The 57,671-nt window shown below is 32.9% G+C and carries 57 protein-coding genes and 2 tRNA genes (2 of these 59 only partly in view); 33 read left to right on the forward strand and 26 right to left on the reverse strand.

Features of this window, described 5'->3' with window-relative positions; translation table 11 throughout:
* A protein-coding gene (locus ACFFGA_RS13250) for a DUF1573 domain-containing protein (RefSeq protein ID WP_386064805.1) crosses the window boundary here: on the forward strand, positions 1-64 show its 3' portion. The gene continues 488 nt to the left of window position 1, outside the view; 64 of the gene's 552 nt are visible here — the last part of the coding sequence; its start codon lies off the left edge, out of view; it ends in the stop codon at positions 62-64.
* Between the two features lie 10 nt (positions 65-74).
* Positions 75-365, forward strand: coding sequence for a preprotein translocase subunit YajC (gene yajC, locus ACFFGA_RS13255; RefSeq protein WP_386064807.1), 291 nt, complete (start codon positions 75-77; stop codon positions 363-365).
* Positions 366-488: 123 nt separating this feature from the next.
* On the opposite strand, the gene ACFFGA_RS13260 is transcribed toward yajC, so the two are convergent.
* The 3 genes from ACFFGA_RS13260 to pepT form a co-directional block, all read right to left on the reverse strand.
* Positions 489-1,088 carry a YdeI/OmpD-associated family protein gene (locus ACFFGA_RS13260; RefSeq protein ID WP_386064808.1) on the reverse strand — a complete coding sequence of 200 codons (600 nt, stop codon included), beginning with the start codon at positions 1,086-1,088 and terminating at the stop codon, positions 489-491.
* A gap of 22 nt (positions 1,089-1,110) precedes the next feature.
* Complete coding sequence (locus tag ACFFGA_RS13265) at positions 1,111-1,620, reverse strand: hypothetical protein (protein WP_386064809.1); 510 nt, start codon at positions 1,618-1,620, stop codon at positions 1,111-1,113.
* 83 nt (positions 1,621-1,703) lie between these two features.
* Positions 1,704-2,942, reverse strand: coding sequence for a peptidase T (pepT, locus tag ACFFGA_RS13270; RefSeq protein ID WP_386064810.1), 1,239 nt, complete (start codon positions 2,940-2,942; stop codon positions 1,704-1,706).
* 113 nt (positions 2,943-3,055) lie between these two features.
* On the opposite strand from pepT, the gene ACFFGA_RS13275 reads away from it, so the two are divergent.
* The 5 genes from ACFFGA_RS13275 (at position 3,056) to ACFFGA_RS13295 (ending at position 7,752) form a co-directional block, all read left to right on the forward strand.
* On the forward strand, positions 3,056-4,075 hold the full coding sequence (locus ACFFGA_RS13275) for a quinone-dependent dihydroorotate dehydrogenase (protein WP_386064811.1): 1,020 nt from the start codon (positions 3,056-3,058) through the stop codon (positions 4,073-4,075).
* Positions 4,076-4,085: 10 nt separating this feature from the next.
* Positions 4,086-4,703 carry a LysE family translocator gene (locus ACFFGA_RS13280; protein WP_386064812.1) on the forward strand — a complete coding sequence of 206 codons (618 nt, stop codon included), beginning with the start codon at positions 4,086-4,088 and terminating at the stop codon, positions 4,701-4,703.
* Between the two features lie 3 nt (positions 4,704-4,706).
* Positions 4,707-5,471, forward strand: a complete 765-nt coding sequence (locus tag ACFFGA_RS13285; RefSeq protein WP_386064813.1) for a hypothetical protein — start codon at positions 4,707-4,709, stop codon at positions 5,469-5,471.
* 31 nt (positions 5,472-5,502) lie between these two features.
* Complete coding sequence (locus ACFFGA_RS13290; RefSeq protein ID WP_386064814.1) at positions 5,503-6,366, forward strand: hydroxymethylglutaryl-CoA lyase; 864 nt, start codon at positions 5,503-5,505, stop codon at positions 6,364-6,366.
* Between the two features lie 228 nt (positions 6,367-6,594).
* Entirely contained in the window at positions 6,595-7,752 is a 1,158-nt protein-coding gene (locus tag ACFFGA_RS13295; protein WP_386064815.1) for a DUF4856 domain-containing protein, read from the forward strand.
* 176 nt (positions 7,753-7,928) lie between these two features.
* On the opposite strand, the gene ACFFGA_RS13300 is transcribed toward ACFFGA_RS13295, so the two are convergent.
* Both ACFFGA_RS13300 and ACFFGA_RS13305 read right to left on the reverse strand, forming a co-directional pair.
* Positions 7,929-8,570, reverse strand: a complete 642-nt coding sequence (locus ACFFGA_RS13300) for an HmuY family protein (RefSeq protein ID WP_386064816.1) — start codon at positions 8,568-8,570, stop codon at positions 7,929-7,931.
* 24 nt (positions 8,571-8,594) lie between these two features.
* On the reverse strand, positions 8,595-10,679 hold the full coding sequence (locus ACFFGA_RS13305) for a TonB-dependent receptor plug domain-containing protein (protein WP_386064817.1): 2,085 nt from the start codon (positions 10,677-10,679) through the stop codon (positions 8,595-8,597).
* Between the two features lie 91 nt (positions 10,680-10,770).
* On the opposite strand from ACFFGA_RS13305, the gene ACFFGA_RS13310 reads away from it, so the two are divergent.
* The 9 genes from ACFFGA_RS13310 to guaB all read left to right on the forward strand — a co-directional run bounded on the left by ACFFGA_RS13310 (position 10,771) and on the right by guaB (position 23,756).
* A complete protein-coding gene (locus ACFFGA_RS13310) occupies positions 10,771-11,676 on the forward strand; it encodes a DUF6607 family protein (protein WP_386064818.1) in 906 nt (301 codons plus the stop codon).
* 1 nt (position 11,677) lies between these two features.
* Complete coding sequence (locus ACFFGA_RS13315; protein ID WP_386064819.1) at positions 11,678-13,156, forward strand: ankyrin repeat domain-containing protein; 1,479 nt, start codon at positions 11,678-11,680, stop codon at positions 13,154-13,156.
* A gap of 5 nt (positions 13,157-13,161) precedes the next feature.
* Positions 13,162-13,647, forward strand: coding sequence for a DUF2271 domain-containing protein (locus tag ACFFGA_RS13320; protein ID WP_386064820.1), 486 nt, complete (start codon positions 13,162-13,164; stop codon positions 13,645-13,647).
* A gap of 15 nt (positions 13,648-13,662) precedes the next feature.
* Entirely contained in the window at positions 13,663-15,858 is a 2,196-nt protein-coding gene (locus ACFFGA_RS13325) for a PepSY domain-containing protein (protein WP_386064821.1), read from the forward strand.
* A gap of 146 nt (positions 15,859-16,004) precedes the next feature.
* The gene (locus ACFFGA_RS13330) at positions 16,005-17,189 is read left to right on the forward strand and encodes a DUF4856 domain-containing protein (protein ID WP_386064822.1); all 1,185 of its coding nucleotides are present in this window, start codon (positions 16,005-16,007) and stop codon (positions 17,187-17,189) included.
* A 77-nt stretch (positions 17,190-17,266) separates the two neighbouring features.
* Positions 17,267-18,385, forward strand: coding sequence for an imelysin family protein (locus ACFFGA_RS13335; protein WP_386064823.1), 1,119 nt, complete (start codon positions 17,267-17,269; stop codon positions 18,383-18,385).
* Between the two features lie 51 nt (positions 18,386-18,436).
* A complete protein-coding gene (locus tag ACFFGA_RS13340; protein ID WP_386064824.1) occupies positions 18,437-19,801 on the forward strand; it encodes an HTTM domain-containing protein in 1,365 nt (454 codons plus the stop codon).
* Positions 19,779-22,208 (forward strand): TonB-dependent receptor domain-containing protein, encoded by a 2,430-nt coding sequence (locus ACFFGA_RS13345; protein WP_446697949.1) that lies wholly within the window; start codon positions 19,779-19,781, stop codon positions 22,206-22,208. Before ACFFGA_RS13340 ends, ACFFGA_RS13345 begins: the two co-directional genes overlap by 23 nt.
* 78 nt (positions 22,209-22,286) lie before the next feature.
* Positions 22,287-23,756, forward strand: coding sequence for an IMP dehydrogenase (gene guaB / locus ACFFGA_RS13350; RefSeq protein WP_386064825.1), 1,470 nt, complete (start codon positions 22,287-22,289; stop codon positions 23,754-23,756).
* Between the two features lie 121 nt (positions 23,757-23,877).
* Here guaB and ACFFGA_RS13355 read toward each other — a convergent pair whose 3' ends face one another.
* Positions 23,878-24,270 carry a hypothetical protein gene (locus ACFFGA_RS13355; protein WP_386064826.1) on the reverse strand — a complete coding sequence of 131 codons (393 nt, stop codon included), beginning with the start codon at positions 24,268-24,270 and terminating at the stop codon, positions 23,878-23,880.
* Positions 24,271-24,277: 7 nt separating this feature from the next.
* Entirely contained in the window at positions 24,278-24,952 is a 675-nt protein-coding gene (locus ACFFGA_RS13360; protein WP_386064827.1) for an SIR2 family NAD-dependent protein deacylase, read from the reverse strand.
* 247 nt (positions 24,953-25,199) lie between these two features.
* On the opposite strand from ACFFGA_RS13360, the gene ACFFGA_RS13365 reads away from it, so the two are divergent.
* From ACFFGA_RS13365 to ACFFGA_RS13375, 3 genes are read left to right on the forward strand one after another with little or no spacing between them, the layout of a single operon-like run.
* Positions 25,200-25,856, forward strand: coding sequence for a TrmH family RNA methyltransferase (locus ACFFGA_RS13365; protein WP_386064828.1), 657 nt, complete (start codon positions 25,200-25,202; stop codon positions 25,854-25,856).
* Positions 25,857-25,897: 41 nt separating this feature from the next.
* Complete coding sequence (locus ACFFGA_RS13370) at positions 25,898-26,428, forward strand: SRPBCC family protein (RefSeq protein WP_386064829.1); 531 nt, start codon at positions 25,898-25,900, stop codon at positions 26,426-26,428.
* A 7-nt stretch (positions 26,429-26,435) separates the two neighbouring features.
* A complete protein-coding gene (locus ACFFGA_RS13375; protein WP_386064830.1) occupies positions 26,436-26,798 on the forward strand; it encodes a VOC family protein in 363 nt (120 codons plus the stop codon).
* Here the strand turns inward: ACFFGA_RS13375 and ACFFGA_RS13380 are convergent.
* The 4 genes from ACFFGA_RS13380 to ACFFGA_RS13395 form a co-directional block, all read right to left on the reverse strand.
* Complete coding sequence (locus ACFFGA_RS13380) at positions 26,795-27,604, reverse strand: carboxypeptidase-like regulatory domain-containing protein (RefSeq protein ID WP_386064831.1); 810 nt, start codon at positions 27,602-27,604, stop codon at positions 26,795-26,797. The genes ACFFGA_RS13375 and ACFFGA_RS13380 overlap by 4 nt on opposite strands.
* 182 nt (positions 27,605-27,786) lie before the next feature.
* Entirely contained in the window at positions 27,787-29,667 is a 1,881-nt protein-coding gene (locus ACFFGA_RS13385) for a DEAD/DEAH box helicase (RefSeq protein ID WP_386064832.1), read from the reverse strand.
* 259 nt (positions 29,668-29,926) lie between these two features.
* Positions 29,927-31,078 (reverse strand): hypothetical protein, encoded by a 1,152-nt coding sequence (locus ACFFGA_RS13390; protein WP_386064833.1) that lies wholly within the window; start codon positions 31,076-31,078, stop codon positions 29,927-29,929.
* Between the two features lie 217 nt (positions 31,079-31,295).
* The gene (locus tag ACFFGA_RS13395) at positions 31,296-32,129 is read right to left on the reverse strand and encodes an alpha/beta hydrolase (protein WP_386064834.1); all 834 of its coding nucleotides are present in this window, start codon (positions 32,127-32,129) and stop codon (positions 31,296-31,298) included.
* Between the two features lie 117 nt (positions 32,130-32,246).
* Here ACFFGA_RS13395 and ACFFGA_RS13400 point away from each other — a divergent pair, with 117 nt between their 5' ends.
* Positions 32,247-33,419 carry a lycopene cyclase family protein gene (locus tag ACFFGA_RS13400; protein ID WP_386064835.1) on the forward strand — a complete coding sequence of 391 codons (1,173 nt, stop codon included), beginning with the start codon at positions 32,247-32,249 and terminating at the stop codon, positions 33,417-33,419.
* 19 nt (positions 33,420-33,438) lie between these two features.
* On the opposite strand, the gene ACFFGA_RS13405 is transcribed toward ACFFGA_RS13400, so the two are convergent.
* Positions 33,439-33,687 carry a hypothetical protein gene (locus tag ACFFGA_RS13405; RefSeq protein WP_386064836.1) on the reverse strand — a complete coding sequence of 83 codons (249 nt, stop codon included), beginning with the start codon at positions 33,685-33,687 and terminating at the stop codon, positions 33,439-33,441.
* The gene (locus tag ACFFGA_RS13410; RefSeq protein WP_386064837.1) at positions 33,680-34,135 is read right to left on the reverse strand and encodes an SRPBCC family protein; all 456 of its coding nucleotides are present in this window, start codon (positions 34,133-34,135) and stop codon (positions 33,680-33,682) included. Before ACFFGA_RS13410 ends, ACFFGA_RS13405 begins: the two co-directional genes overlap by 8 nt.
* 215 nt (positions 34,136-34,350) lie before the next feature.
* On the opposite strand from ACFFGA_RS13410, the gene ACFFGA_RS13415 reads away from it, so the two are divergent.
* The 4 genes from ACFFGA_RS13415 to ACFFGA_RS13430 all read left to right on the forward strand — a co-directional run bounded on the left by ACFFGA_RS13415 (position 34,351) and on the right by ACFFGA_RS13430 (position 39,520).
* Complete coding sequence (locus ACFFGA_RS13415; protein WP_386064838.1) at positions 34,351-36,297, forward strand: peptidylprolyl isomerase; 1,947 nt, start codon at positions 34,351-34,353, stop codon at positions 36,295-36,297.
* A gap of 84 nt (positions 36,298-36,381) precedes the next feature.
* Complete coding sequence (locus tag ACFFGA_RS13420; RefSeq protein ID WP_386064839.1) at positions 36,382-37,155, forward strand: peptidyl-prolyl cis-trans isomerase; 774 nt, start codon at positions 36,382-36,384, stop codon at positions 37,153-37,155.
* Positions 37,103-38,563 (forward strand): peptidylprolyl isomerase, encoded by a 1,461-nt coding sequence (locus tag ACFFGA_RS13425; RefSeq protein ID WP_386064840.1) that lies wholly within the window; start codon positions 37,103-37,105, stop codon positions 38,561-38,563. The genes ACFFGA_RS13420 and ACFFGA_RS13425 overlap by 53 nt, the downstream gene beginning before the upstream one ends.
* Positions 38,564-38,566: 3 nt before the next feature.
* Positions 38,567-39,520, forward strand: coding sequence for an AAA family ATPase (locus tag ACFFGA_RS13430; protein WP_386064841.1), 954 nt, complete (start codon positions 38,567-38,569; stop codon positions 39,518-39,520).
* A gap of 77 nt (positions 39,521-39,597) precedes the next feature.
* On the opposite strand, the gene ACFFGA_RS13435 is transcribed toward ACFFGA_RS13430, so the two are convergent.
* Entirely contained in the window at positions 39,598-40,191 is a 594-nt protein-coding gene (locus tag ACFFGA_RS13435) for an SCO family protein (protein WP_386064842.1), read from the reverse strand.
* On the reverse strand, positions 40,188-41,336 hold the full coding sequence (locus ACFFGA_RS13440) for a hypothetical protein (protein ID WP_386064843.1): 1,149 nt from the start codon (positions 41,334-41,336) through the stop codon (positions 40,188-40,190). Before ACFFGA_RS13440 ends, ACFFGA_RS13435 begins: the two co-directional genes overlap by 4 nt.
* A 21-nt stretch (positions 41,337-41,357) precedes the next feature.
* Here ACFFGA_RS13440 and ACFFGA_RS13445 point away from each other — a divergent pair, with 21 nt between their 5' ends.
* From ACFFGA_RS13445 to ACFFGA_RS13465, 5 genes are all read left to right on the forward strand, one after another.
* Positions 41,358-42,485, forward strand: coding sequence for an acyltransferase family protein (locus tag ACFFGA_RS13445; protein WP_386064844.1), 1,128 nt, complete (start codon positions 41,358-41,360; stop codon positions 42,483-42,485).
* Positions 42,486-42,726: 241 nt separating this feature from the next.
* The gene (locus ACFFGA_RS13450) at positions 42,727-44,994 is read left to right on the forward strand and encodes an aconitate hydratase (protein ID WP_386064845.1); all 2,268 of its coding nucleotides are present in this window, start codon (positions 42,727-42,729) and stop codon (positions 44,992-44,994) included.
* A 127-nt stretch (positions 44,995-45,121) separates the two neighbouring features.
* A complete protein-coding gene (locus ACFFGA_RS13455; protein ID WP_386064846.1) occupies positions 45,122-45,328 on the forward strand; it encodes a cyclic nucleotide-binding domain-containing protein in 207 nt (68 codons plus the stop codon).
* Positions 45,329-45,411: 83 nt separating this feature from the next.
* Positions 45,412-45,792: a Crp/Fnr family transcriptional regulator gene (locus ACFFGA_RS13460; protein WP_386064847.1), complete on the forward strand. Its 381-nt coding sequence runs from the start codon at positions 45,412-45,414 to the stop codon at positions 45,790-45,792.
* A 12-nt stretch (positions 45,793-45,804) separates the two neighbouring features.
* A complete protein-coding gene (locus ACFFGA_RS13465; protein WP_386064848.1) occupies positions 45,805-46,368 on the forward strand; it encodes a TlpA family protein disulfide reductase in 564 nt (187 codons plus the stop codon).
* A gap of 1 nt (position 46,369) precedes the next feature.
* Here the strand turns inward: ACFFGA_RS13465 and ACFFGA_RS13470 are convergent, their stop codons facing one another.
* The 6 genes from ACFFGA_RS13470 to ACFFGA_RS13495 form a co-directional block, all read right to left on the reverse strand.
* Entirely contained in the window at positions 46,370-46,816 is a 447-nt protein-coding gene (locus tag ACFFGA_RS13470; RefSeq protein ID WP_386064849.1) for a sterol desaturase family protein, read from the reverse strand.
* A gap of 18 nt (positions 46,817-46,834) precedes the next feature.
* Entirely contained in the window at positions 46,835-47,674 is an 840-nt protein-coding gene (locus ACFFGA_RS13475) for a phytoene/squalene synthase family protein (protein ID WP_386064850.1), read from the reverse strand.
* Positions 47,675-47,699: 25 nt separating this feature from the next.
* Positions 47,700-49,160: a bifunctional phytoene desaturase/3,4-desaturase gene (crtID, locus tag ACFFGA_RS13480; RefSeq protein ID WP_386064851.1), complete on the reverse strand. Its 1,461-nt coding sequence runs from the start codon at positions 49,158-49,160 to the stop codon at positions 47,700-47,702.
* A gap of 4 nt (positions 49,161-49,164) precedes the next feature.
* Positions 49,165-50,064, reverse strand: a complete 900-nt coding sequence (locus ACFFGA_RS13485) for a MerR family transcriptional regulator (RefSeq protein WP_386064852.1) — start codon at positions 50,062-50,064, stop codon at positions 49,165-49,167.
* Between the two features lie 88 nt (positions 50,065-50,152).
* Positions 50,153-50,236: transfer RNA gene (locus tag ACFFGA_RS13490), tRNA-Leu, on the reverse strand.
* 55 nt (positions 50,237-50,291) lie between these two features.
* Positions 50,292-50,364, reverse strand: a tRNA-Lys gene (locus tag ACFFGA_RS13495).
* A gap of 129 nt (positions 50,365-50,493) precedes the next feature.
* Between ACFFGA_RS13495 and ACFFGA_RS13500 the strand changes: the two genes are divergently transcribed.
* On the forward strand, positions 50,494-51,015 hold the full coding sequence (locus tag ACFFGA_RS13500) for a shikimate kinase (protein ID WP_386064853.1): 522 nt from the start codon (positions 50,494-50,496) through the stop codon (positions 51,013-51,015).
* Here ACFFGA_RS13500 and ACFFGA_RS13505 read toward each other — a convergent pair.
* Positions 51,007-51,510 carry a phosphoribosyltransferase family protein gene (locus ACFFGA_RS13505; RefSeq protein ID WP_386064854.1) on the reverse strand — a complete coding sequence of 168 codons (504 nt, stop codon included), beginning with the start codon at positions 51,508-51,510 and terminating at the stop codon, positions 51,007-51,009. The two genes, ACFFGA_RS13500 and ACFFGA_RS13505, sit on opposite strands and share 9 nt — an antisense overlap.
* 69 nt (positions 51,511-51,579) lie before the next feature.
* Positions 51,580-51,948, reverse strand: a complete 369-nt coding sequence (locus tag ACFFGA_RS13510; RefSeq protein ID WP_386064855.1) for an Hsp15 family ribosome-associated heat shock protein — start codon at positions 51,946-51,948, stop codon at positions 51,580-51,582.
* A 135-nt stretch (positions 51,949-52,083) separates the two neighbouring features.
* Between ACFFGA_RS13510 and ACFFGA_RS13515 the strand changes: the two genes are divergently transcribed.
* A complete protein-coding gene (locus ACFFGA_RS13515; protein ID WP_386064856.1) occupies positions 52,084-53,031 on the forward strand; it encodes an FKBP-type peptidyl-prolyl cis-trans isomerase in 948 nt (315 codons plus the stop codon).
* A 63-nt stretch (positions 53,032-53,094) separates the two neighbouring features.
* Here the strand turns inward: ACFFGA_RS13515 and ACFFGA_RS13520 are convergent, their stop codons facing one another.
* The 3 genes from ACFFGA_RS13520 to ACFFGA_RS13530 all read right to left on the reverse strand — a co-directional run bounded on the left by ACFFGA_RS13520 (position 53,095) and on the right by ACFFGA_RS13530 (position 55,590).
* Positions 53,095-53,685 carry a porin family protein gene (locus tag ACFFGA_RS13520; protein WP_446697950.1) on the reverse strand — a complete coding sequence of 197 codons (591 nt, stop codon included), beginning with the start codon at positions 53,683-53,685 and terminating at the stop codon, positions 53,095-53,097.
* Positions 53,686-53,748: 63 nt separating this feature from the next.
* Entirely contained in the window at positions 53,749-54,702 is a 954-nt protein-coding gene (locus ACFFGA_RS13525) for a transketolase family protein (RefSeq protein ID WP_386064858.1), read from the reverse strand.
* Between the two features lie 42 nt (positions 54,703-54,744).
* Positions 54,745-55,590, reverse strand: a complete 846-nt coding sequence (locus ACFFGA_RS13530; protein WP_386064859.1) for a transketolase — start codon at positions 55,588-55,590, stop codon at positions 54,745-54,747.
* Between the two features lie 168 nt (positions 55,591-55,758).
* On the opposite strand from ACFFGA_RS13530, the gene tgt reads away from it, so the two are divergent.
* Positions 55,759-56,889 (forward strand): tRNA guanosine(34) transglycosylase Tgt, encoded by a 1,131-nt coding sequence (tgt, locus tag ACFFGA_RS13535; RefSeq protein WP_386064860.1) that lies wholly within the window; start codon positions 55,759-55,761, stop codon positions 56,887-56,889.
* Between the two features lie 57 nt (positions 56,890-56,946).
* On the forward strand, positions 56,947-57,671 hold the 5' portion of the coding sequence (locus ACFFGA_RS13540) for an LptF/LptG family permease (protein ID WP_386064872.1). Its footprint extends 298 nt past the window's final position; the window shows 725 of its 1,023 coding nt (coding positions 1-725); its start codon is at positions 56,947-56,949; its stop codon lies off the right edge, out of view.

Here is a 57,671-nt window from a genome sequence, read left to right on the forward strand (position 1 = left end):
ATCTACAAGCACTACGCAAAAAACTTCTACGCAACCAGGTCACGAAGGTCATAATCACAACTAATAAATAATTAATGGAAGGATTAGGATCTTTTTTACCATTTATAGCCATTTTTGCTGTGATGTATTTCTTTATGATTGCACCACAAATGAAACGTGCTAAGCAAGAAAAGAAATTTGCAAGCGAGTTAAAACGTGGAGATCGGGTGATTACTAAAAGTGGTATGCACGGAAAGGTAGTTGAGCTAAATGATAAAGATAACAGTTGTGTTATCGAAACGTTAGCAGGCAAAATTAAGTTTGACCGTTCTGCAATTTCAATGGAAATGAGTAGAAAACTAAACGCTCCAGCTGTTGTAAAGTAATTAGCTGAGTAACATAAATAACAAACGCCTTCAAATTAATTTGAAGGCGTTTTTGTTTGTTATAAATTACAATTTGTCATTCTAGCACAGTAATGACAATCTAAAGTTTTTCTTGTTAAAGCATCAACAATTTTTATACTTATCATGCAAGCCCACACCTTTTATAATCATTGGTGTAATCTTCTCTAAACGGCTTAGCTTGGTAGCTTCTCTTTTGGCTTCTTTTATATAGTCGCAATACTCGCGTTGTTTACCTGGAGTAAGGTTTTTAAAACTATCAGAAAGCGCTTTGTTTGTTTCTAGTACACTTTTTAGCTCAGGCGGAATTGTAACTGCCTTTGTAGCTCGTTTTGGTTTTATTTCTTTACCAGCACGTTGGTTTTCTATAGATTCTTTAACATAAGACAAAACAACAGCATCATTAATAGCTTCTAAGGAATCAAAACGCATTTGCCTTAAAGCTTTGGTTTTATTTTCTTGCGCATTGATTAGTAGGTTGTGCTCATCCTTAAGAAAAACACCATTATGAAACCATAAACAAAAATAGTTTTTAAAAGCACCTATACCCAATACGTTTTTACCATCCAGACAATACGTTGGCATGCTCCATTTTATAGTTTCTGTAAGCTCTGTTTTTAAGATGATATGTCGTAAGCGATTCAAAGCTTCCGACCACTGTGGATTGGTTTCTATATATTCTTCAACGGAATGGACTTTTTTCATTAGGTGTTTTAAGGTGATTGATTTAATATGTTCTTGTAAAATTAAAAAATATGATTAATAAAATTGCTATAATGGCAATGATACAAGAGACTATATTTAATTTTAATTGTTCATTTTTTTCAATTCCATATACTAATTTTCTATTTTCATTACTATTCATAAGCCCAATAAAAAATAGAGATATAATTATTACTCCGCAAGCTATTACTATAGAACCGCTTCTGTCTAATTCAGTACTTAAAGTGGAGTAAATAAACAAAATAATCCAAAAATAGTAAAAGCATAGTATTAAAATCCAACCAATCTTTCTATTTATAAAAACACCAATGAGAGGAATTAGCATAATTAAAGAAGTTCTTAAAATAGTAGTATTAAAACCTGCTTTTAAATAATCTAACAAACCTTTCTCACTTCCTGATAAATTAAGATATTCTACTAAAGTATTGTAGTCATTCACAAAAACAATAATTGATACTATTACAATTGGTGCTTTTATGAAAAAATACAATCTAGGCTTATTAGGCTCTTCCAATTTTTATAATGATATTATTTTATATAAAATTCCACCTATGATTTATTGCTTTATGGATAATTGAAAATTTTAAGAAAGCCAATCTACTGATTTTGAGCCGTCAACTCAGCAATCTTACAAATTACTTCTACTGCTTTTTGCATACTTTCTACTGGTACATACTCATAACGTCCATGAAAGTTGTGTCCGCCTGCAAAAATGTTTGGACATGGTAAACCCATATAACTCAGTTGAGAGCCATCAGTTCCACCGCGAATTGGTTTGATTAAAGGTGTAATACCAAGTTGTTTCATAGCTTCTTCGGCTATATCTACAATATGCATTACTGGCTCTACCTTTTCTTTCATGTTGAAGTATTGGTCTTTGATTTCTATTTCAAAAACTTCAGCTTCAAATTTGGTGTTTAGATCCAGTACTATTTTTTCCATTAAAGCTTTTCGTGCTTCAAACTTATCCTTATCGTGGTCTCTTATAATGTATTTTAAAGTTGTTTCTTCAACTTTACCATTTATGCCGTGCAAATGAAAAAAGCCTTCGTAACCTTCAGTATGTTCTGGTGTTTCTAATCGTGGCAATGCATTTATAAATTCCGAAGCATAATACATAGAATTCACCATTTTGCCTTTTGCATATCCTGGATGAACAATTTTACCTTTGGCTTTGATTACTGCACCAGCGGCATTAAAATTCTCGTATTCCAGCTCACCAATTTGGCTTCCATCCATAGTATAAGCCCAATCAGCACCAAATTTTTCAACATCAAATTTATGAGCTCCTCTTCCGATTTCCTCATCTGGAGTAAAACCAACTTTAATAGGACCGTGTTTAATTTCATGATGATTAATAAGATATTCCATAGCAGTAACAATTTCTGTTATACCTGCCTTATCATCTGCTCCTAAAAGGGTAGTGCCATCTGTTGTAATTAAAGTTTGCCCTTTGTAGAGTAATAAATCTTCAAAATAATCTGGTGAAAGTACAATGTTTTCTTCTGCGTTTAGAACTATGTCTTTTCCATCGTAGTCCTCAACAATCTGAGGTTTTACATTCGCTCCCGTAAAATCTGGTGATGTGTCAAAATGCGAAATAAATCCAATGGTTGGTACATGGTGGTCAACATTACTTGGTAATGTGGCCATGATATAGGCATTATCGTCAATGGTAACATCACTCATGCCAATTGCCTTTAGTTCCATAACCAATTTATTGGCTAAATCCCATTGTTTTTTAGTGCTTGGTGTGGTGTTAGAATTTGGGTCGGATTCTGTGTCTATGGTTACATAACCGATAAACCTGTTTATAATACGTTGCTTTGGTGTCATTCGTGTTAGTTTATTATCAAAAATAACCAACACGTAGCTAAGGTACAAGTCAAAGATATGTTTCTTTTAAATTGATGCTAATTGGTTTACTTTTGCATAGCAAAACAGCACACATGTACAAAACACTTATCCGACCAATTTTATTCTGTTTCGATCCTGAAAAGGTTCATTATTTTACATTTTCATTTATACGTACGGTTTCTAAAATTCCTGGTTTTAAAGGGCTTTTTAAAAAGATGTATTTAGTTGAAGACAAAAAACTTGAAAGAGAGTTATTTGGGTTAAAATTTAAAAATCCAGTGGGTTTAGCTGCTGGTTTTGATAAAAACGCCCAACTGTTTAACGAACTTTCTAATTTTGGATTTGGCTTTATTGAAATAGGAACATTGACTCCAAAACCACAAGACGGTAATCCGAAAAAGCGATTGTTTCGATTAAAAGAAGATTCTGCAATTATAAATAGAATGGGCTTTAACAACGGAGGAGTTGAAGTAGCGGTTGAAAGATTAAAGAAAAATAAAGGTGTATTAATTGGTGGTAATATTGGAAAAAACAAAGTGACACCAAATGAAAATGCCGTTGACGATTACGAAATTTGCTTTAATGCCTTGTTTGATTATGTCGATTATTTTGTAGTTAATGTAAGTTCACCTAACACGCCAAATCTTAGAGCCCTACAAGATAAAGAACCATTGACCCAATTGTTGAAATCATTACAAGTTTTAAATTTTCAAAAACCAAAGTCCAAACCAATTCTATTAAAAATTGCGCCAGACTTAACGGACGAGCAACTTATGGATATTATTGATATTGTTTCTACTACAAAAATAGATGGAGTAATTTCAACAAACACAACCATTTCTCGAGAAGGCTTAAAGAGTGCTAATAAATCTGAAAGGGGAGGACTTAGTGGCAAACCGTTAACCAATCGTTCTACTGAAGTGATTCGGTTTTTAGCAGAGAAGAGTAACAAGGCATTTCCTATTATTGGAGTAGGTGGTATTCATTCGGCTAAAGATGCCATTGAAAAGCTTGAAGCTGGTGCAGACTTAGTTCAGCTATATACAGGTTTTATATATGAAGGTCCAAAATTGGTGAAGGATATCAATAAAGCTTTGCTCAAAAAGGCATAAAATTTAATGTTTGAATATTGAAATTCTCATATCGTTTGCGTTAGCAACATCAGCCTTGGCTATTTCGCCAGGACCAGATAACATCTATGTTTTGGTACAAAGTATTGCCAATGGAAAAGCGTATGGTATGGCAACGGTTTGTGGATTAATCACAGGATGCATCGTGCACACAACCTTATTGGCGTTTGGTGTCTCTGCAATTATTAAAGCAAACGAAAATTTATTTTTTGCAATTAAAGTTTTGGGAGCTTTGTACCTATTGTATTTAGCGTATAAAGTTTATAAATCTAGTGCACAGCTTAATCTAGAGGCAGATACAACTTCTAAAAAAAGCTTAAAAGGATTATTTATACAAGGGTTTTTTATGAATGTCCTCAATCCAAAAGTAACCATATTCTTTTTGGCATTTTTCCCTGGTTTTTTGTTTAGTGATACCTTGAGTACTGTTACACAGTTTTATATTTTGGGTGGTATTTTTATGCTAGTGTCTTTCATTATTTTTTCAACTATAGCGTTACTTGCAGGCCAAATAAAAACGTATACGATGAGGCATGAAAATTTTGGATTGGTTTTAAAATGGCTTCAGATTGTAGTTTTTATTGGGATTGCGGTTTTTATCCTAATTTAGTGTATGCTAAAGTTTAAATTTCTTCCTAAGTTTTCAATTCTCATTGCCCTTACTTTTATAGTATTTACAATAATTGGTACACTATCTCATGAGTTTGGGCATATTGGTGTGGCAAAATATTTTGATTATGATACAACTTTAGACTATGGAAGTATGAACTATTTTCAGAAAGGCTATTTAGAAGATGAAGATTTAAAGAAAGTCAATAAGCTTTTAGAGAATTATGATTATAAAGATTACGATAACTGGCCTGAGAATATAAAATTAAAATTTGAAGCGCTAAGTTTAGCTTTAAATGAAAAATATCCACCATTAAAAGATAATCATGTTTTAGCGATAGCTATTGGCGGACCAGCACAAACTATTTTAACAAGCTTTGTTGGTTTACTTATACTATATATGAGAAGAAAACAGCATAAATTTGGATTTAAGATTATAGATTGGCTAGCTATAATACTATCATTGTTTATCTTTAGACCTGCTTTTAATTTTTTTACAGGTTTGTATAGTGCTATAATGTACTCTAATACTAACTTTAATGGTGATGAATTTAGAATCTCTAAATTGTTAGGCTTTAATGAGTGGTTTATACCAAGTATAGCTTTGATTTTAGGGTTAATCATTTCGCTATATGTAATTTTTAAAATCATCCCTTTGAAGTACAGATTTTCGTTTTTAGTCTCTGGTTTTATTGGAGGAATATTAGGATATTCAATTTGGTTTGGGTTTTTAGGATCTGCTATTTTTAATACGATAATTTGCCTTTAATTAGTAAAATCTAAGCTGTATATTTGAAACAATGAACAAAGCTGTAAAAATCATAGAATGTCCTAGAGATGCCATGCAAGGTATTAAGGACTTCATTCCTACAGAAAAGAAAGTACAATACATACAGTCTTTACTACGTGTAGGATTTGACACTATTGATTTTGGTAGTTTTGTATCACCAAAAGCCATTCCGCAAATGGTAGATACCGCAGAGGTTTTGGCACAATTAGATTTATCTACAACGCAAAGCAAATTACTAGCAATTATTGCAAATACACGAGGAGCAAACGATGCTTCAGTATATAAGGAAATAGATTATTTGGGTTTTCCGTTTTCCATTTCCGAGAATTTTCAAATGCGAAATACTCACAAGACAATTGCACAATCTGTAGTAACACTTTCAGAAATATTAGAAATAGCAGACAAGAGCAATAAAGAAGTTGTGGTATACATTTCTATGGGATTTGGAAACCCTTACGGAGATCCTTGGGATGTGGATATAGTAGGTGAGTGGACGGAACGTTTGTCTAACATGGGTGTAAAAATTTTATCCTTAAGTGATACTATTGGTAGTTCGGATCCTGAAAATATTGATTATTTGTTTTCAAACCTCATTCCAAAGTATGCTCATATAGAATTTGGTGCACATCTACATACCACACCAACCACATGGTTTGAAAAAATTGATGCAGCCTATAAAGCCGGTTGCAGACGTTTTGATGGAGCCATACAAGGCTTTGGTGGTTGCCCAATGGCAAAAGACGATCTTACAGGAAATATGCCAACCGAAAAAATGCTATCATACTTCACACAAAAAAAAGCACACGACTTAAATGCCATGAGTTTTGAAAGTGCTTATAATGAGGCTACTAAGATTTTTGCAAAATTTCATTAATTCCAATTATCGGTATTATTTACGATTTATAGTCTTTTTTATGAAGAGGTAATATAATATTGTAAATTAGTAAATAGAACATTCTAGACTCCCCTTAATTGGATTAATTATATTCCATATCGTATTTAGAATACTTCTAATCCCTTATTACGTACATGGCATTTGCTGTGTATCATTAACATAATTAATAGCTAAATAATGAAAAAAATTTCCCTAAATTTATTCGTTATGGGTTGTCTACTGATGTCCTGTTCGAGTAATGACGACAGTAGTTCCAACGATGGACTTAATGCACCTGCTACTTATCAATTCACTAGAGAAGGTAGCACAACTGTTAACTACAGTGACCAAATTACTGCCATTATAATGGCTGAAGAATTTGTTTCAGCACTTATAGACAATGGTAAAACAGAAGTGGAGTTAAATGGTATGTTTACCAATACAGGCAATCACTTTTCTACTTCAGCACTAAATCAGTCTACTTTAAGATTAAGAAATAGTGTAGCAGATTCTTATGATTTCTTTGCTTCTAATACTGCAACTGCAGATGCGATTAAATCTGATTTTGATACTTGGATTACAGAACAAGTGAATGGAGTTTTTCCTAATTGGAATTCTACAGCTTCTGCTGGCACTTCAGGAATGTTGTTTGAAGCAGATGGTCTAACAGAAAGACGTGTGGATGCAAAAGGTCTACAAGTTCACCAAGCTATAAATAAGGCTTTGTTAGGTGGCTTTTTCGTAGATCAAATTCTGAACAATAATTTAAGTAGAGCTGTGTTAGATGCTGGAACCAATAGAATCGATAACGATAACTTGGTATTGGTTAGTGGCAGAAACTATACCGCTATGGAGCATCTTTGGGATGAAGCATTCGGACTAATTTATGGCAAGGACAATGCTCAAAACCCACAATTGCTTCAAGATTTTTTCTTAAATAAGTACATCTCAAGAGTAGAGAATGATCCAGATTTTGAAGGTATAGCTGATGATATTTATGATGCATTTAAATTAGGAAGAGCAGCTATTGTAGCAAAGGATTACGACGTAAGAGATGAGCAAATTGAAATTATAAGAGAAAAAATTTCTGAAATAATAGCCAATAGGTGTGTGTATTATTTAAGACAAGGAAAGAATAATCTCATTACAGATAAAGCCAATGCATTCCATGATTTATCAGAAGGCTATGGATTTATTGTTAGTTTGCAATTTACACGTAAGACAAATGCTTTGAGCCCATACTTTACAAAATCTGAAGTTGATGCTTACTTAGATCAAATGATGGTAGGTAACGGATTTTGGGATGTAGAGGAAGCAACTTTAAACCAAATAGCTTTTGATATTGCCAGCCGCTTTAACTTTACTGTTGAGCAAGCGGAAAATTAGTAATAAGTTTTTATAAATAGAAAACAGGCTTCTGCATAATACAGAGGTCTGTTTTTTTATGTTCAATCAAAACCTTTTAATCCTGAGAGACTTATTTAGGTTTTCTAGATTATTTGTTAATAAAAAAAACTCATGACATAAATGCCATGAGCTTTTAAAGTGCTTTTTAATTATCTTTAGAAAGTTGTTACACCTTCATTAGGCTGGTAAACAAAGTTAAATGTGTAGTATGGTGTTGCATCCACAAATGCATCTGGGTTTTCAGGAGCATTTTCGTAGTAGCTTAAGAATTCTACTTTTGCATATTTACCATTAATTGTTTTAAAAACAAAAATCTTTCCTGCTATTGGAGTAATTAAGTGAGATGGTGGTCCTGCATAAGTGTACCATCCATTTCCACTACCACTTGTAATGGCATAACCATCTGCTGCATCTTGAGTAAATAAAGTTGTATCAACATCAGTTACAGAAGCCATAGTTCCGGAAATTTCATAAACAGCTGCATCACCAGTTCTCTCTGGTTCGTCAGTTGTTCCAGCTGAAACACCACCATTAACAATTATACTTGTACCTCTAAAAGCAATATCCCATTCGGTTTCACTTGTTGTTGTTAACCCTGTTTCAAAGTTAAATTTTGTAAAGTTACCAGAAACTGGTTGTCCTTGCCCACCTTCTTGTGGAGCATATAAATTTGAAACAGTTTCTGCTTCTACTTCTAATAAGTTGTTAGAACCGTTATCGTCATCACTGCTACAAGATGTAAATCCTATAAAAAGTGCTAATAATGCTACTAGTTGAATTTTTTTGAGTGTTTTCATGTCTTTGTTATTTGTATTTAAGTATTAAAATTGAATATTAAGTTTTCCGTATATAATGCGACCAGCGATATTGCTGATGTTCTGTGTGTCTGTAAAATTGAAAAGGTTATCCACACCAAATCCTAGTGTGTAATCATTGAAAAATGTTTTGTTTAGAGCAACATCTATTACAGTATAGCCATCTACAAAATCATCGTAAGCATCTAGGTAGTTATTTCCGTTAGTATCAAATAGACCGTATTTACTTCTATATGTTCCTCTAATGTTGGCATCTAACTTTAGTTTTGGGAACGCATAGAAAACCTTTAAGTTCGCCATGTGCCTAGAACGGTTATACAGTCCAAAATAATCCTCTTTTTTTAGTTGAAAAGAAGGTGAACTAGGTGTTTCTCTTGCATAGACGTCACCATTTTTAAAAGCTTTTTCAGCTTCTTTGTCTTTAGCAAAAAGTAATTGGTAACCACCAGAAATTTTAAGCTGACCGTTAGGTTTCCATGTTGAATTAAATTCTAATCCTTGCGTATAAACTTTATTGACGTTGTAGTAGCTAAATACATTTTGTCCATTAGTTTTATTAGCTATGACTCTGGTATCAATTAAATCGTCTATTGAATTTCTAAATACGTTTAAGCTTATATTAAATTGAGAAGAGATCTTATAGTCTAAACCTAAATTAATACTGACAGAATTTTCAGGACTAAGTTCTTCTTCAAATTCAGAAACAGGGACAACAATATTAGCAATTTCACCTTGTTCGTCTAATTCAGGAATTACAGAGGTAACTGCATTATAACCCAAAACAGTATAGCCTACAGTTGCATTTGTAAAGTCGAAATAAAGCTGTCTAAAGTCAGGAGCTTTATAACCATAGCCAACAGAACTTTTTATAGCGAGTTTTTCATTGATTTCGTATCTAATAGCAGCTTTTGGACTGAACTGAGACTTGTATTTGTTATGACTGTCAAAACGAGCACCAAGAATAATATTTAATCGTTCTGTAAAGTTTCCATCATATTGCAAATAAGCATAAGGAGAATTGAAGATTGGTTTTGAAGTAAAATCTGTTCTATCTAAAGTTTCATGATTAAAACCAAGGCCTCCTATAAAGGTACTTTTGTCTTTAGGGTTAAAGGTGGCTCTTACTTCTGGTCTAACTAATAACTGATTATAAAAACCCTCACTATAGTTGCTGCCGTCTTCATTGTCTAAATATTCATCTGCTTTGTATCGCGTGGTATAAAATTCAAAATAGCTACTCCATTTCTCACTGTAGTTATGGCTTAGTTTAGTATGAATGTTCCATTCGTTTATAGAACTTTCTCCTTTTAATGTAGACGAAGCCACATAATCTTGATGTTGTGTGTAATATCTTCCTGAAACAAATAGATCTGTTTCATCAGAAAAATCATAAGTAAATTTTGAGTTTAAAGTGTAATTACTAAAAGGTTCAACGGTGTTTAAGTCATCGCCTTCGTTTAAGTCATACCCATCACTACTAAACCTGTTTATGAATAGGCTAGCTCCGATTTTTTCTTTTTTATAATCTATACTTGTGCCTAAATCGTTGGTGTTAAAAGCACCAGTTCTATAATTTATATGGCCTTTAAACCCATATTTTGGTTGCTCTGTAATTATGTTAATTACACCTCCTAGAGCATCACTTCCATATAGACTAGAAGAAGCACCTTTTACCACTTCTATTTGTCTTATATTACCAACAGTAACTCTACTAATATCTAATGTTCCTGCTGAGCGTCCTACAAGTGGAACTCCATCTACGAGTATTAAAGTATATTGAGAGTCTAAACCCTGTAACTGTATACCTTCGCCACCACCAAAATCAGGAATGGTAACTAAACCAGTTTGTTCATTTAAAATGTCATTAAGTCTAATAGAGTTAGACCGCTTAATATCTTTCTTTGAAATGATTTGTGCAGGTAAGGGTAGAGAAGATAACTGTCTCACAGTTCTAGTTGCAGTAACAATTATTTCTTCTAGGTTTTCTGTTTTTGCAGAATCTAATGTAGTAATCTTAGTTTCTTGACCATAGGTAGTAGTTGCAAAAAAAATTAAAAAATAAATACAGATTTTATTTTTATTTAGACTCATTCTTGATTATTTTTGCTGCAAATATAAAATCTTATTTTAAATCAATCTAAATAAGAATAAGAAATTTAAAAATTATTTTTAATACATAATCATGAAACAAATTTTAGCTTTTTCATTAGTTTTTTTTACTATTACCTTATCTGTTGATGCTCAAGACAAAAAACAGAAAGACCAATCAGCCATCAAGGAAATGTGTGGTTGTTTTGAAGTTACTTTTAACTTCACTGAAACCTTTTCTTTTAGTGAAGACTCCTTATATAGACCATCTGAAACTAAAGTAGATAAAGGTTTAGAATGGGCACAATTAGTGATAGATGAGGACGATAAAATTTCAATCCAGCATTTATTACAAGTCGGACGACCAGATAGCCCTCATATTGTAAAGCACTGGCGACAAGATTGGTTGTTTGAAAATAAAGCGTTTTATATGTACAATGGTGATAACGAGTGGACTTTTGAAACAAAATCTGATGCAGATGTTGCTGGTCAATGGACACAAAAAGTGTATCAGGTAGATGATAGCCCACGTTACGAAGGTTCAGCTACTTGGGTACATGTTGATGGAAAAAGCTATTGGGAAAATACAACCACAGCTCCATTACCAAGAAGAGAATACACTAAACGTAGCGATTACAATGTTACTATTAGAGGAAATCGTCATGAAATTACAGAATATGGCTGGTTGCATGACCAAGACAATGCTAAGGTAATTAGAGAAAAAGGCGCTGAAGATATTGTATTGGCAAATGAAAAAGGTTACAACACTTACGTAAAAGTAGATGATAGCCGTTGCCAAGCCGCACAAGATTGGTGGAAAGAAAACTTTGATAAATGGGCTTTAGTAAGAAGCAAATGGGATGAAGTTTATAGTAGAAACAAAGATTTAGTGCTAGAAACTAAAGTAGATAACAAGCCACTTTATAAGTATTTATTTGCTGATGAAGTTATAGAAGAAGGAGAGATTGATACAACGATAGAATCATTTGTAAGAAAATAATATGAAACATTATAAAAGTTATTTGGCAGTTATTACATTATGTATTTGTGGGTTATGTTTTTCGCAAGACAATGTATTTTTAAAGCGTGATTTTTGGGATACCAAACCTAGTGTTGAAGTTATAAAACAGAAAATTTTAGAAGGTAATATTCCTTCTGAAGCCAATAGCAATAATTTTGATGGAGTTGTGTATGCTATTTTGCAAAACGCTCCTTTAGAAAGTATTGTTTATATGATTTCTCTAAAAGGAAACGATGTTAATAAACTAACTCACGATGGTAGAACTTACATATTTTGGGCTGCATACAAAGGCAACTCTGCATTGATAGAGTATTTACTAGAAAATGGTGCAAAAACAAATCTAACAGATGATAAAGGCAATACTATAGTCACTTTTGCAGCAGGAGCAGGCCAAAAAAACCCAAAAGTATATGATTTAATTTTTGATAAAGATAAAGACCAGATTTCAAAAACTAATCCTGATGGTGCTAATGCATTGCTGCTAGCCGCACCAACTGATGAAGAATTAAAATTGGTAAGTTATTTTCAGTCAAAAGGTCTGGATATTAATAGCAAGGACAATAGTGGAAATGGAATTTTTAATTATGTTGCTAGAACTGGTAATACACCTTTGATGAATACACTTTTAGCAAAAGATATTAAAGGCACAGACCAGGCTTTTTTATTTACTGCTTTTGGCTCTCGAGGACATATAAATACCTTAAGCGCTTATGAATATTTAGAAAGTGTTGACTTAAATCCTAATGTTGCTAATGACGAAGGTGTAACACCTCTTCATGTTGTAGCATCTATAAATAAGGATTTAGAAGTTCTTAATTACTTATTAGATAAAGGATTGGACGTAAACTCTAGAGACAATGATGGCAATACAGCCTTTATTAATGCAGCTTCTAGAAATGATTTAAGTGTTTTAAAAACTTTAATCCTTAAAGTAAAGGACATCAATGTTTCAAACAATAAAGGAGAAACCGCTTTGGCATTAGCTGTAAAATATAATTCTGCAGAAGTTGTTGAGTTTCTATTAAGCAAAAAGGCCACAACCAAGCTAAATGATAAGGATGGTAATAATATAGCGTATTACTTAGTTTCAGGATTTTCACTAAGAGATAAGGAACAATTCAGAAAAAAAGCTGAGTTGTTAAAAGGAAGTGGAGTAAATCTTACCGACGTACAACGAAACGGAAACACTTTATACCATATGGCTGTGGAAAAGCAAAGTTTAGAATTATTAGAATTTGCTTTGGCTAATAAAGCAGATATTAATGCAAAAAATAAGGAAGGCAATACAGCGCTTCATATTGCAGCAATGAAAGCTAAAGATGCTAAAATTTTAGAGTTTTTAGTTGCGCAAGGAGCAGATAAAAAAGCTACAACAGATTTTGAGGAATCTGCTTTTGATTTAGCACTAGAAAACGAATTATTAAAAAAGAATAACATTTCTATAGACTTTTTAAAGTAGTAAAGATGAAGACGTATAGGATAGCAGTATTAAGTTTAGTGGTTGTTTTAGGACTTATGTCCTTCACCACAATTACAGAATCAACAAAATATAAATGTATGATCCAGATGACCAACTACTATGGAGAAGGTGCATACATCGTAATATCTCTTATTAATCCAGAAGGTGATTACGAAAAGACATTGCACGTAAAAGGTGAAGATGATGAGTGGTATAATACAGTAGAATCTTGGTGGGATTTTTATGGAAAAAAACGTAACAATATTGATGCTATTACTGGCGCGACTATAAGCGGTGGAGAACGTTCAATTAGTGTCATAGAAATTGATAATGATAAATTAGACAAAGGCTATAAACTACGTTTTGAAGCTGCTGTTGAAGATCAAGAATATTACACTCAGGATGTTGAATTGGAGTTAACATCTGCTAATGTAAAGGGCAAATACGAAGGTAATGGGTTTATTCGTTACGTAAGATTAATGCCTCAATAACCTACCAATTTATATATGACAATTTCAATATGGAGATATAGTCATTTTGCTTTGGCTATATCTTCTTTTGTTTTTATACTTCTGGCAACACTAACAGGTATAATTTTGGCATTTGAGCCAATATCTAACCAGTTAAAGCCTTATGCTGTAAGTAATACAGGTACTGTAAATGTCGCAGAAACACTTACAGTCCTTCAAAATGAATATGATGAAGTTGTAAGTTTAGAAGTAGATAGTAACAACTTTGTAAAAGCTTCCGTCTTTTCACTTGAAGGTGATAGTGAAACATTCTATTTAGATCCTAAAACAGGCAAAAAAATAGGTGATATAGAAAAAAAAGCACCGATTTTTGAATTTGCTACCAATTTACACCGTTCGTTATTCTTAAAATCTACAGGCCGTTTTTTAGTTGGCTTGTTTTCATTTTTATTGTTTCTAATTTCAGTAACCGGAATACAATTAATTTTAAAACGCCAAGGTGGCATTAAAAAGTTTTTCTCTAAGGTTGTAAAAGAAAATATCCTGCAGTATTACCATGTGGTTTTAGGCCGTTGGTTTTTAATTCCAATAGTTATTATCACTTTAACGGGAGTGTATTTGTCCTTAGAAAAGTTCAATCTTTTGCCTTCAAGTCAATTAAAGCATGAAGCATTAGAACATAATACTTCAAAAAAGCAAGCTGTAAATGATTTTGAAATTTTTAATACCACAAATTTAGACCATTTAATAAGCTTAGAGTTTCCATTTTCAGAAGATGAAGAAGACTATTTTATACTAAAAACCAAATCTGGCGAATTTTATGTTAATCAGTACACAGGTGATGTTTTAAGTAAAGCTAAAACACCAATGGTGAGTAAATTGTCGTATTGGAGTGTGATTTTACATACTGGACAAGGGACAATAATTTGGTCAATAGTATTGTTACTATCCTGTTTTGCTATTTTATTTTTTATGTACTCAGGATTTGCCATGAGTTTAAAACGTCTTGGCGAAAGGTCTAAGCTTAAAAATAAATTCAATAAAAACGCAGCAGAGTATGTTATTCTAATTGGTACAGAAACTGGTCATACCAACAAGTTTGCACATCAGTTTTATAATGCATTACTTAAGGCTGGTAAATCAGTTTATGTTTCAACATTAAATCAATATTCCAATTATAAAAATGCTAAACAAATTATTGTATTTACATCTACTTATGGTGAGGGTGAAGCACCAACTAGCGCTAAGCAGTTTAAAAAATTATTACGTTCTGTTAAGCAAGAACAAACGATTGATTTTTCGGTAGTTGGTTTTGGGTCTCTAATGTACCCAGAGTATTGTAAATATGCTGTTGAGGTTGATGATTTTTTAGAAAAACAATATAATTTTAAAAGAAGTTTGCCAATTTTTAAAATAAACAATCAGTCGTTTGAAGCTTTTAAAACATGGGTAAATCAATGGAATGAAGTTAACCAATTGCAGCTTATTATAGAGCCACCAAAATCTAATGTTAAGCTCAAGACATTAAAGGATTTTAAAGTCATAAGACGTACAGAGCTAAATAGGGATGAGACTTTTGTCATTCAATTGAAACCACATAAAAAGATGAAGTTTCAATCAGGTGATTTAATAGGTTTTTATCCTAAAGAAGATGGAGTAGAACGTCTATATTCTATAGGTAAAATAGATGGTGATATCATTTTAAGTATTAAAAAATATGAATTCGGAATTTGTTCATCTTGGTTATCACAATTACAAACGAGTGAAACTATAAAAGCCAAAGTAAAACGCAATCTGGATTTTCATTTTCCTACTTATACTAAAGAGGTAATAATGATTGCCAATGGAACTGGAATTGCCCCTTTTTTAGGAATGATAAATCAAAATCATCTTAATGTCAAAACTCATTTATTTTGGGGAGGCCGTACTAAGCAATCTTTAGAAATTTATCAAAATTATATTGAAAAAGCATTAGAAACAGAAGCTTTAAATAGTGTAAATGTAGCTTATTCACAAGAGCAGGATAACAAAATTTATGTTCAGGATATTATTAAAGAACATTCAGTTTTTATAGCAAATGCCCTTAAAAATGAAGCTGTAATTATGATTTGTGGTTCTATAGCCATGCAAAATCGAGTTTTAGAAATGCTTGACCAAATTACCATTGAAAAACTAAAACAACCTCTGCATAAGTTTGAAAATAATGAGCAGATTTTAATGGATTGTTACTGAAATGATTAGGTGATAACGTACCATTTTAATAAATTTTAACGTATTTAAAATTAATCTAAATAAAATTTGCATGTTCCGATATACATATTATTTTTGCTGAAAATTATTTATATCAAGTCTAAATAACAATAAAAAACAGACAAAAAATGAAAAAAATAGCCTTAAGTCTACTTGTAGCTTCAGCTTTATTTACATCATGTTCAAGTGATGATAACAGTTCTAATAATAACAATGTTGACGCACCTGCAGCGTATCAATTTGAAAGAAATGGTATTTCAACTGTGAGTTATAGTGGTCAAACAGATCGCTTATTAATGGGAGGTGAGTTAGGTAGTGCTTTAAAAAACTCTTCTAATACAGAAGCTATTCTAGACGGAATGTTCACAAATACCGGAAATTACTTTTCTAATGAAGAATTAAACAATTCAACAAAAGATATAAGAAGCAAAACAGCAGCATCAACAGATTATTATTCTGCAAATACAACGGAATCTAATGCCATAAAAGCAGACTTTGATGGTTGGATTAGCAGTCAAGTGAACGAAGTGTTCCCAAATTGGAATACAGATGCTAGTGCTGGTGTCGCTGGTAATATTGAAGATGCAGGTGGAACAACAAGATATGTTAGTGCCAAAGGTTTGGAATATGATCAAGCTTTTGTTAAAGGACTTATTGGTGCATTAACAGCAGATCAAATACTGAACAATTATTTAAGTACTTCAGTTTTAGATGAAGGTGATAATAGAACTAACAATGACAACAATGTACTTTTAGAAGGTGCAAATTACACGAATATGGAGCACAAATGGGACGAAGCATTTGGGTATCTATATGGTACAGACAACCCAGTTGCACCAGAGCTTAATCAAGATAGTTTCTTAAATAAGTATTTGCTGCGTGTTAATAGTGATGAGGATTTCAGTGATTTTGCTGAAACTATTTACGATGCTTTTAAATTAGGTAGAGCTGCAATTGTAGCAAAAGACTACGACCTTAGAGACGAACAAGCAGAAATCATTAGAGAAAAAATATCTGAAGTTATAGGTATAAGAGCAGTATATTATCTTCAAGCAGGAAAAGAAAGCTTAGGAACTGATTATGCTAGTGCATTTCATTCTTTGTCAGAAGGTTATGGTTTTGTTTATAGCTTACAATTCACACGTCAGCCAAACACTAACGTACCATATTTTACGAGAGCAGAAGTACAAACTTACTTAGACCAGTTAATGGCAGGTAATGGTTTTTGGGATGTAACATCTACAACATTAGATGAAATTGCTGAAGATATTGCAGCACGTTTTAACTTTACCTTAGAAGAAGCAAGTAATTAATTGAAATATAATAAGCATAAACTTCATTAGGTTGATAGTTTATGCTTATTTATTTTTGCAAAAAAAATAAAGACACCATGTTAAAAAGAGTAGGCTTAATATGTTTGATAGCATTATTGGCTATTGCGTGTAATTCTTCTGATGAGAATAATAGCAGTGGAGATAACTTTGATAGAGGAGCACTTTTAACGCACACAGCAGATAACATTATAATTCCAATATTCGAGGATTTACAAGCCAAATTAGAAGCTTTAGAAACAGCCAGAGAAACATTTTCAGCTAATACTACCGAAAATAATCTGGAATCGTTAAGTGATGCATGGTTAGAGGCTTATAAAGTATGGCAACATGTGCAAATGTTTAATATTGGCCAAGCAAAATTAACTTCTCTTGATAGTGAACGTGGCTTTAGAACTTATTTTAATAGGTATCCAATTACCAAAACTGATATTGAAGGATTTGCAGCCAACGGTAATTACGATTTAGAAGCAATACCAACATACAACTCACAAGGTTTCCCTGGGCTCGATTTTTTAATCCATGGTGTAGCAGATACAGATGCTAACCCAATCGATAAGTTTACAATAAACAGTAATGCTACGGGATATTTAGGTTATCTAGAGGATTTAGTAAATCATATGTTAACAACCAATGCCACTATTTTAAATGATTGGCAAAACAATTACAGAGATACTTTTGTAAATAATACAGATAGCGGATTAAATGGTTCTTTTAATATGATGGCCAATGATTTGGTTTTCTTTTATGAAAAAGGGTTCAGAGCAGAAAAAATAGGTATTCCTATAGGAGTGTTTTCTAATGAGCCTTTACCAGAAAAAGTAGAAGCCTTTTACAAAAAAACAGTATCTAAAACATTGGCACTTGAAGCTTTAACTGCGATAGAAAATACATTTAACGGTAAAGCATACGATGGCACAACAGAAGGCCCTTCTTTAAAAACCTATTTAGAATTCTTGGACCGTTCAGACTTGGTTACAGAAATCAATAACCAATTTGAGACATCTAGAAATGCCATTAACGGACTTAACGACAATTTCTATCAACAAATAATAGATAATAACAATCAAATGACAATAGTCTATGATGTTATTCAGGCAGCTGTGCCTAAGTTAAAAGTTGATATGAAGCAAGCACTTAATTTTATCATTGACTATACAGATAGTGATGGTGATTAATAGATAAAATTTTATTTTTTAAGGTTGTCTTTTTAGGCAACCTATTTTTTTATGGTTACTCGATTAGCATATTATTTAAAAAAAGAGACAAATCCAGCACCTTTATCGGTTTTTAGAATTGGGTTTGGTCTTATGATGTTTGTGAGTATCATTAGGTTTTGGATAAAAGGCTGGATAGAACAATTATACATAGATCCTAAATTTCATTTTTCTTATTATGGATTTGAATGGGTAAAACCATTAGGTAATTACACGTATGTATTATTTGCTATCTGTGCTATTTCAGCATTATTTGTCGCATTAGGACTAAAGTATCGTATAGCTATACTAACATTTTTTCTAAGTTTTACCTACATAGAATTAATGGATAAAACAACATATCTCAACCATTATTATTTTATCAGTGTACTAAGCTTTTTAATGATTTTTTTACCAGCGAATGCCTATTTTTCAATAGATAACCTGCTTAAAAAAAAACAATACAACACCATTCCAAAATGGACTATAGATAGTATTAAACTGTTATTGTCACTGGTTTATTTTTATGCTGGCTTGGCAAAATTAAATAGTGATTGGCTTCTAAGAGCTATGCCACTAAAGATATGGTTGCCATCTAAATACGATTTGCCATTAATTGGTGAAACTTTAATGCATAAAGATTGGTTTCATTTCGCAATGAGTTGGTCAGGTATGTTATATGACTTAGCCATACCATTTTTGTTGTTTTTCAAAAAAACCAGAAGTTTTGCTTTTATCCTTGTGGTTGTTTTTCATGTGTTTACGCGCGTATTATTTCAAATAGGAATGTTTCCTTATATCATGATTGTATGTGCGCTCATATTTTTTGACGCTCGCGTGCACGAAAAAATATTAAATACCATTAAGCATCTATTAAAAAAAGCCAATCTAAGTTTTCAGACTATAAAATCTAGCTCATTCAAGTATAAGTACAGTAAGCCAATAGTATGGATTATGGCTGTTTTTTTTGCTATTCAAGTGGTTTTGCCGTGGCGCTATCTTTTGTATCCAGGTGAATTGTTTTGGACAGAGGAAGGCTATCGTTTTTCTTGGCGAGTGATGTTAATGGAAAAAGCAGGCTATGCCAATTTTAAAATTGTTAACGGAAAAACGGGTGAGTACTTCTATGTAGATAACACTGATTTCCTAACTCCGTTACAAGAAAAACAGATGAGTTTTCAGCCAGATTTTATTCTAGAATATGCCCATTATTTGGGAGACCATTTTACTGGTCAAGGTCATAAAAACGTTCAGGTTTTTGTTGATTGCCATGTAGCACTCAACGGAAGAATGAGTCAACCATATATAGATAGTACAGTAGATTTATATAACATTAAGGATACATTTAAGCACAAAAGTTGGATTTTACCATTTAATGATGAAATTAAAGGATTATAACATACTCATTATCGTACTCTTTTTAGGGTTAATTGTTTCTGCGCAACAAAAAGTTTCAGGTGTTGTAACAAGTGATTTAGGAGAGCCATTGGCAGACGTGGAAATCTATGATAAAACCTCAGGTAAATTGGCACAAACTAATACTAAAGGGTATTATGAGTTTTCTACAAATAAAGCAAATCTAACCTTGGTGTTTTTTTCTTATGAATTTCAAATAAAAGAAGTCAATATTAATATTGAAAAAGATGTCATAATCAATCAAACTTTGGAACCTTTAGGCGAACAACTTTCAGCTGTAGAAATAACTGCGAGAAAAACTAAGGTTTTTGAATTGAGTCGTTTAAAAGATGTCGAAGAAACTGCAATCTATGCAGGAAAGAAAACAGAGGTTATCCTTGTTGATCAATCTATGGCAAATATGGCTACCAATAATGCAAGACAAATTTATAGTCAGGTGGCAGGTCTTAATATTTTTCAGAATGACGATGCTGGCTTGCAGTTAAATATTGGTGGACGAGGTTTAGACCCAAACAGAACGTCAAATTTTAATACAAGACAAAATGGGTATGATATAAGTGCAGATGTATTAGGATATCCTGAAAGCTATTATACACCACCAGCAGAGGCTTTAGAAGAAATACAAGTGGTAAGAGGTGCTGCATCATTACAATATGGAACGCAGTTTGGAGGTCTTGTTAATTTTAAATTCAAATCCCCAAACGCTAATAAACCACTTGAATTTTTAACTAGAAATACATTGGGTAGTAACGGACTTTATACCAATTTTACTAGTGTAAGCGGTACTAAAAAGAAATGGAGCTATTATACTTTTTTTAATTACAAAAAAGGTGATGGCTTTAGACCAAACTCTGAGTTTGAATCTAAAAATGCATTTGTACATTTGGGTTATCATTTATCTGAAAAAACTAAAATCTCTGGTGAGGTTACTTATTTAAAGTATTTGTCGCAACAGCCAGGAGGTCTAAGTGATGCTATGTTCAATGAAGATGCATTTCAGAGTAATAGAGAACGAAACTGGTTTCAGGTCAACTGGATGCTTTATAATTTAAAATTATCACATAAATTCTCTGACAAGACTAATTTTTCATTCAATTTTTTTGGTTTAAATGCAGAGCGAAATGCCTTAGGGTTTAGAGAAAACAGACAAGATATACCAGACAATAATAGTGAGAGGGATTTAATAAAAGGGGAATACAAAAATTTTGGTTTTGAAGCCAGATTATTAAACAACTATACGTTATTTGGAAAAAAATCTATAGGTCTAATCGGTACAAAATTTTATAAGGCAAATAATAGATCCATTCAAGGTCCAGGATCAGATGGTTCAGGGCCAAACTTTGATTTACAAACCGAAATATATCCTAACTATCAAAACCAATCGAACTTTAAGAATCCTAATATAAACTTGGCGTTTTTTGGTGAAAACATATTGTACCTTAACGAAAAATGGTCAGTAACACCTGGTTTTAGGTTCGAGTATATTAAGACCGAAAGTGATGGCTATTCTAAACGTATCAATTTAGATGGTGCTGGTAATGTCATCTTAAATGAAACGGAATTTTCAGATAACATTAACGAACGTTCTTTTGTGCTGTTTGGTTTAGGTGCCAGTTATAAGCCTAATGATAAAACAGAATTTTATGCCAATGCTTCTCAGAATTACCGTTCCGTAACATTTTCTGACATAAATCTTGTGAACCCAAATTTTGCTGTTAGGGAGTTAATTGACGAAACTGGCTTAACTGCAGATTTTGGTGTAAGAGGTGTTTATAAAAAAGTGGTTTCGTATGATATCAGTGCATTTAGCCTCTTTTATAATGATAGAATAGGAATCACCTTAGAAACACAATCGGATAATAGTGTGCGAAAGGTTAGAGATAACATCGGTAACGCCTTTATTTTTGGATTAGAATCCTTAATCGATTTAGATATAAATAAGCTTTTCATTCAAGATAACAGAATTAGGTTCAATTATTTTTTAAATACTTCGGTTATACATTCAGAGTATGTACAATCCGATGAAACAGGAATAAAAGGAAATAGGGTAGAGTTTGTGCCAGAGTTAAACATTAAAACAGGTTTGCGGTTTGGTTATGATGACTTTCAAGCCAATGTACAATACTCATATCTTTCGGATCAATTTTCGGATGCAACAAACTCAAATAGCGACCCTTTAGGAAGTTCTGGTGTTATAGGTGTAATACCGTCTTATGATATTTTGGATATTTCATTTTCGTATTCCTATAAAAACATAAAACTCGAAGCGGGACTAAATAACATGCTTGACAATACATATTTTACAAGACGTGCCACAGGTTATCCAGGTCCAGGGATTTTAACGTCTCCACCACGCAATTTCTATACGACTTTGGAGCTTAAGTTTTAAAACAATTAAAAAAGCTAATTGTTACTAGGTTAGTAATATTAATCGTATCTTTGCATGCAATTAAATTTTAATTGCATCATGATAGCACACGAAAGCAAAATCCTAGGAGAAGGTCTTACTTACGACGATGTCCTATTAGTCCCAGCTTTTTCTGAAGTACTTCCTCGCGAAGTAAATATTCAAACAAAATTTACTAGAAATATTACCATTAACATTCCTGTCGTTTCGGCTGCAATGGATACGGTTACAGAAAGTAAAATGGCAATTGCCATGGCACAAGAAGGTGGTATAGGTGTGTTGCACAAAAATATGACTATCGAAGAGCAAGCTCAAAAAGTAAGACGTGTTAAACGTGCTGAGAGTGGGATGATTATAGACCCAGTGACGCTTCCTCTAACAGCTACTGTGCTAGATGCTAAGAGTGCTATGAGAGAACATAGTATTGGTGGTATTCCAATAGTAGATGACAAAGGGATTCTTAAAGGCATTGTTACAAACAGAGATTTGCGTTTTGAACATGCTAACGACAAACCTATTGTTGAGGTTATGACAGGTGAAAACTTGGTTACAGCACCAGTTGGAACTTCATTAAAAGATGCTGAGGCAATTTTACAAGCCAATAAAATTGAAAAATTATTAATTGTTGAAGGAGATAAACTAGCAGGTTTAATTACCTTTAGAGATATAACTAAAGTCACACAAAAACCAATCGCCAATAAAGATACTTACGGACGATTACGTGTTGCAGCTGCTATAGGAGTAACGGGAGATGCTGTAGATAGAGCTGAAGCTTTGGTAAAAGCAGGTGTAGATGCAGTGGTCATTGATACGGCACACGGACATACGGTTGGTGTTGTTACGATATTAAAATCCATAAAACAACAGTTCCCTGACTTAGAAGTTATCGTTGGAAATATCGCTACAGGCGAAGCTGCTAAATATTTAGTAGAAGCTGGAGCAGATGCTGTTAAAGTAGGTATTGGCCCTGGCTCTATTTGTACAACACGAGTTGTTGCTGGTGTTGGATTTCCACAGTTTTCAGCAGTATTGGAAGTAGCTGAAGCCATAAAAGGTTCTGGAGTACCAGTAATTGCAGATGGAGGTATTCGTTATACAGGAGATATTCCTAAAGCTATTGCAGCTGGTGCAGATACAGTAATGTTAGGGTCACTTTTAGCAGGAACTAAGGAAAGTCCTGGTGAAACCATAATATACGAAGGACGAAAGTTTAAATCGTACAGAGGAATGGGTTCTGTAGAGGCAATGAAACAAGGAAGTAAAGACCGTTATTTTCAAGATGTTGAAGATGATATTAAAAAACTAGTGCCAGAAGGTATCGTAGGTCGCGTGCCATACAAGGGAGAATTGTTTGAAAGTATTCATCAATTTGTTGGTGGATTAAGAGCTGGTATGGGTTATTGCGGTGCAAAAGACATAGCAACCTTAAAAGAAAATGGCCGTTTTGTAAAGATTACCAGTTCTGGTATTAATGAAAGCCATCCTCATGATGTAACTATTACTAAGGAAGCACCTAATTATTCTAGGTAACTAATTCCTGCGAAGGCAGGAATCTTATGATTAAAAATATAGAGCAGTATCATATTGATGCTGCTTTTTTTATTGGGTTAGTTTGAGCTATTTCAATATCTGCCCAAGTATCCCAAATGGTTTACAGCAAAGGTTTAAAGGTTGCGCTGTCCTTGGATTTTTCAATACTGTCAAAAAGATCGTGCATTTCACCTCTCAATTCAGGATAGTTTTCTGTAAATTTTCCCATGTTATTCCAAGCAGAAATATGTTTTTTAAATGCAACACTAAATTCCTCTGGACAACCTTCAAAATTAAGCTTTCGCATAGCTTTTACATAGTTATCTATAGTCTTTTGAAGCGTGATAGTTTCGCATTCATGGTTTCTTATTTTACCAAGTTTACTATCATCTAGTAGTATTTTATCGATGCAATCTTTTTCACTAATATTACTATTCGATTCTGTTTTCTTTTTGTTTTGACATGAGAGCAAAACAACTAAGTAGAGCATTGTTAAAGTTAGTTTTGTCCTCATTTGATTTCTATTTTAAAAATGATAATACGTCTTTCATCCCTTCCGTTGCAGGTTTAGCAATGACAGTAACTTTGCCATTATTAGTAATGGCAGGCTTTGGGTCTATATAATAAATATCAATATTTGGTTGTACATAATTTATTAAACTGGCGGCAGGATAAACCTGCATACTGGTGCCAATGATAATGAGTATATCTGCTGTGTAACAGATATTTACTGCAGTTTCAATTTCAGGCACATCTTCACCAAACCAAACAATGTGTGGTCGTAGTTGATAGCCTTTACCACAGACATCTCCAAGATTAATATCTTCTGTCCAAGTTTTAATATCATTGTAATTGCCTGTGCTTCTAACTTTAAGCAATTCTCCATGCAGATGTATTACATTACTGCTACCAGCACGCTCGTGCAAATCATCAACATTCTGTGTTATAATAGTTACTTTATAATCTGCTTCTAAAGCAGCTAAATCTTTATGTGCTTGATTGGGTTTTACATCTTTAAGTTGTCGACGTCTTTGATTATAAAAATCTAACACCAATTCTGGATTCTGCCTAAAACCTTCTGGTGAAGCCACTTGCATAACATCATGACCTTCCCATAAACCATCATGGTCTCTAAAGGTTTTTACACCACTTTCGGCACTCATGCCAGCTCCAGTTAATACAACGATATGTTTCATCTATTTAAATTTTTTCAAGAACTTGTGGTTTAATAATTAATTATATTGGAGGACAATTTCTATAGTCTGCCAAATGCTCATTATGGGCTTTCATAATCTAAAAATATAAAATATAACTGTCATTGTGAGGAGTGAAGAACGAATGACGCGGTAATCTTATGATGCACAGTATAAAATATCACGAGATTGCTGCGCTTTCACTCGCAATGACAGTTCAATTTTAATTTAGGTTTACTACTTTTGATTCATGAGTGATTTAAAACTTCTTGAATATTTAGAAACGTACCTCACAGACCACCGAAGAGAACGTTTTAAAAAAGTATTGGCACAGCGCACAAAGCATTTTACAGTTGCCACTGAAGATGTCTACCAATTACACAACACAAGTGCAGTCATTCGTTCTTGTGATGTTTTTGGCATACAAGAAGTTAATATTGTTGAGGAAGTTAACTCTAAGCGTATTGATAGAGAGATAGCTATGGGTTCTCAAAAATGGGTGGATTTAAATCGGTATCATACCACAAAAGCATGTATTTCGGATTTAAAATCTAAAGGTTATCAAATTGTAGCGACAAGTCCACATGCGGAGGATTGCGATTTAATAGACTTCGATATTACTAAAAAGTCGTGCTTTTTCTTCGGAAGAGAAACAGAAGGCTTATCTCAACATGTTTTGGATGAAGCAGATTGCTTTCTCAAAATACCTATGGTTGGTTTTACAGAGAGTTTAAATATTTCGGTTTCGGCAGCAATTATTCTCCAGCATGTCACGTCTAAATTGAGAAAATCCAGTATTGACTGGAAACTATCTAAAGATGAAATTATTGAGAAACGTTTCGATTGGATTAAAAAAACCATCAAAAACTATGATGCCATTGTAGAACATTACCAATCTCAATCTTAATTTTTCGTAACTTTAGAGCACTAACTAAAAAAAACTAAATTATGATGACCTTTCTCTATGTGGTGCTAGCCATCATTGTGCTAATTGTTCTATTAGCACTTATTGCACCTAAAACTTACAATGTAAGTCGAAGTATAACGGTAAATAAGCCAGTTTCTGAAGTGTTTAACTATTTAAAGTTTATTAAAAACCAGGATGAATGGTCTCCTTGGAAAAAGAAAGACCCAAATATGAAACAAGAACATATTGGTACAGATGGCCAAGTGGGATTTGTTGCCAAATGGGAAGGAAATAAAGAGGTAGGTACTGGTGAACAAGAAATTACTGGAATTACAGAAAACAAATCGGTGAACAGTCAATTACGATTTTATAAACCATGGAAATCCCAGTCTGATGCTTATCTTACTGTTAAAGAACTTGATGCTAACTCAACTAAAGTAGTTTGGGGATTTTCTGGAGTTAATAAGCCACCTTCAAATATTTTCTTCTTGTTTTTTAATATGGATAAAACCGTTGGTAAAGATTTTGAAGAAGGATTGGCAGATTTAAAACGCATTTTAGAATCCAAATAATATAAATATGGTAGGTTGGTTTGAAATTCCGGTTAACGATATGAATCGTGCTAAGCAGTTTTATGAAACTGTTTTTAAAGTTGAAATAAAAGAAGTTGATTTTGGTGGTCTACAAATGGGCTGGTTTCCTGATAATAATGGTGCACATGGAGCAACAGGAACGCTTATAAAACAAGAATCATACATTCCTAGTAAGGAAGGGACTTTGGTCTATTTTATGTGTGAAGATGTGCAAAACGAATTGGACAGGGTTGAAGCTGCAGGTGGAACAATCTATCAACCTAAAACCAAAATTTCAGAGGAACATGGTTGCATGGGAGTGTTTATAGATACTGAAGGAAATAGAGTAGCATTACATTCTAACGCTTAAGCCTTGTCTTTCTTTTTACCTTTTTTGCGTTCGCTACTTCTTTGAATCACTTTGTATTCTTCGTAGCATTCGCTAATAGCATCTAACATTTGAAGATCGTTAGCTGTATTTATAAAGTCTTTGGAATAGTTACATTGGTTAACTATTTCATCTAAATCAAACTTATTAACTTGTAATAAAACAAGGAGCATTTCCCTGTCAAAACGTTTGGCAAGCTGGCTTCTTATTTCATCATCCTCTTTCATTTTCTTTAGCTTGTGCATTTCATTGGGCTTCTTACCAAACATATTATAAAGAAAATCAGCAGGATTAAAAATAGCTCCTAAAACCTTGGTAGCAATATTGGGTTTGCCTGCCTCATAAGCCTTTCCGTATAAACCAGAAATTCTATAACGGTTATTAGATTGTATAGGAACTTGCATCATATCTACTTCCAAATAACCTGTAAGTTCTAGTTGTTTTACGGTGACCTCCTCCAATGCAAGCGCTAGCTCTGTCATTGTAATTTCGGTATTACCAAACTTTAGCCAGTCATTAGTTACTCTAACTTTTATGGATTTATAACCTAAATAGGAAAGATGTAATGTATCGTTAACTTTTGCCTTAATTTCAAAAGCACCTTCATCATCAGTTGCTGTACCAACAACCTGATTAATATTCACAATATTTACTTCACTTAGAGGCAATTCCGCAGTGGAGCTAATAATGGTTCCTTTTACAGTTTCTGGTGTTTTGGTGGCAGTACTGTCTTGACCATAGCTATGTGCTGTAGTAAAACATAATAATAAGATAAGTAAATAGCGCATTGATATCAATTACGATGTAAAGGTAATAAACTAAACGCATTTTAACATATTGCTATTGCAGATTTGACTAAATATTAACAAAATCAAGCTATGTTATAAATTCCCAAAAAAATAAAATTCCAAATACCAAAACTGTAGATACAATCTTGGAATTTGGAATTTTTAGTTTTATGATTTGATAATTATTTGCGTCTAGAGCGTCTAGGTCTATCAAAAGAAGCACTTGTTTCGCTAGAGCGTTTTTTACCTCTTGATTCTCTTGAGCTAGAACGCTTTTCGGAACTACTATCGTCAGAGCGTCTGCGTCTGTCACTTCGGTTTCCAGAATCTTCACTTCTGCGCGAGCGTCTTTCTGCTCTTGGCTTATCATCACTACGTCTTCTGCTGCGTCCACCACTGCGTCTATCATCTCGTCCTCGACCTCTATCGCGTCTTCCGCCACCACTACGACCTTTGTTTTCGCTAACTTCAACGTTTACATAGCGTCCATCGTGTTTGTAATCTGTAAAGAATGCCAATACTTTTTCCTGAAGTTCTTTTTCAGTATTAAAGAATGAAAAACTATCTTTTACATCTACCTTAAACACATCATCACGACCAAGTTCTAAAACTTCTTTTAAGAAATCCTTTAATTTCATCCAATCAAATCCATCCTTGCGTCCTACGTTTATAAAGTAACGTGTGTCATTTGATGATTTTCCATAATCACGTCCATCATCTCTATCAGCACCTTTAGAATCCACAACTGTTAAGTCCTTGGATTTTTGATAGTAATTGAAGAAACGAGAAAACTCAACAGAGAAAAATTGCTTAATTAATTGGTCTTTATCTGTATCTGCAAACAATTCATTAATACTGTCTAAGTACTTATTAATTTCGTGATTAACCTCTGTATTATGAATTTTGTTAGCCAAACTCATTAATTGCACTTCGCAGATTTCCATACCAGAAGGAATGTCTTTCTTTTCAAACTGCTTTTTAATGATGCGCTCTATACTTTTTATCTTTCTTACTTCACTTTTAGAAACAATAACCATAGATACACCAGTTTTACCAGCTCTACCAGTACGACCAGAACGGTGTGTGTAGGTTTCAATTTCATCTGGTAATTGGTAATTGATAACGTGCGTTATGTCATCAACATCAATACCACGAGCAGCAACATCTGTTGCTACAAGCATTTGAATTTGATTATTTCTAAAGGATTTCATTACCAAATCACGTTGGTTTTGGCTTAAATCTCCATGCAATGCTCCAGCAGAGTAACCATCTTCAATAAGATTTTCGGCTACTTTTTGGGTATCGCGTTTTGTTCTACAGAAAATTACCGAAAAAATATCCGGATTTGCATCTGCCAAACGTTTTAAGGCTTGGTAACGGTCTCTGGCGTTAACCAAATAATATTCATGCGAGACGTTACTTGTACTTTCATTTTTGTTTCCTACAGTAATTTCTATAGGATCGTACATAAATTTTTTTGCAATAGCAGATACCTCTTTAGGCATTGTTGCAGAGAATAACCATGTACTTTTATCATCTGGTGTATGAGATAAAATATCTGTAATATCTTCATAAAAGCCCATATTTAGCATTTCATCAGCTTCATCTAAAACACTGTATTGTATTTTAGAAATATCTACTAAGTTTCTGCTAATCATATCCTTCATACGACCAGGAGTAGCTACAATAATTTGCGCTCCTTTTTTAACTTGTCTTGCTTGGTCTGTAATGCTTGCACCACCATAAATAGCAGTAACATTAAGTCCTTTACAGTATTTGCCATAAAGTTTTAACTCGTTGGTAATTTGCAAGCAAAGCTCACGTGTAGGAGATAAAATAAGACCTTGAGTAGTTCTACTGTCAATGTCAATTTTTTGTAACATTGGAAAACCAAAGGCTGCAGTTTTACCAGTACCAGTTTGTGCTAATGCAACAAGGTCACTTTCTTTTTCTAATAAAATAGGAATTGCTTTTTCTTGGACTTCACTAGGTTCGGTAAAACCTAAATCCGTAATAGCATTAAGCAGGTCTTCATTAAGACCTAGTTTTTGGAATGTGTTCATTCTTTTGTATAAGTATTCGATATCAATTATGTGGTGTTACATAAGAAGCGTATCGACATACTTAAACCTAAACTTCTGGTAACACATCCTCACGCTGAGGAATTTAGTGAAACTCAAAATTTGCTTAGCAAATTTGTTAGTTGAACGAACTCTAAATTTATTTTAAAGTCTCATCAATCTGAATTTCAAGCTGCAAAGATACGCTTTTTATTGGAATTTCAAGTTTTGGGTGTGGTTAAGAATATATTGAGTGTACTTTTTAGTTTGGTGAAAAAAGATACATTTCTCCATCTTGATTAACATTAAACAAAACATTTGCACCATCATCAGTTCTTTTTATTGATGTGGCTCTCATCCTTGCATCTCCGTTACCAAAATCTAAAATTTGATTTGTCTCAAACCAAGAGTTTAAAGAATTGTTATAATACCATATTTTAAATAGATTAGAGCTATCATTTAAAGAGGAATAAGCATAATGAACAAACTCTTTATTTCCATCAAAATTAATCTCTCCGCATAATAATCCCTTGAATGATTCAGATACACCATCATTTTGGCTAAATTCTAATGGTGGGTCTAAATTGATGTCATTAAAGCTATTTGTGTTAAGGTCAAATTCCAATATGATGTTATCTGTTACAAACAATGCCTTACCTGAATTAGTAACAATCATTTCATTAATTAAGGCATTTCCACCAATATTGCTACCATATTCACCTAAATATTCCCAACTACCAGCACCATATTCACTTGCTCTTATAAGAAAGTATCTATAGTAAACACTATTTAGGTTAAGGTTATTATATGAATGTGAAAAAAACAGATACAGATATCCATTAATTTTAAATGCCTCATATATGCGCCCAACTGTTCTATATTCGTGTCCATTGTTTGGGCTAATTGGAATTAATTCAGTAACATCAAAATTGTAAGTTTCAAGATTTTCAGAATTGTTATTTACGGAATAAACTCTTACACCGTTAAAATCAAATTTTATTATTTCGTCTTTACGATTTTCATTTGCTCCAATACTTAATTTTTTAATTTGAGTGCTATTTGGGTGAACTCGAAATTCAGTATTAAAAATTGAACTTGGAAAAATTTCGATGTTTCTTGAATGAAGATCAAATTTTAGGCTTGTACTGCTATTTTCCCCACCAGTAATAATTACTCCATTATCAATACCTAGAGCATAATAAGGTTGTCCGACCAAGTTTAAATCTCCAACAAACTCTATAGTTTCACAGTCAGTTTCTATTGTTGATGTAAAATTATAATTAAATGAATTTAGGTTTGTACAATCACTTATAATATCTCCATCTCCAATATCATCGTCATCTGAAGAAGAACCTTCACTTGAACAATTAAAAAATACTACGACAGCAAACGAAAGAATGATTAGCTTTTTCATGACTTAAAATTTATGTTAAATAATAGCTTTCGGTTCTGTAATGCAATACCCAATTGTAGGTATTTTTGAGTAAATTTAATTGCATATACCTTCTAAGTAATAAATCACTGATTAATAAATTATATCGGATAATACCGAAATAAGTTCAGCACTAGTAAGTTAAGCTAATTTTTTGATTTAAAAAAATCAACAGCTTTGATAGTAGAATGTTATAAGATTAATTTTCAGACTCAAACAAAACCTCAAAAGCACTATAAACTGCCAAATGCAAAGCATCTCCGTGGTCTTGCTCTTCTAAAAACTGGAAGTACACTTTAGTGTTGTCCTTTGTGTTGGCTTTTAAAGTAGTGTAAAGGGATTTGGCATCACGCTCCATAATTTCACCTTCCTTACCAACAGCAACATACACTTTTTTTTCAGTGCTATACGTTTTTGGTTGTAGTTTTAATAAAGATTGGTCATCCCACCACAAGCTTGGGCTTACAATGATGTAGTTGTCGAATAATTCAGGTTTTTTAAACAATACTTCTGTAGCTAATAAACCACCTAACGATTGCCCAATTATGGTTTTTGTGTCTTCCGTTCTGTAATTTGTATGGATAAAAGGTTGTAAGTCCTTTTCAATAAAATTGATAAAATCATCAGATTTACCAGAGGTAGGAAAATCTTTTTTGTCCTGATCTATGGTTGTGGGATAAGTGAAATCTCGTTTTCTATCGATATTGGTAATGCCAACAACAATAGACTCAGGCACCATATTTATCCAAGAAAAAGATCCAAATTGTACGATACCAGCAATATGAATAAAATCTTCGTCAATTGAACCATCTAATAAATAAATGACAGGATAGGTTTTTAATGAATCTATCTTGTAACGCTGAGGTAAATACACATTGATATGACGATTTTCATTAAGCGTTGATGAATAGAATGTCACAGATTCTCCAATGTTTAAAGGTTCTGTGCTAAGCGTTTTTGACTTTTCTTGTGCAAAAACTTGTACAGCAAGGAGTAGCGTTATTACGAAGCTGATTGATTTTTTTAATGTCATAGAAATTGTATTATTATTGGCTAGTAACGAAATTACGCAAATCTTTGGCAAATCAAAGTGTCGTATGAGTCAACAAAACAATATTGTATCTTCGCTATTAAATTCAGATAAAACAAATTGACGAACTACGATTACATCATTTTAGGTGCAGGAGCTTCTGGCTTAATGCTGGCATACCGAATGTCTCAGGATACTTTTTTTGATGATAAATCCGTATTGATTATAGACTGGATACAGGACAAAGGTAATGATAGAACTTGGTGCTTTTGGGAAGAAGGAGATGGAGAATGGGATCATTTGCTTACCAAAACTTGGTCAAATATTTATTTTGGAAGTGACCATTATTCTAAAACCATTGCTATTTCTCCTTACCGTTATAAAATGATAAGAAGTTCGGGTTTTTATGAATTCTTGTGGAAATCCATCCATGCAAAACCTAACTTTACTTTTTTGGTACGAAGTGTCTCTTCATTTAAAGAAACTAACAATGGAGTAGAGGTCATTGCTCAAGAAAGGGAAAATGAATTTGGGCCAGTAATTAATAAATTTACTTATAAGGGTAAAAAGCTTTTTACAAGCCTAAACACTTTTGAAGATTTTAATTTTCAGAAAAAGTATCCGGTTATTAAACAACATTTTTTAGGATGGTTTGTTAACACCAAGAAAGACGCTTTTGATGATTCTGCAGCAACTTTTATGGATTTTTCAGTGCCACAAAAAGGAAGCACACGTTTTATGTATGTGTTGCCAATGGATAAGAGAACCGCACTTTTTGAATATACGTTGTTCTCAGAAAAGCTCTTAAAACGTTCAGATTACGAAGATGCCATATCAAGATATTTAGAAAATAAAGGTGTCTATGATTTTGAAATTATAGAGAATGAAATAGGATCCATTCCAATGACAGCCTTTAAGTTTCATGAATTAAACTCTGAACATATTTTAAACATTGGTACAGCAGGTGGTTGGACCAAAGCGAGTACAGGTTATACTTTTAAGAGCACAACAAGAAAAACCAAAGAGCTTGTGGACTTTTTGAAAAAAGAAAATGACTTGTCTAAATTCCACAAAAAATCGAAATTCTGGTTTTACGATTTAATTTTCTTGGATGTATTGGCTAATCATAATGATGAAGGAGCTGCATTGTTCTCATCAATGTTCAAAAAGGCTAAGATTAAAACTATTTTTAGGTTTCTGGATGAGGAATCTTCGTTGTTGGAAGATTTTAAAATCATAAGATCTGTACCACCAAAACGGTTTATACAAGCGTTTTTAAAGAGGTTATTCTAGAAATATTTTGTCATCATTCTTAACTTGTTTCAGAATCCATATACACCTGTCCACGATGTGGTTTTAAGGCATCTCGTATAGGTTTCATTTCAGATTCATCTATCACTAAATACGCAATACTATGCATGTCATTTAGAGTTTCCGTACCAGTAATGGGTATATTTAAATCATTTAGCTTAATATATTCCTTTAAGTGGATAAGATGATGCTCAGCTGTTTTTTGACCAGCAGGACCTCTAAAATCCCAAATTAGTTTTAGTTTACGCATTATAGACAGAGGTTCCGTTTTCTACAAAGTTTTTAAAATTTGTCATGTATTTTTTAGTTTGCTTTTTAAATGCGCTAGGCATTAAAAACAACATGGCATTCATCATAAAGTTGGTAGGTTCAAATTCGTTTTTGCAAATCCATTTGGTTTGGTTGTCTGCTATTTGTTCAAAATAATTTTGCTGAATGTTCCGCACACCTTTAGTGGTGTATGTGGCATGAAATTCATTTGGAAAATTTTGTTTGGTAATGGTTTCTATGAGTTCCATTTTTCTTTTGCCAAAATCGTAATTAAGTTTCATTTTAGCACCAAATTCACCTGGAGTACCAGATATATGCTCTGTACTTGCCAGACCTTCTTGCCAATGCTTCATGTTATCAACAGAATCCATTTTTTTTATGACTTCCTCTAAGGGTTTTTCAATAATTATTTCAGTTGTGTACTTCATAAAGGGGATATTGAGATATAAAGATAAAAAAAGCGTTGATACTAACTTTAACTTATAAGCGTTTTTAGGTTTTAAAGCATTTTAACAACAAAAAAATAATGCCAAAATAATGACTTTTGATACTCTTGTAAACTAAGGTATTTATGTTATTTTTGCTTCACCTTAAAATTAGAAATATTTTATAAAAACGATTTCTTAATAAAGAAGAATACACTATGAAAATTAAGTTTAAATACATGCTATTATTATTGTTAGCACTAAATTTTTCTTTTGCACAAGAAAATGACCAAGTTTTGCTTAAAGTAGATGGAGAGCCAATAATGACTTCAGAATTTTTAAGGGTTTATAACAAAAATTTAGACTTGGTAAAAGATGAAAGTCAAAAGGACATTGATGGTTATTTAAAACTTTTTACAGAATACCAACTAAAATTAAAGGAAGCAAAGCGTTTAAAATTGCACGAAGATGCCAATTACCAACGCGAGTTTTTAAGGTATAAAAAACAATTAACCAAAAATTACCTATCCGAAAACAAGGTTACTGATGCCTTGGTAGAAGAGGCATACGAGCGAAGTAATATAGATATTAACGCCTCTCATGTTTTAGTGCGTTTAGACGAAAACAGCAAAGACACCTTAGAAGCATACAACGAGGTGTTAAAAATAAGAGATCGTGTTTTAAACGAAGGATTTGATGTTGTAAAAAAGGAATTACACAATGGTAGTACTATTTTCTTAGAGGATTTGGGCTACTTTTCGGCATTTAAAATGGTTTATGATTTTGAAACTGCTTCATACAACACGCCAAAAGGCGAAATCTCAATGCCTTTTAGAACCCAATTTGGTTACCATGTTGTAAAGGTAAATGATAGACGTCCTTCAAGAGGAACTATTTCGGCTGCTCATATTATGGTGGCTCTTCAGCAAAAAGACACCCTTTTAAATCCTGAAAACCGTATAAATGATATTTATAAAAAATTGCAGCAAGGAGAATCTTTTGAGTCTTTAGCAAAACAATTTTCTGATGATAAGAGCTCAGCAAATAAAGGCGGACAATTAACACCATTTAAAAGTGGGCAATTAAGCTCTGTGGTGTTTGAAGATGTTGCTTTTTCGTTACCAGAAGATGGAGCCGTTAGTAAGCCTTTTAAGTCAGAATACGGTTGGCATATCGTAAAACGTATCAGTTTAAAGCCAATTGAATCTTTAGAAGATTTAAAACCAGAACTAGAAACAAAAGTACAACGCGATTCTAGGTCTAAGTTAATCAATGACGCTATGGTAGAACAACTTAAAAAGCGTTATCAGATTTCTATTAATCCTGAAGCAAAACCTTATTTTAAATCCTTGTTATCTAGTGAGTTTTTTACGCGTTCATGGAGGTTGCCAGACGATTTTGATAAAGACAAAACACTTTTTTCTATTAATAACAGACCTTTTACTTATAACGAGTTTGGTCGTCACCTAATGGCTGCGCAACGTATCTATACAAACAAAGTGATTCCTTTTGAAAGTGTTATAGATAAAGAGTATGAAAGCTTTTTCGAGAAATCTATATTACAGTACAGAGAGGATAATTTAGAATTAGAAAATAAAGAATTTGCCGATATTATTAAAGAATATAGAGATGGTCTTTTGTTGTTTGATTTAATGGAAAAAGAAGTTTGGAACAAAGCTTCTAAGGATAGCGTTGGCTTAGAAGAGTACTATCAAAAACACAAAGCCAATTACAAATGGGAGGATAGAGTAGATGTGGTTATAGCATCTTCTGCTGAAAAATCTATTGCAGAGAAAGCTTTAAAACTGATGAAGAGAAATAAATCTAATGATGAAATTAATGAAAGTCTTAATACAGACTCAGAGAAAAACATCATTTTCACTAAAGGTGTATATTCTGTTACAGATGATAAACTTCCATCAGATTTTGAAATAAAAGAAGGGCTTTCTAAAGTTTACAAACACAACGATGCTTTTCATGTTATAGATGTAAAAAAACTATTGCCAGCTGGTTTAAAAACTCTTGAAGAAGCTAAAGGTAATGTTATAAATGATTACCAAGCACAAATTGAAACCAACTGGATTAATGATCTTTATAAGCGTTTTGAGATTGAAGTTGATGAAGAAGCTTTAAAAGCTGTTAAAGAAAAAATAAAGAATCAATAATTTTTATTGAAAAACCATATTTACATATTAGCCGTTTTTTTACTGTTTGCTAGCTGCGATTTTTTTATAAGTAAAGATGATCGAATGCCAATAGCAAGGGTAAATGAATCGTACCTTTACAAAGAGGATATTAAAGATGTGGTACCGGCTGGTGCGAGCAAAGAAGATAGCACCTTAATGGTCAATGCCTATATTAACCGTTGGGCAAGGCAGTTACTTCTTATGGAAGGCGCACTATTGAATTTATCCGAAGCTAAACAGAAAGAATTTTCAAAACTAGTAGAGCAATATAAGAATGACCTATATACAAAGGTGTATTTAGACGCTTTGGTTAAAAAAAATATAGATACTGTGGTGCATCTAAATGAAGCCAAAGTATTTTATGAAGCTAATAAGGAGTCCTTTAAGCTAAATGACGATTTGTTACAGTTTAGATACGTTAGTTTACCTCTAAACCCAATAGATTTAGATACAATAAAAAATAGATTCAAGCGCTTTGAGCCAAAGGATAAGCGTTATTTAGATTCTATTTCCGTTCAGTTTAAATCGTATTCCTTAAATGATTCCCTTTGGGTGAAATTTAGTCAGGTTGCCAATAAGATTCCCGTTGTAAATCTTGAAAATAAAAAACAACTGTTAAAAAAAACTAATTTCTTACAACTCAAAGATTCATTAAACCTATATTTGATGCAAGTTAATGACGTGCGCTCGCAGAATGATTATGCGCCTTTAGAGTACGTAATGCCTTCAATAAGGCAAATTGTTATAAATAAACGAAAGTTAGAGCTTATTAAGCAACTAGAAAATGATATTACAAAAGATGCCATTAAAAACAATCAATTTCAGATATATAATTAAAGCAGCAAGTTTCTGTTGTATTTTCTTATTTGGCGCAGTTAATGCCCAGGAAATTATTCCAGACGAAGCACCACCTCTTGCTAAGAAAAAGGATAGTATTGTCAACAAAACTAGGATTAAAGCAGACGGTGTAGCTGCCGTTGTTGGAGATTTTATTGTTTTAGAATCCGATCTTGACCGGGAAATTGCTCAGTTAGAAGCGCAAGGTGCAGACTTATCTGGTATTACGCGTTGTGAGCTTTTTGGAAGCCTACTAGAAAAGAAATTGTATGCACACCAAGCGATACAAGATAGTGTCATAGTAAACGAACTTTACATTCAATCGTTAGTAGATCAACAAATTGATGGTATTATGGCGCAAACCAATGGTGATATGCAAGGTTTACTGAAATTTTATAAAAAAGATTCAGAGCAAGCATTAAGGGACGAGATGTACGATATCAATAAAAATAACTATCTGTCTCAAGAAATGCAGAAAAAAGTTATTCAAGATATTGAAGTTACACCAGAAGAGGTTAGAACCTTCTTTAATGAAATCCCTGAAGATGAACGACCAATTTTTGGTACTGAGCTTAAGGTGGCTCAAATTGTGGTTATACCTGAGGTAACTGAAGAAGCAAAACAAGCTGTAATTGACAAGTTAAACGAATTCAAGAAAGACGTTGAAGAAAATGGAGCCAATTTTACAACCAAAGCTTTGTTTTATTCTGAAGATTTAGGATCTAAAAACAATGGTGGATTATTACCTGCTATGAATAGAAAGCAACCAAGAATGGTAAAAGAGTTTAGAGATGTTGCTTTTAATTTACAAGAAGGAGAAATTTCAGAACCTTTTGCAACCGATTTTGGTTATCATATTATTTATTTAGAAAAGATTAGAGGTCAAGAATACCAAGTAAGGCATATTTTATTACGTCCAGAGTTGTCCCAAGAAGCTATTCAAAAAGCTAAAGACAAAATAGATGAAGTACGAGCAAAAATTGTTGATGGCAGTATTTCGTTTGCAGATGCAGCTAGAGAATTTAGTGACGAAAAAGAAACAAAGTACGAAGGTGGTCAATTAACGAACCCAACCACTCAAGATTTTAATTTTGAATTAACTAAAATGGATACTGAAATGTACACCCAAATTCAAGATTTAAAGGATGGTGAGATAAGCCAAGTGATACAGGATGAGGATAGGGTTAATAAAATTAAATTTAAGATTATGACCGTTACTGACAGGATTGATGACCATAAAGCCGATTATGCGAGAGACTATTTAAAGATAAAAGAGTTGGCACTACAAGATAAGCAGATAAAGGCTATTGAAAAATGGCAAAAGGAAACCATTAAAGCAACTTACATTAAAATTAATGGTGAGTATAGAGACTGTGAATATCAAAGTGATTGGTTAAAAACGCAATAGAATATGTCTGATGTTACCGTTATTGAAAACTTTGTAAAAAAACATAAAGCACTAAAGGAGGAAGTTGCCAAAGTAATTATAGGACAAGATACTGTTGTAGATCAGATTTTAATTTCTATATTTTCAGGTGGACATTCGCTTTTAATAGGTGTGCCTGGCTTGGCAAAAACGTTAATGGTAAATACCATTGCACAAGCTTTAGGGTTAGATTTTAAACGTATTCAGTTTACACCAGATTTAATGCCTAGTGATATTCTGGGAAGTGAAATTTTAGATGAGAATCGTCAATTCAAATTTATAAAGGGACCAATCTTTGCCAATATAATTTTGGCGGATGAGATTAATAGAACTCCACCAAAAACGCAAGCGGCTTTATTGGAAGCTATGCAAGAGCGTGCTGTAACTGTTGCTGGTCATCAGTACAAATTAAGTTTACCTTATTTTGTTTTAGCAACTCAAAACCCAATTGAGCAAGAAGGAACCTATCCTTTGCCAGAAGCGCAATTAGACCGTTTTATGTTTGCTATTAACTTGGAATATCCTTCATTTCAAGAGGAAGTAGATGTTGTAAAGGCTACAACTACAGATGTTCAGATGACGGTTAATTCTTTGTTTACAGCGCAAGAGATTATTGATTTTCAAAATGTGATTCGTCGTATTCCTGTGGCAGATAATGTTGTGGAGTATGCTGTTTCATTGGTTAGTAAAACCAGACCTAAAGCAGATACTGCTGCAGATATAGTTAAAGAGTTTGTGGATTGGGGAGCTGGACCAAGAGCATCCCAGAACTTAATTCTAGCTGCAAAAACTCATGCTGCTACTCATGGAAAATTTTCACCAGATATTGAAAATATTCAAGCTGTGGCTACTGGAATTTTGAGACACAGAATTATTAAAAATTATAAGGCAGAAGCTGAAGGTATCACTGACGAAAAAATAATTCAAAGTTTATTTTAGTAACAATGAAGTCAACTTTAAGGAGATTAATTCCTGCTATTGTTATAATAAAGTTTACGAATAAAAAGTAATAACCATTAGTCTATAAGTGTTTTTATAGCTTCAGTTAAACGCTTAACCTCTTCTTCAATTAAGATATTGTAAAACCCACGGATGTTCTGTTGTTTGTCTATTAATGTAGCGTAGCTGCTATGGTAAAAATCGGTTCCGTCTTCATTTGGTCTAAAATTCGTCATTAATTGTTCGGCTAGATGTTTGGTGTGTTCTTCATTAGACCTTACAAACCACCATTTACTTGTTGGGATTTCTGTTGTTTCGGAATAATTTTTTAAAACTTCTACAGTATCATTTTTAGGATCTATGGTATGCGAAATAAGTAATACATCATCTTCATTTATAAATTCAGTTGCAATATCTATAAGTTTAACTCGCATTGGCGGACAAATACTTGGGCATCGTGTAAAGAAAAAATTAGCTATTACAATTTTATCTTTTATGTTAGTTGAATTTACTTCTATTCCATCTTGATTTGTAAAGTCCGAATAGATAATGGAATAAACTTCTTTTTCACCTTCAGCATTAATCTTGTAACTTAAAATAGGAAGCTCTTCCGAATTGGATTTACAGCCAAAAACTAGAAATAAAACTATAAGAAGCTGTGCTATTTTCATTTTGAAGCGTTATAGGCTTTTAATTTTTCGTGCATTTCTTTGTCATACAAGAAGACAAACATGCTAGCCATCATATCTTGGTTATCGTCAGAAGTGTTATTAGTTTCTAAAATCAATTCATAACTATGATTTGGATATAGCATTACACCTTTTTGGCTTGAAAACGAGGACACACTTTTTAAACCAATCTTATCCGTATAGTTTTTGGCTTCTGCTGTAAATATAATGCTGTCAAGAGTCTTGTCTTTAAAAGATAAACGCTCAGCAAAAGGATGTAAATGTGTAGCAATATGGTGCATTGTTGTACTGTCCTTTAGTTGGAGTTGTTGCGTTATATCGTAGCGATAAGTTTCTTTTCCTTTAAATATAACCCAATGACCAGAAAGACTTTCGCCTTCGCTATTTTGGTAGCTGTGATTTCCCGTTTCCACTGGCAAGCACATGTTAGGATTGTTTTCCGTAGGACCTTGAAACGGATTTTTTGTATCATAAGGTAACATGATAAACACAGTTTTGCTTTGTAGAGGTTTCATGTTTTTATGATGAGGTTGGTAACCCAAACTAACTTGGTGTTTAACTGAAAAGGATTCAGATTTTATGTTGTGATTTAATGTTTGAGTAGATAAAAATAAATTCTCATTTCCAAAAACCGGAAAGCCGTAACCTTCAGGGAATTTATACTTTTCAATACCATTACTCATAGAGGTTAACCTTGGGTAATCGCTGCCAATGCGTTCTTGTAAATCCCAACGCGAATAATGTTCACCATCATAAAAATCGATATTGGTATGGCATACATAATCATTTGAAAGCACATCAACTTCGTTGGTGCTAATAGCTTTGGTTTCAAAAGAAGTGAGCCATAATAAGTCGTCGTTTTGAGATTCAATTTGAAACGCACGCATTACTTTTGGTCCTTCCATTGACTTGTATATTTGATCTACAACCAATGTTGGCGTATAGAGTATTATACTGTTGTCTTTGTTGATGATATTCCAAGTATTGTCAACCAAACCTAAGGTGTGATTAATTCGAGTTTTAACAATAGCTTTATGTCTGCTTGAGAGGTTTAAATAGTAGATTCCTGCTACAGATATAGCTGCTAAAAACAATAAGACTGAATATTTTAGTACTTTAGACTTCACACAATAAATGTACTATTTTTTATGCAAGCATTTAGTGGTCAACGTATTTTTGGTTTAGATGTTTTGCGAGCCACGGCAATTGTGCTTGTGCTGTTTTCTAGTATCTACTTTATAGTACCTGATATACAAGGTTTAATACTCCAACTAATGAGTCTTGCTGGTGTTATTGGGATTGAAATATTTTTTGTGTTCAGTGGCTTTTTAATAGGAAGAGTGTTCTATAAACTCTACTTGCAAGACGATTTTAGTTTTGCTACCATTAAACAATTTTTTATAAAAAGATGGATTAGGGTTTTGCCTAATTATTTCCTTGCGCTCGTTATAAATATTATAATAGTGCTATTTATGGGCTCTGATTTACCTCATGATTTATGGAAATACTTTGTTTTTCTTCAGAATTTCACGTCAGAACCATCCTCTTTTTTCTTTTATGAATCTTGGAGTATTTCCATAGGTGAGTTTTCAGCAGTAGTAGGACCACTACTTTTATATTTTTTACTGGTTATTAAAGGCGGAAAAAATCCTAATCCTAAACTGTTACTTTTTTTAACCTTATGTATTATAGGTGTGTTTTTAATTACAAAATGGGTTTACGCCATTAATGACGATGTTAAAACCATGGAAGCTTGGAGTAAGAATTTAAAAACTGCTGTGATTTATAGAATTGACGCCGTGTACTATGGTGTTTTAGCGGCTTATATCTCTATGGCAAAACCTAACTTGTGGAAAAAATGCAAATTCATAACTCTGTTTTTAGGATTGGTTTTATGTTTTGTTTTGTATGTTGTAGTTCCTGGAAATTATTGGTTTATAAATACACATCCGATATTTTGGAATCTTTGGTATTTACCATTGAACTCGGTTATTATTTTATTGATTTTGCCATTTTTTAGCCAATGGAAATTGGATGTCCCATTTTTTGTGAAACCAATTCAGTTTTTAAGTACAATTGCTTATGCTGTTTATGTCATTCATCTTTCCACTGTTTTACGATTGATGTCACATTTTTTGCCTTCAGAAAATTTACCAAAATTTGATAGTATTGTCTATATTATGGTATATATAAGCGTATTGATTTTATTTGGTTATTTGATACATCATTATTTTGAAAGACCTATAAAACGGCGTCTAACAAATAAAAAAAAATAGAAACTTCAGTTAATTTTTAGTGTGGGCATTAAATTCAGATTTATTCTAAATAAGACAGATTGTTAATTTATTACTATTTAGATATTTTTAGTGTTAATTTTCTAATTTTTCAATAGAAAAGAACTTTAATTATGATTTAAATTTAAAGAAATTCCAATTTTGTTACATATTTTTAAAAACCCCTTGAAATTTGTACTTTTGTTCCTCTTAAACTAATATTATCAAACTTTAAATATACTATATGGCTTTTGATATTGATATGATTAAAAAGGTTTATGCTAACATGACGGAGCGTGTTGATGCTGCGAGAGATATTGTTGGAAAACCGTTAACGCTTTCAGAAAAAATACTATACTCACATCTTTGGGATGGCAAACCAACCACAGCTTTTAGAAGAGGTAAAGATTATGTGGACTTTGCTCCAGACCGTGTGGCATGTCAAGATGCTACAGCACAAATGGCACTATTGCAGTTTATGCAAGCTGGTAAGCCAAAAGTGGCTGTACCAACGACTGTACACTGTGATCACTTAATACAAGCAAAAGATGGTGCTGCTACAGATTTAAAACATGCAAATAGTACAAGTAGTGAAGTATTTAATTTCTTAGAATCTGTATCAAACAAATATGGTATTGGATTCTGGAAACCAGGAGCAGGTATTATTCACCAAGTGGTACTAGAAAATTATGCATTTCCTGGTGGAATGATGATTGGTACGGATTCACATACAGTAAATGCAGGTGGATTAGGAATGGTTGCTATTGGTGTAGGTGGTGCTGATGCAGTAGATGTTATGGCTGGTATGGCTTGGGAGCTTAAATTTCCAAAACTTATTGGTGTAAGATTAACAGGAAAATTATCGGGTTGGACAGCACCAAAAGATGTTATCCTTAAAGTAGCAGAAATTTTAACCGTAAAAGGTGGAACAGGTGCTATTGTTGAATATTTTGGTCCAGGCGCACTTTCAATGTCTTGTACAGGTAAAGGAACCATTTGTAATATGGGTGCTGAAATAGGAGCAACAACATCAACCTTTGGTTATGACGACTCTATGGAGCGTTATTTAAAAGCTACAGACAGAGAAGATGTTGCTGCCGAAGCAAATAAAATTAGAGAATACCTTACTGCAGACGAGGAAGTTTATACAAATCCTGAGCAGTATTTCGATCAGGTTATAGATATCAATCTTTCTGAGTTAGGACCTTTATTAAATGGGCCTTTTACTCCAGATTTATCTACTGCTGTTGGAAAAGATATGACAGAAAAAGCAAAGGCTAATGATTGGCCAATGCAAGTAGAATGGGGACTTATCGGTTCTTGTACCAACTCATCTTATGAGGATTTGTCTAGAGCATCTTCAATTGCACAGCAAGCTTTGGATAAAGGTCTTAAAACAAAAGCAGAATTTGGTATTAATCCAGGTTCTGAGCAGGTAAGATATACTGCTGAACGCGATGGTATTCTTCAAGTTTTTGAAAAATTAGACGCTAAGATTTTTACTAATGCTTGTGGGCCATGTATTGGGCAATGGGCAAGGTATAGCGATCCTAAAAATGCACCTAAAAATAGTATAGTGCATTCATTTAACAGAAACTTTGCTAAACGTGCTGATGGTAATCCTAATACACATGCATTTGTTGCTTCACCAGAGTTAACTGCTGCTATTGCTATTGCAGGTCGATTAGACTTCAATCCAATGACAGATAAGTTAATCAATGAAAATGGAGAAGAAGTAATGTTAGATGAACCAACAGGATGGGAATTACCTCCTAAAGGTTTTGATGTTAAGGAAAATGGTTATTTAGAGCCTGAAGCAGATGGAAGCGGAGTAGAGATCAATGTAAACCCAACTTCTGAGCGCTTACAGTTATTAGAGCCTTTTACACCAATTGGAGATACTATTACAGGAGCCAAATTATTGATTAAAGCTTTTGGTAAGTGTACAACAGACCATATTTCTATGGCTGGTCCTTGGTTACGTTTTAGAGGGCATTTAGATAATATTGCAAATAACACATTGATTGGTGCTGTTAATGCCTTTGGTAAGAAAACAAACTTTGTTAAAAATCAATTAACAGGTGAGTTTGGTGGTGTTCCAGATACAGCAAGAGCCTATAAAGCAGCAGGAATTAAATCTATTGTAGTTGGTGACCATAATTATGGTGAAGGATCTTCTAGAGAGCATGCAGCAATGCAGCCAAGACATTTAGGAGTTGCTGCTGTGATTGTAAAGTCGTTTGCTCGTATTCACGAAACAAACCTTAAAAAACAAGGTATGTTAGGATTAACTTTTGCAAACGAAGCGGATTACGATTTAATACAAGAGGACGATACATTTAACTTCTTGGATTTAAATGAATTTGCACCAGACAAACAATTGCATATAGAAGTTGTGCATGCAGACGAAAGTAAAGATACTATTGCGTTAAATCATACGTACAACGATGCTCAAATTGAGTGGTACAAAGAAGGTTCTGCACTTAATTTAATTAAGAAGCAAAACGCTTAAAATAAAAATTAGTTAATAATTAAAACTCCTAGTCAATTTACGACTAGGAGTTTTTTTATGTCATTTATGAAAGTTTTTAGTTTTTAACCGACTTATAAGTTAACTCAATTAAAATCTTTTGTTAGTCATGAATTCTATTTGGATTTTTGAAGACGTCAACTTGTTCAATTTATTGTGCCCACATAAGTTCAAGAAGTATAAGGCTTGTCACACTTTTGATTCCTATAAAAAAAGCGATTATATTTATTTTGAAGAAGATGCGGCAAACAAAGTGTACCTTATAGAAAAAGGTAAAGTTAAATCGGTTATTATAATGAAGATGGAACAGAAGTAGTAAAAGCTATTCTGAATAAAGGCGAGCTTTTTGGTGAGAAAGCTATTTTAGGAGAAGAAAAACGTGATGAGTTTGCGCAATCTGTGGACAACAACACCTCTATATGTCCTGTTGCTGTTAATACAATGCATGATTTAATGCGTGATAATAAATCATTTAGTTTAAAAATATATAAGTTTATTGGGTTTAAGTTCAAAAAATTAGAGAGACGACTTCAATTATTGCTCTTTAAGGATTCCAGAACACGTTTAATGGAGTTTTTAGAAGAACTTTGTTCAGATTATGGATATGATTGTAATAAAACCGGAGATCATATTATCAATCACCCATATACACAAAAAGATATTGCTTCTCTTATAGGTATTTCTAGACCTACATTGAATATATTATTGAACGAATTAAAAGAAGAAGCTATAATAGATTTTAATCGTAAGCAGATAAGAATTTATAAAACATCTGCTTAATTTTGTATTTATATGAAAGCTAAACTTACCAAGCGCAATGCTATTTTTCTTATTGTAATTGCTATTTTGATTATTCCTCAGACAAGACAACCCATACTAGTTTTACTGCATAAAGGACTCAGTTTCATAAATCAATCTTCGTTAATTGATAAAGCTGATAGAGTAACGGTATCTTATGAAAATTGGAAGCTAAAGTCGGATACTAATTCGGTATTGGATTTTAAGGACATAAAAGGTAAAGTTGTATTTATTAACTTTTGGGCAACTTGGTGTCCACCATGTATTGCCGAAATGCCTAGCCTTCAAGCATTGTACAACGACTACAGTGATAGAGTAGAGTTTTTGTTTGTAACTAACGATGACTTAAAAACTGTTGAAAGTTTTAAAGTAAAGAAGAATTTCAGTTTTGAAGTTTTTAATTCTTTAAATAATATTCCAAGTGAATTAGCGACAAGCTCCATACCGAGAACTTTTGTCATCAATAAAAAAGGAGAAATTGTAGTTGACGAATCTGGTGCAGTTGATTGGAATAGCGAAACTGTAAGAAACCAATTGGACCAATTACTAGCAGAGTAGCTTATTTAAAGTACTTAAAAGGTACTATCAACATTCCAAAGTTTTCACCTTTTTCCTTACCTAAATGTTTATGGTGGATTTTGTGTGCACGTCTTACACCTCTGGCATATTTATTATCAATATTTCTAAGCCATTTAAAGCGTTGGTGAATAAAAATATCATGAACAATAAAGTATGCTATGCCATACATTAGTATGCCTAATCCAATTGGTAAAGTAAACCAAACATCTTGATAACTCCAGAGGTAAAAACAGACTATACTAATTACAGCATAGAAAATAAAAAAGGCATCGTTACGTTCAAACCAACTATCGTGGTCTTTTAAATGATGGTCTTTATGTAGATTCCATAAAAAACCATGCATAATATACTTATGTGTAAACCATGCATTAAATTCCATAATAAAGAACGTACCAAAGAAAATCAATATCCAAAAAAAGGTTTGCATAATATATCTTATAAATTGTTAGAGTAAATTGAGTTGATATTTTACGTAGCTACGTGTTAGCAATTCTATCTTTTTATAGTTAGGCACTCTTATTCTTGCAGACTTAATATCAAGCGCAGGCGTCTTTTTAAGTTTTTGTAATAGTTTGTTGTAATACCTGTAAGCCATAAATACACCAAACTTTGCATCTAAAGGTAAGCGTTTTATGCCTTGCAGTCCTTTTTCAAAATCATTTTCAATTTCGTCGATAATTGTTTTTTTAGATATTTCATCTAAATGATTTAAGTCTGTATTAGGAAAATAGGTTCGGCTCAAATCTTCAAAATCTGCTTTTAAATCTCGTAAGAAATTCACTTTCTGAAAAGCGGAACCCAAACTCATGGCAGATTCCTTTAAATCTTCGTATTTCTCTTCGTCACCTTTAACAAAAACCTTTAAACACATTAATCCTACTACATCAGCTGAACCGTAGATGTAATCTTTATATTCTTGTTCAGATAAATATTTTTTCTTGTGAAGGTCTAGCCGCATGCTATTCATAAAAGCAGTAACCAGATGTTTGTCAATGCCATAATTGTGATAGGTTTCCTGAAAAGAATTAAGGATTGGATTTAAGCTAATTTTGTCATTTAAAGCATTTTCTAAATCAGTTTCAAAATTTTCAAAAAGCTTTTCCTTGTCATAATCATGAAATGTATCTACAATTTCATCAGCAAACCTTACAAACCCATAGATGTTGTAGATGTCTTGTCTTATACTGTTCGATAACATTTTTGTTGCCATAGAAAACGATGTGCTGTAAGCGTTAGTTACTGCTTTACTACACTCTTTAGAAACGTTGTCAAAAATTGATTTCATGTGTTTTAATTTCTTTTTAAAGCAATTAAGCTTCGTTTTTAGTTATCAGATCCGCTACTAACTTTCCTGAAATTAGGGAAGGCGGAACACCAGGTCCAGGTACTGTTAACTGTCCTGTAAAGTATAAGTTATCTACTTTTTTACTTTTTAATTTTGGCCTTAAAAAAGCAGTTTGCATTAAGGTATTAGCCATACCATAAGCATTTCCTTTGTAAGAATTATAATCCTTAATAAAATCATTGATGCAAAAAGATTCTTTAAAAAGAATATGACTTTGCACATTTTGATTTGTTAGGTCCTCAAAACGGTTTATTATGATGTCAAAATATTGTTGCCTTAACTCTGGTGTGTCTTCTAGACCTGGAGCTATTGGTATAAGGAAAAATCCTGTTTCGCAATCATCAGGTGCCATACTTTTGTCAGTTACCGATGGAAAATTGACATAAAACAACGGTTTTTCTGGCCATTTTGGATTGTCATAAATCTCTTCGGCATGAGCTTCAAAATCAGTATCGAAGAACAAATTATGATGTTCTACATTTTTAAGCTTTTTATTAAAACCAACATAAAATAAAAGGGAAGAAGGAGCAAATGTGCGCTTCTCCCAATAAGATTCAGAATATTGTCTGTGATTTTTGTTTAATAGAGTTTCAGTATGATGATAATCTGCGCCGCTTAATACAATATCAGATTCTACTAATTTTCCGTTTACTATTATGCCTGTGGTTTTTCCATTGTTGACATTAATTTTTTCGACATTATTATTATTGTTAATGGTAACACCTAGTTCTTCAGCTAATTTTTTCATAGCCTTGATAATTTCATACATACCACCTTTGGGATGCCAAGTGCCCAATCCAAAGTCAGCAAAATTCATAAAGCTATAAAAGGACGGAGTTTGGCTTGGTTTGGCTCCTAAAAACAGTACAGGAAACTCAAGTGTAGAAATAAGTTTAGGGTTTTTAAAATTCTTTCTCACTTCTGAGCTTATGGATTTAAAAAAGCGATCTATCCGCTTTACAGTCTCTTTGGTTACTAGTTCAAAAGGTGAAATACCTGGTTTTAAAACCACCTTATTTATAGCTATGTCATAATGCTCTTGAGCTTGGTTAATAAATTTGCGTAGTGGTTTAGAACTGCCTATTTCTATGCGTTCAAATTCCTCACAAATTTGATCCATATGATCACCAATGGTAATAACTTCATCAGAAAAAAAGATTTTATAAGCTGGAGATAACTTATCTAATTGGTAAAAATCACTCGTACTTTTTCCAAAGTCATTAAAGAACTTTTCAAAAACATCTGGCATCCAATACCAGCTAGGGCCAATATCAAAAGTAAAACCGTCTTTAATTAATTGTCTAGCTCTTCCACCAACAGTATTATTTTTTTCAAACATAGAAACTTTGTACCCAGCTTTAGCGAGATAACATGCCGCTGATAAAGCTGAAAACCCTGATCCTATAATTGAAACTGTTTTGTTCATTGGGTTAAAGATTAGATAGTAGTGATTTAATGGATTTAAATGATTTTACTTGTTTAGGTAAATTATTTATATCTATGTTTTCGAGTATTCTTCCTAATATCCATAATTTTGAATTATGATTTCTTAATAATAATGCTTCAAAATCTTCTAAATATTTACGAAAATCTTCAGCACTTGGTTTTATGGTGAAGTATGAAATAAATACAATATCATCATAATAAATTTGAAGATCTTTTAAGTTTGAAGTTGGAACACTTTGTCCTAAGAATATACTATGAAAACCACTTTTTATTAATTGGTAATTAACAAACATTAACCCAAGCTCGTGAATTTCATTTTCGGGCAGATAGAGCACAAATGTTGTTGTAGAGGTATTTACTTGCTCAGATTGAATTAGCTCGGTATTGATTAAAATTTTTTGTCTAATTAAAGAGGATATAAAATGCTCGTGAGCAGGTGTTATAGTATCTGTTTGCCATAATAACCCAATATGTTCTAAAAGCGGAATAAAAATATTATAGAATATGTCTTCGAATGTTTTTTCTTCTTTCAAAGCCTTATAAGTTTTATAAAACAAACCTTGATCAAAGTTTAGCATTGCTAACTTTAAAGAATTGATAGCATGATTTTCTATATTATTATTTTCAACAACTTCTTTAACCAATAATGGTATTTTAGCATCATCTATTGTGGCAATCTTTGAGATTTTATAGCCATTATTATTGAGATAACTAACATTGAGTAGTTTTTGGAAATCAGATAAATCGTAATATCGTATGTTCGTATCTGTACGTTTTGGCTGAAGCAAGTTATAGCGTTTTTCCCAAATCCTAATGGTGTGAGCCTTTATACCTGTTAAATTTTCCAGGTCTTTAATGCTAAACGTATTTTTAATATTGTTCACTTTTTTTATAAAATTGTTAAACAAAAATAATATTTAAATGAATAGGTTTTAAATAAATTAACAAAAAAATAAGTAAAAAAAGGGAAAGTGCGCACGAGAAGACTCGAACTTCCACGGACTAATGTCCACCAACCCCTCAAGCTGGCGCGTCTACCAATTCCGCCACGTGCGCAAAAAAAAGTTAAGTAAAGGTAAAAAAAAAGTTAAGCATTGTGCTTAACTTTTTGTGACCAGTCTGGGGCTCGAACCCAGGACCCTCTCCTTAAAAGGGAGATGCTCTACCAACTGAGCTAACTGGTCATGATGTTTTTCTCTAACGAGGGTGCAAATATAAAATGTTTAATTAATAAAACAACACTTTTTTTATTTAAATTTCCGTTTTTTTGTAGTCCGTTACTATAGTTTATTAATAATCAAATTGTAAGCGTTATGATCGTCGTTTTAATGGGATATATGGGTTCTGGAAAATCTACAATAGGTAGGGAATTAGCTACCTTGCTGGGTTACAATTTCTTAGACTTGGATGATTTTATCTCAGATAAAGAAAATGCTACAATTTCTGATATATTTAAAGAAAAGGGCGAAATTTATTTTAGAAAGAAAGAAACGGAATATTTATTAGAGGTTATCAATGGTTTTGACAATATTGTGCTTGCTCTTGGTGGTGGTACGCCTTGTTATGGTAATAATTTATCTGTTTTAAGTGATAACTCTAATGTGGTTTCATTTTATTTAAAACTTTCAATCCCGGTTTTATCTAAGCGCTTGTTCGTAGAACGTCAAAGGCGACCTTTAATAAGTCATTTAAATTCTGAAGAAGAATTATTAGAGTTTATAGGAAAGCATCTTTTTGAACGTGTTCAATATTACAATAAAGCAGAACACACAATCACAGCCGATAATAAATCTAAACAAGATGTTTTAGAAGACATTTTAATGCACTTAATCTAAATATGCTTCATAAGGTTGTTTGGATAAATTGACGTGTACATGCTCAAAAAGTGATGTAGAAAGTGAAATTCCTTTAAAATCAGCTTTAACAGGATATTTTTTATGGTTTCTATTAACGAGTACAGCTGTTTTAAATTGTTTTAAAGGCACATCTAAAAAATGTTTTATACCATATATAAGTGTACTTCCCGAATTTAAGACATCATCAATTAGTACCAGTGATTTATTAGTGTAATCTTCTTGTTTGATGGAAGTTTTAATTGGCTGTGTTGGTTCTTTTTTATCTATGGTTACCTTGCATAAGGTAGATTCTATTTGCGAAATCTTATCTAAATTTTGCTTAATTTTTTTTGCTAAGATATAACCATTGCTTTCAATACCAGCAATTACAATTTCGGTCTCTTCTACATTACATTCGTATATTTGATAGGCAATGCGCTTTATTTTATGCTCAATCTCCTTATGACTTAAAATTGTATTCTTTGTTAATGCCATTATATTCTTTTTTTCAAAGATAAAAAACGGTTTTTATTGATGCTTTATTTTTATTGTATTAATAAGGTATTACTCTTCTTCTTTAAATTCGTCAATATCTCGTCTATCTTTTTTTGTAGGTCTTCCGGTACCTTTTTTTCTGTAATAATCTTTGCTGTACTTTAAAAGCTCTTTGGCTGCATAAGCTTCTTTTGGTGTTGTATCCACTCTGTAAATATCAACAAGCTTAGCTCCAACACGGTTAGGTGGTAAATCGTTTACAGTTAGTTGATAAAGTATTTGGTCTTTCCGTAATTCAATTTTATCAGTTGCAAATACCTCTCTAGATGGTTTTGCTACAGATCCATTAAGTTTTACTTGTCCTTTTTTGCACGCAGTTGTTGCTTTGCTACGTGTCTTATAATAACGGACACACCATAAATATTTATCAATTCGCATATATTTTTTAACTAAAAACTACGTTAATCTTGTAGTACAAAAATATTATATTATTGTATCTTGCGCCTCATAATTAAGCAATAATGAATAATGTATAGGATTTGTGGTAATCTTTATACATGAAATGCAAAACATATGAAAAAGAAAACATTGAGATTAGCACTTTTTTTAATGGTATTAGTGATTGCCTTTATATCATGTAAGGATGATGATGACTCTACATCTTCAATTCCTGTTAGAGATAGAGCGGAGCAACAATTAGCTGATAAGGACTCTTTGTTAGACTATTTGTCCTCTCACTATTATAACTCTGCTTTTTTTGAAACAGGTTCTGATCATAAATATTCTGACATAGTAATTACTGAATTGGCAGAAGGGGAAACTGTGCCAGACGGTCATGCATTGTTGTTAGATGTTGTTGAAACTATTTCTGTAGTTTTCTTAGATGTAGACTATGAGTATTATATATTGAGAATAAATCAAGGAGGAGGAGAATCACCTCATTTTACAGATTATGTGCGTACAAGGTATGAAGGAAGTGTTGTTGAATCTGGTGATGTGTTTGAAACCATAAGTACACCAGAAGATTTACCTTTGCAAGGTGATGGAATTACTTTTTTTGGAAGTATAAAGGCATGGCAATTGGTAATGCCATCATTTAATACCGCAACTGGATTCACTACAGAAGATGGTATAGTTAATTATCAAAATTTTGGATTAGGTGTAATGTTTATACCATCAGGTCTTGCTTATTTTGCATCTTCAAGTTCTGGGATAGCTTCATACTCTAATTTAATTTTTAAGTTTGAATTATTACAATATGAAGAAGCAGATCATGACCAAGATGGTGTACCATCTTATATTGAAGACTATAATGGTAATGATGATGTTTCAGATGATGATACAGACGGAGATGGTATACCAGACTTTATTGATACAGATGATGATGGTGATGGAGTAAGAACTATTAATGAAGATATTGATAATGATGGAGACCCAACAAATGATGACAGTGATGGAGATGGAACCCCAAATTACTTAGATGAAGACTCTACACAATCAAATCAAGATGAGAATTCTTAAACTTTAACAAAAGATAAATAAAAAAAGCCGCTAATAAGCGGCTTTTTTATTTTTAAAACAAATTTATAAGGCTATTGATAAGCTTAGTATTAATTGGTCAGGACGTGTGTCTATTCTGCTTGCTGTTCCTGTGCCTAAGTTGTTATTTATAAAGGTGGCTTCGTTATTATTAAAGCCTCTTTCGTACCTAAGGTCAATACCAATTTTATTTAAGCTTAAACCAATACCAAAGTTTAAACCTACAGAAAAATCATCTTCTACATTGTCGATGTCAATTCCTTCAAATTCTGTATCTAGAATGTACTGTAATGATGGTCCTCCAAAAACACTAACTGGTCCTAAGACCTTCAATCCAATTAAAAGAGGAGCATCTAATTTCTTAACGTTAAAGTGGTCACTGTCGTAATCACTTTTAGTCGCAGTATAAACTAGCTCTGGTCTAAAATAAAGTTTGTCTCCAATCTTTCCAAAGACACCTATATGGTATCCAATATTACGATCAGGATTTTTTGAATTTTCGCCAATAGATTCAAAATAATCACCATTGGCACTGTAATTTAATCCGCCCTTAAAGCCAAATGCACTTCCGTTTTGAGCATTTACGGAAAAACCGACAAATACTAATACTACAGCTATAAAAGCTGTCTTTTTCAAATTTTTCATAATGTTCGTTTTTAAGATTAGGTATGTAATATCAAAAACGTTGCCAAAATGAAGTTATTTTCTTTTTAACACAGTTTTTACTGCTTTTTGTATAGCATCACTATTTAAACCATATTTTGCCATAAGCTGCTCTGGAGTACCAGATTCACCAAAAGTATCCTTGGTTGCAACAAACTCTTGAGGTGTTGGTTTATGCTGAGCTAAAACTCTTGAAACACTTTCACCAAGACCACCAAGATAGTTGTGCTCTTCAGCTGTAACTACACAACCTGTTTTAGATACAGAATCTAAAATGGCTTTATCATCTAAAGGTTTTATAGTGTGTATGTTAATTACCTCTGCAGAGATGCCAGATGCGTTTAAGGCCTTTGCCGCTTCTAAAGCTTCCCATACTAAATGACCCGTTGCAACAATGGTAACATCATTTCCGTCAGTCAACTTTACAGCTTTACCTATTTCAAAAGTGCCATTTTCTGGTGTGAAGTTTGGTACTTTTGGTCTTCCAAATCTTAAGTAAACAGGACCATGATGTTTAGCAATGGCTAATGTTGCAGCTTTAGTTTGGTTGTAATCACAAGTGTTAATTACTGTCATACCTGGTAACATTTTCATTAACCCAATGTCTTCAAGTATTTGATGCGTTGCACCATCTTCACCTAAAGTTACACCAGCATGAGATGCACAAATTTTTACATTCTTATCAGAATAGGCAACACTTTGACGTATTTGGTCATAGACTCTTCCTGTAGAAAAGTTTGCAAATGTCCCTGTAAAAGGAATTTTTCCGCCTATGGTCATTCCTGCTGCTAAACCAATCATATTAGCTTCAGCAATTCCAACTTGAAAAAAACGTTCAGGATGGTTGGCTTTAAACTCATCCATTTTTAATGAACCAATTAAATCTGCGCAAAGTGCTACAACATTTTCATTAGTTTTTCCTAATTCAGTTAATCCTGCTCCAAAACCAGAGCGTGTATCTTTACTTCCTGTATTTGTATATGTTTTCATAATCATGCCCACGAAAGCGGGTATCTGTTTAATTAATCTCGATTAGTAGTCTCCTAGTGTTTCAGCATTTTGTGCTAATCCAATTGCTAGTTGCTCGTCATTAGGTGCTTTACCATGCCATGCGTGTGTGTGCATCATAAAATCAACACCATTACCCATAACTGTTTTTAGTAATACACAAACAGGTTTTCCTTTTCCTGTTTTAGATTTTGCTTCTGCCATTCCTTTTAAAATAGCCTCAATATTGTTACCGTTTTCAATGTCAATAACAGTCCATCCAAAAGCTTCAAACTTAGCACGAAGGCTTCCCATTGGTAATACGGTATCTGTAGAACCATCAATTTGCTGACCATTTAAATCTATGGTAGAAATGATGTTGTCTACGTTATTACCTGCAGCATACATGATTGCTTCCCAGTTTTGACCTTCTTGTAACTCACCATCACCATGAAGACTGTAAATTAAGCTATTATCGTTATTTAATTTTTTTGTTTGTGCTGCACCAAGAGCCACAGACATACCTTGACCTAAAGAACCTGAAGCGATTCTAATACCTGGTAAGCCTTCGTGTGTAGTTGGATGCCCTTGTAAACGAGAGTTAATTAATCTAAATGTATTTAGTTCGTCCACAGGAAAATACCCTGAGCGCGCTAAAACACTATAATATACAGGAGAGATATGACCGTTTGAAAGAAAGAAAAGATCTTCACCTTTTCCATCCATATCAAATCCTTCATTACGTTCCATAATTTCTTTATAGAGTGCTACAAAAAATTCTGCACACCCTAAAGAACCACCTGGATGACCAGAATTTACTTTGTGTACCATTCGTAAAATATCTCTACGAACCTGAGTAGTTAAATCTTCTAATTGTTGAATGTTTGGCATGTTGTGTTGCTTAAATTTTATGGCACAAAAATAGTTTTTTATAGAAGCCTTACAAAGGTGTTGTGCTGTCACTTATTAACGATTTTGAGGATTTGCTAACAATTTTAAATTTTATTAAGACATCAATGTGGTAGAGTTATTTATATTTGCCATCAGACTTAAATTTTAATGGATTTTAAACGCATAACAACAGACAAAGAAACGAAGGCTAGAGCAGGTACTATAACTACAGATCATGGTACTATAGAAACACCAATTTTTATGCCTGTTGGTACTGTTGGTTCTGTAAAAGGTGTGCATCAACGGGAGTTAAAGAATGATATAAACCCAGATATTATTCTTGGTAATACCTATCATTTATACCTAAGACCACAAACACCTATTTTAGAACAAGCAGGTGGATTGCATAAATTTATGAATTGGGATCGTAATATTTTAACCGATTCTGGTGGTTATCAAGTTTACTCATTATCTGCTAATAGAAAAATAAAGGAAGAAGGAGTAAAATTTAGGTCGCATATAGATGGAAGTTATCATGTGTTTACACCTGAAAATGTTATGGAAGTGCAAAGAACAATAGGTGCCGACATAATAATGGCTTTTGATGAATGTACTCCATATCCTTGTGATTATAACTATGCAAAACGTTCAATGCACATGACGCATCGATGGTTGGATAGGTGTATTAATCATTTAGAAAAAGTACCATATAAATATAATTACAGTCAAACTTTTTTTCCAATTGTACAAGGAAGTACTTATAAAGACTTAAGACAGCAATCCGCTGAATATATTGCTAATGCAGGTGCTGAGGGTAATGCTATTGGTGGTTTATCTGTTGGTGAGCCAGCAGAAGAAATGTATGCTATGACAGAAGTTGTATGCGATATTTTACCAGAAGAAAAACCACGTTACCTTATGGGTGTTGGTACACCAATCAATATATTAGAAAATATTGCGTTAGGTGTAGATATGTTTGATTGTGTAATGCCAACTCGAAATGCCAGAAATGGTATGCTGTTTACAGCACATGGGACTATTAACATTAAAAATTTAAAATGGGCTGACGATTTTTCACCTATAGATGAAATGGGAATTACGTTTGTAGATAAAGAATATACTAAAGCCTATTTAAGACATCTTTTTACAGTGAATGAATTGCTAGGAAAGCAAATTGCTACAATTCATAATTTAGGGTTTTACCTATGGTTGGTTAGAGAAGCTAGAAAGCATATTATTGAAGGTGACTTTAGAAAGTGGAAAGAAAAAATGGTAAAACAAATGGATAATAGATTATAGAGTGTGAAAATACTGGATTGGTACATATTAAAACGCTACTTGTTTACATTTTTAATGATGTTGCTGCTGTTTATACCTATAGGTATTACTGTGGATTTGGCTGAGAAAATTGGTAAAATCATTGAAAATGAGGCACCTTTTAACGAAACAGCAATGTACTATGTAGATTTTACTATTTATTTTGCTAACCTTTTGTTTCCATTGTTTTTGTTCCTTTCGGTTATTTGGTTTACCTCAAAGTTGGCTAATAATACAGAGATTGTTGCTTTTTTAAGTTCTGGTGTATCATTTACTAGATTTTTGAGACCTTATATAATAGGAGCTACAATAGTTGCAATATTTGCATTTGTTTTAGGAATGTATTTGGCACCAATTGCTAGTCAAGGTTTTAATGAATTTAAATTCAAGTACCTTAAGAAAGGGAAACAAATTCAACAAACTAGAGATGTTTACAGGCAGATAAATGATAATGACTATATCTATGTAAGCAATTTTGTGCCAGATAGAAAGGTAGGTACCAATTTTACTTACGAGCATTTTGAAGGTAATGAACTTAAATACAAAATCTTTGCGGATAACATTAGATTCATTGAAAAAGATACCTCATATAGGCTAACTACTTATGTAAAACGTTCTTTTGAAAACGGTATAGAAACTATAGAGAAAGAACGAAGAAAAGATACGATTTTACCTTTTGAACTTGAAGATTTAACACCTGTAGAGTATGCTGCGGAAACCAAATCTTATGGTGAACTACTCAAATTTATTGATTCAGAAAAAAG

Source organism: Winogradskyella pulchriflava, from assembly GCF_042434315.1.
In the GTDB taxonomy this organism is placed as follows: domain Bacteria; phylum Bacteroidota; class Bacteroidia; order Flavobacteriales; family Flavobacteriaceae; genus Winogradskyella; species Winogradskyella pulchriflava.

Excerpts from the sequence above, each read along its gene's own strand:
- ACFFGA_RS13365 (WP_386064828.1), top strand. The coding sequence starts at position 25,200 with ATGAGTGATTTAAAACTTCTTGAATATTTAGAAACGTACCTCACAGAC.
- ACFFGA_RS13435 (WP_386064842.1), bottom strand. The coding sequence starts at position 40,191 with ATGAAAATAGCACAGCTTCTTATAGTTTTATTTCTAGTTTTTGGCTGT.
- ACFFGA_RS13285 (WP_386064813.1), top strand. The coding sequence starts at position 4,707 with ATGCTAAAGTTTAAATTTCTTCCTAAGTTTTCAATTCTCATTGCCCTT.
- ACFFGA_RS13330 (WP_386064822.1), top strand. The coding sequence starts at position 16,005 with ATGAAAAAAATAGCCTTAAGTCTACTTGTAGCTTCAGCTTTATTTACA.
- ACFFGA_RS13360 (WP_386064827.1), bottom strand. The coding sequence starts at position 24,952 with ATGAAACATATCGTTGTATTAACTGGAGCTGGCATGAGTGCCGAAAGT.
- ACFFGA_RS13275 (WP_386064811.1), top strand. The coding sequence starts at position 3,056 with ATGTACAAAACACTTATCCGACCAATTTTATTCTGTTTCGATCCTGAA.
- ACFFGA_RS13525 (WP_386064858.1), bottom strand. The coding sequence starts at position 54,702 with ATGAAAACATATACAAATACAGGAAGTAAAGATACACGCTCTGGTTTT.
- ACFFGA_RS13445 (WP_386064844.1), top strand. The coding sequence starts at position 41,358 with ATGCAAGCATTTAGTGGTCAACGTATTTTTGGTTTAGATGTTTTGCGA.
- ACFFGA_RS13500 (WP_386064853.1), top strand. The coding sequence starts at position 50,494 with ATGATCGTCGTTTTAATGGGATATATGGGTTCTGGAAAATCTACAATA.
- ACFFGA_RS13430 (WP_386064841.1), top strand. The coding sequence starts at position 38,567 with ATGTCTGATGTTACCGTTATTGAAAACTTTGTAAAAAAACATAAAGCA.
- ACFFGA_RS13305 (WP_386064817.1), bottom strand. The coding sequence starts at position 10,679 with ATGAGTCTAAATAAAAATAAAATCTGTATTTATTTTTTAATTTTTTTT.
- guaB (WP_386064825.1), top strand. The coding sequence starts at position 22,287 with ATGATAGCACACGAAAGCAAAATCCTAGGAGAAGGTCTTACTTACGAC.
- ACFFGA_RS13410 (WP_386064837.1), bottom strand. The coding sequence starts at position 34,135 with ATGAAGTACACAACTGAAATAATTATTGAAAAACCCTTAGAGGAAGTC.
- ACFFGA_RS13355 (WP_386064826.1), bottom strand. The coding sequence starts at position 24,270 with ATGAGGACAAAACTAACTTTAACAATGCTCTACTTAGTTGTTTTGCTC.
- ACFFGA_RS13475 (WP_386064850.1), bottom strand. The coding sequence starts at position 47,674 with ATGAAATCAATTTTTGACAACGTTTCTAAAGAGTGTAGTAAAGCAGTA.
- ACFFGA_RS13450 (WP_386064845.1), top strand. The coding sequence starts at position 42,727 with ATGGCTTTTGATATTGATATGATTAAAAAGGTTTATGCTAACATGACG.
- ACFFGA_RS13290 (WP_386064814.1), top strand. The coding sequence starts at position 5,503 with ATGAACAAAGCTGTAAAAATCATAGAATGTCCTAGAGATGCCATGCAA.
- ACFFGA_RS13260 (WP_386064808.1), bottom strand. The coding sequence starts at position 1,088 with ATGAAAAAAGTCCATTCCGTTGAAGAATATATAGAAACCAATCCACAG.
- crtID (WP_386064851.1), bottom strand. The coding sequence starts at position 49,160 with ATGAACAAAACAGTTTCAATTATAGGATCAGGGTTTTCAGCTTTATCA.
- ACFFGA_RS13415 (WP_386064838.1), top strand. The coding sequence starts at position 34,351 with ATGAAAATTAAGTTTAAATACATGCTATTATTATTGTTAGCACTAAAT.
- ACFFGA_RS13315 (WP_386064819.1), top strand. The coding sequence starts at position 11,678 with ATGAAACATTATAAAAGTTATTTGGCAGTTATTACATTATGTATTTGT.
- ACFFGA_RS13300 (WP_386064816.1), bottom strand. The coding sequence starts at position 8,570 with ATGAAAACACTCAAAAAAATTCAACTAGTAGCATTATTAGCACTTTTT.
- ACFFGA_RS13295 (WP_386064815.1), top strand. The coding sequence starts at position 6,595 with ATGGGTTGTCTACTGATGTCCTGTTCGAGTAATGACGACAGTAGTTCC.
- ACFFGA_RS13420 (WP_386064839.1), top strand. The coding sequence starts at position 36,382 with ATGCCAATAGCAAGGGTAAATGAATCGTACCTTTACAAAGAGGATATT.
- ACFFGA_RS13370 (WP_386064829.1), top strand. The coding sequence starts at position 25,898 with ATGATGACCTTTCTCTATGTGGTGCTAGCCATCATTGTGCTAATTGTT.
- ACFFGA_RS13380 (WP_386064831.1), bottom strand. The coding sequence starts at position 27,604 with ATGCGCTATTTACTTATCTTATTATTATGTTTTACTACAGCACATAGC.
- pepT (WP_386064810.1), bottom strand. The coding sequence starts at position 2,942 with ATGACACCAAAGCAACGTATTATAAACAGGTTTATCGGTTATGTAACC.
- ACFFGA_RS13465 (WP_386064848.1), top strand. The coding sequence starts at position 45,805 with ATGAAAGCTAAACTTACCAAGCGCAATGCTATTTTTCTTATTGTAATT.
- ACFFGA_RS13320 (WP_386064820.1), top strand. The coding sequence starts at position 13,162 with ATGAAGACGTATAGGATAGCAGTATTAAGTTTAGTGGTTGTTTTAGGA.
- ACFFGA_RS13455 (WP_386064846.1), top strand. The coding sequence starts at position 45,122 with ATGAATTCTATTTGGATTTTTGAAGACGTCAACTTGTTCAATTTATTG.
- ACFFGA_RS13340 (WP_386064824.1), top strand. The coding sequence starts at position 18,437 with ATGGTTACTCGATTAGCATATTATTTAAAAAAAGAGACAAATCCAGCA.
- ACFFGA_RS13470 (WP_386064849.1), bottom strand. The coding sequence starts at position 46,816 with ATGCAAACCTTTTTTTGGATATTGATTTTCTTTGGTACGTTCTTTATT.
- ACFFGA_RS13505 (WP_386064854.1), bottom strand. The coding sequence starts at position 51,510 with ATGGCATTAACAAAGAATACAATTTTAAGTCATAAGGAGATTGAGCAT.
- ACFFGA_RS13510 (WP_386064855.1), bottom strand. The coding sequence starts at position 51,948 with ATGCGAATTGATAAATATTTATGGTGTGTCCGTTATTATAAGACACGT.
- ACFFGA_RS13345 (WP_446697949.1), top strand. The coding sequence starts at position 19,779 with ATGATGAAATTAAAGGATTATAACATACTCATTATCGTACTCTTTTTA.
- ACFFGA_RS13385 (WP_386064832.1), bottom strand. The coding sequence starts at position 29,667 with ATGAACACATTCCAAAAACTAGGTCTTAATGAAGACCTGCTTAATGCT.
- yajC (WP_386064807.1), top strand. The coding sequence starts at position 75 with ATGGAAGGATTAGGATCTTTTTTACCATTTATAGCCATTTTTGCTGTG.
- ACFFGA_RS13515 (WP_386064856.1), top strand. The coding sequence starts at position 52,084 with ATGAAAAAGAAAACATTGAGATTAGCACTTTTTTTAATGGTATTAGTG.
- tgt (WP_386064860.1), top strand. The coding sequence starts at position 55,759 with ATGGATTTTAAACGCATAACAACAGACAAAGAAACGAAGGCTAGAGCA.
- ACFFGA_RS13325 (WP_386064821.1), top strand. The coding sequence starts at position 13,663 with ATGACAATTTCAATATGGAGATATAGTCATTTTGCTTTGGCTATATCT.
- ACFFGA_RS13395 (WP_386064834.1), bottom strand. The coding sequence starts at position 32,129 with ATGACATTAAAAAAATCAATCAGCTTCGTAATAACGCTACTCCTTGCT.
- ACFFGA_RS13310 (WP_386064818.1), top strand. The coding sequence starts at position 10,771 with ATGAAACAAATTTTAGCTTTTTCATTAGTTTTTTTTACTATTACCTTA.
- ACFFGA_RS13390 (WP_386064833.1), bottom strand. The coding sequence starts at position 31,078 with ATGAAAAAGCTAATCATTCTTTCGTTTGCTGTCGTAGTATTTTTTAAT.
- ACFFGA_RS13405 (WP_386064836.1), bottom strand. The coding sequence starts at position 33,687 with ATGCGTAAACTAAAACTAATTTGGGATTTTAGAGGTCCTGCTGGTCAA.
- ACFFGA_RS13530 (WP_386064859.1), bottom strand. The coding sequence starts at position 55,590 with ATGCCAAACATTCAACAATTAGAAGATTTAACTACTCAGGTTCGTAGA.
- ACFFGA_RS13375 (WP_386064830.1), top strand. The coding sequence starts at position 26,436 with ATGGTAGGTTGGTTTGAAATTCCGGTTAACGATATGAATCGTGCTAAG.
- ACFFGA_RS13335 (WP_386064823.1), top strand. The coding sequence starts at position 17,267 with ATGTTAAAAAGAGTAGGCTTAATATGTTTGATAGCATTATTGGCTATT.
- ACFFGA_RS13425 (WP_386064840.1), top strand. The coding sequence starts at position 37,103 with ATGATATTACAAAAGATGCCATTAAAAACAATCAATTTCAGATATATA.